Here is a 57,671-nt window from a genome sequence, read left to right on the forward strand (position 1 = left end):
GAGGAGCTGCGGGAGTGGCAGTACGCGACCCTCGACCGGATCAGGGAGCTGCCGCGCCGGCGGGTGCTGGAGATCGGGGTGGGCGGCGGGCTGCTGCTGGCCCACCTCGCGCGGGAGGAGGAGGTGCAGGAGTACTGGGCCACCGACTTCTCCCCCGCCGCCGTGACCGCGCTGGGCGCGCGGGTGGAGGCGGATGCGGTGTTGAGGGACAAGGTGCGGCTGGACTGCCGTGACGCCGAGGACACCGGTGGACTGCCCGCGGGTCATTTCGACGTGGTCGTCGTCAACTCGGTCGTGCAGTACCTGCCGGGCCTGGCCCGGCTGCGCACGGTCCTGGAGCGGGTGCTGGCGCTGCTGGCCCCGGGCGGCTCGCTGTTCCTGGGCGATGTGCGCAGCCTGGATCTGGCGTGCTGTCTGCAGACCGGGATCGCGCTGGCCCGGCCGGGCGGGGCGGGCGGTGACCGGGAGGCGCTGCGGCGCGGTATCGGGCACCGGGTGGCCACGGAGACCGAACTGCTGCTCTCCCCCGCCCTGTTCGGTGCGCTGGCCCGAAGGCTGCCCCGGGTGCGTGCGGTCGATGTGCGGCTCAAGCGGGGGGTGCATCACAACGAGCTGTCGCGCTACCGCTACGACGTGGTGCTCTCCACCGCCGAGCCGGTCGCCGACCTGGCCGGTGTGGCCGTCGTGCGCTGGGGTGCGGACGTGGCGGGCGGGCTGGAGGTGGTGGACCGGGTGGTGGCGGCGCGTCCGGCCGTGGTGCGTCTGGCCGGGGTGCCCAACCGGCGGGTGCACGACGAGTACGCGGCGATGCGGTCCCTCTTCGATCCCCGCGAGAGCCTCGATCTGCCGCCGCAGGACGCCGTGGCGCCCGATGTGGAGGCGCTGTGCGAGCGGGCCGAGCACCTGGGCTACCGGGCGCTGCCCACCTGGGGTGAGAGTCCCGAGCTCCTCGACATCGTGCTGCTCGATCCCGCGCGGGTGCCCGCGGGTGCGGTGACGGGCGTGTACGCGGCGGCCACCGGGACGGGGCCGGGGAGCGGCACCGGGGTGGAGGGGTTGGAGGGGTGGGCCAGTGTTCCGGCCGCTTTCGAGCACGGGGTCGATCTGGAGGTCGTGCTGCGTGCCCATCTGCGGGAGCGTCTGGCGGAGCACATGGTGCCGTCGGTGCTGATGACGGTGGAGGCGCTGCCGCCGGACGGCGCCGGCGGGGTGGACCGTGCGGCGCTGCCGGTGCCGGCCCGTGGCGCCGACCGTCCGTTCACCCAGCCCGGCACGCCGATCCAGGAGATCGTGCGTGACCTGTTCGCCGAGGTGGTGGGTCTGCCCCGGCACCGGGTGCAGGCGGAGTCGGACTTCTTCCGCATCGGCGGGCACTCGCTGGCGGCGGCCCGGCTGCTGTCCCGGGTCCGCGAGACGCTGGGGGTCGATCCGGGCAGCCGGGCCCTGTACGAGGCGCCGACTCCGGCCGCGTTCGCCGTGCTGGTCGGTGACGTGCCCGCCGCGGTGATCGGGCCGGACGACACGGCCGGTGACAGCCGCGCGTTCTCGCTGCGGCTGCGCGGGAGGCTGGACCGGCGGGCGCTGGAGGTGGCGCTGGAGGATCTGGGACGCCGTCATGAGGCGCTGCGCAATGTCCGGCTGGGGGCGGCGGGGACGCGGCTGCGGGCGCTGGCGGTGGACGACCATCTGCTGGAGGTGGCCCTGCCGGCCGACGCGGTGGACCTGTGGTCGCATGTGCCGCTGGCCGCCGACCTGGCCCGGGCCTATGGGGCGCGGGCCTGCGGGGGCGCCCCGCACCGCTCGCCGGCCGGGCTGGACGCGGCGCCCCGCGCGGTCTTCGGCGACCGGCTGCCCGCGGCGCTGCCGGGCAGCGGGCCGCGCTCCGCCCACGCCTCCTGGGGCACCCTGGAGCGCGCCCTGGAGGCGGACCTGCACGCGGAGCTGACGCGGTGGGCGGCCGGGCAGGGCGCCACCGTGTTCATGGTGGTGCACGCAGCTCTCGTGGCGCTGCTGGGCCGGCTGGGTGTGCCCGGTCCGGTGACCGTGGCCGCGCCCGTCCCGGCGCGGGACAGTGCCGCGCTGCGCGAGGCGGTGGGTCCCTACGGGCGGGTGCTGGCGCTGACGGTGGACGCCTCGGGCGATCCGTCCTTCACCGAGCTGCTGGGCCGGGTCCGTGAGCGGGACCTGGCCGCCTACCGGGACGGTGAGGCGGCGCTGGCGGCGCTGCCCGGCGGGGTGGCGCTGGCGGTGGTGCAGGAGTGTGTGGGCCGCTTCGAGGCGGGCGGGCTGTCGGTGCGGGCGGAGCACTGCACGCCCGCGGTGCCGGCCGCGGACCTGGGGCTGACGCTGACCGAGCGGCAGACTCCGGCGGGTGGCGCGGCGGGTGCCGCGCTCAGCGTGACCTTCCGTCACGAGACGGTCGGGGAGCGGGCCGCGGCCCGTCTGGCCGGTCAGCTCACCGCCGTACTGCGCTCGGCTCTCGAGGCGCCCGCCACGCCGCTGAGCCGGCTGCGGCTGGGACCGGGACCGGAGACGGCGGGCGGGGTGTGGGCGGGTGAGGAGGTGACTGCGGCCCGGCAGGACGTGGCGGCGCTGTTCGCGGCGCAGGTGGCGCGCGATCCGGGGGCGCTCGCGCTGGAGGGCCTGGACTATGCCGGGCTCGACGCCCGCTCGGAGCTGCTGGCGCATGCCCTGATCGAGCACCGGGCCGGTCCGGGGAGCTGTGTGCTGACCGCGCTGTCCTCACCGGCCGGGTTCGCGGTGGCCGCGCTGGCGGTGGCCAAGACGGGGGCCGCGCTGGCGGTGGTGGACCCCTCGCTGGATGTCGCCGAGTCGCTGCGGCCGGCGGTGCTGCTGCTGGACGAGACCGCGGACCTGCTGCTGCCCGAGGTGCCGGGTGCGGTGCGGCTGGTGCGTGAGGAGGGGGCCGAGCGGTGGCCGCCCGCCGGGTCCTGTCCGGTGGGGCGGGCCGAGCGGATCCGTCCGCTGCGCGCGGGCGATCCGCTGCTGCTGCTGCCCGGTGAGGGCGGCACCGTCGCGGTGGGCGCGGCGACGGTCACCGCGGCGCGGCCGGCCGACGCGGCCTGGCTGGTGCGCGGCTACCCCGACGGGGACGCGGCGATCGGGCTGCTGGGTGCTCTGGCCGGCGGGGCGCGGGTGCACGTCCCGGACCGCTCGCTGACCCGGGAGGTGCCGCACGAGGTGCTGGGGTGGCTGCGCCGGCAGGGGGCGCGGGTGGTGCTGGGCGGTGCCGACGACGTGCTGAGCGCGCTGGTCGCGCTGGCCCGCGGCGAGGGGGTCGAGCTGACCGTGAGCGGCGGCTGGGCGGAGGCCCGGCTCGTCGTGGAGCACACGCCCGGTGGTGCGGCCCGTCCCGCCCCCGGTCACCGCGCCTATCTCCTCGACGCGCGGCTGCGGCCGGTGGGCCCGGGGGGCACCGGTTCCCTGTACATCGCGGGAGTCGGGGTGGCCTGCGGGTACACCGGTGCCCGCGGGGCGGCGGGCTGCGAGCGGTTCCTGCCCGATCCCTTCGGCGGCGGTCCGGCCGGCGGCACGGCCCGGATGTGGCGCACCGGGCGGGCCGCCCGCCTCGACGAGTACGGCAATCTGCGGGTGCTGGACGCTCCGGCGCACGACGACCCGTACGACGACGCGTCCGCCGCGTTCGTGGTGCTGGCGGACGCGGCCGGCCACCGGGCACTGTGGCCGGCCGGGGCCGGCGTGCCGCCCGGCTGGTCCAGGACACCCGAGCACCGCTGAACGAGGGCAGGGACGGCTCCGGGGCGGGCGGGGTCAGGCGCCGGGCGGGGTCAGGCGCTGGGCGGGGCGGTGGGAGTGGTGGGGGCGGCCAGGGACTCGGCGAGGATGCGCCAGATGTCGGCGGCCAGGTCGATGTTGGCGCCGGCCTGGGCCTGTTCGGCCAGGTCCCGCAGCCCCTGGATGCCGCTCGAATCGCCGGAGCGGATACGGAGCTGGTTGCGCAGGATGTCCAGACGGACCCGGTCGCGGTAGCTCATCCTCAGCTCCATCTCGGCGAGTTCGCCGAGCAGGGCGTGGGCCTCGTCGTAGCGGGCCAGGAAGAAGGCGACGTCCGCCTTGAGCGCGAGCAGGTCCTGGCGCAGGCCGGGGGTGCCGACGAAGGCGAGCGCGGGTTCGGCGGCGGTCAGGCACCGCTCGGCGGCCTGGGGGTCCGGGGGCTGCTTTTGCAGGTACAGGCGGCTGGCGGTGAACCGCAGGCGCAGCCACAGCACGAGGTCCTCGCGGCTGCTGAACTTCTCCAGGGCCTCTTCCAGGTAGCCCTGGGCGGCGGTGTGGTCGCCCTGGCGCAGGCGCACCGCCGCGCAGGTCCACATGGCCTCGGCCCACAGGGTGTCGCTGCGGCCCGCGACGAGTTCGGCCAGTTCGTCGGCGTGGGCCCGGGCGTCGGGCATCCGGCCGGCCTCGGCCTCGACCGAGACCAGGGCCAGCAGCACGGTGGCGCGGTCCTCCGCGTCGAGGCCGTCCTCGCGGGCGAGGTGGTGGGCCGCCATCGCGGCGTCGAGGGCGGCGCTGATCTCGCCCTGGGTGCGCAGGCAGCGGGCCAGGCGGGTCAGGCCGCGGACCCGCAGGGCGACCAGTCCGACCGATTCGCCGAGCTGGACCAGTTCCTGCAGGTACTCCCGTTCGCCGTCGTGGTCGCCCTGCAGGCGCCGCTGTCCGGCGAGTTGCCACAGGGCCTGCCAGCGCAGCACCGGTGCCTCGTGTCCCTCGGCGGCCAGTGCCTCGCGCAGGGTCTCCAGCGCCGTCTCGGAGCCGGTGGAGGAGACCAGCGACAGGGCGTGGGCCAGGGAGCCGCCGGCGGGTTCCTCGAAGTCGGCCGGCTCCAGGCCCAGGCGTTCGGCGAGGTAGGCGACGGCCCGTTCGGTGGGCTGGCGGGCGCCGGACTCCAGCCGGGAGAGGTATCCGGTGGACATGCCGTCCCCGGCCAGGGCGGTCTGGGACAGGTCGCGGGCCTGTCGCAGTTTGCGGAGACGACGGCCGAACGCGGGCTGACGCAGCATGTGACCATTCCCTGGGACGGACGGGCGGGTGGTGGCCCCGTGGGGCCGAGGGGGCGTGCCACCGCCCGGGTGCGCAACCGAGCGTAGGGGGCCGGGCAAGGGGTGGGCAATGTTTTGCCAGGTGCCGTGCCTCGGAGTTCGTGCGAACCTCACGGATTCCTCTGGCGTTCCTCGAGCGGTTCTTGAGCGGTTGCGGGGAAAGTCTCAAGCGCCCGGGTCCGGTACCTGCGCACCGGCCCGTCCTCGCTCACGGGAGCTGTCCTCGTCCGCGTCCACGGGAGTCCTTTCATGAAACACGCGGTTCCTGCCCGCCGCGTCGCCCGCAAGGGCCCGCCCGGCCGACCGGTGCCGGTGCCGGTGCCGGGCACCGCGTCGGACGACGACATCAACTGGCCCTGACAGCACCCCTCCCCTCCCCTCCCCCGCCACCGTGCAGACGTACAAGCACACACAGGCGTGCCGGGTTGCCGGAGTGCGGGGTTACCGGAGTGCGGGGGCAGGTGTGCCGGGTGCCGTCCGCGAAGCCGGAGGGTGGAGCCGGGCCGTGGGCCGGTGCGGGTCAGGGGCGGGTGGCCGAGGCGCTCGCCCGCTGCAGGGCGGCCGCCAGGCTGCGGGGCGCGTGCGGATCGCCGTCGGGGCCGCCGACCACGACCAGCGGCGGGCGCACCCCGGCCCGGGTGATGTGGTGGGCCAGTTCGCAGGCCAGCGCGCCGGTGCCGCAGTAGCCGCCCAGGACCAGCCGGCCGCCGGCGCGGGCGAGGCGGACCAGCGCGTCGGCCTGGGCGGGCGGCGGGCCACAGGCCGGGCGCAGCGCGGTCAGGGCCTCCGGTCCCCGGTAGTGGCGCAGCAGTTCGCGGTGCCCGGTGTACGGCGCGCCGGGGGTGTCGAGCAGGCACACGGTGGCCGTGGCGGGTGCGGGCGTGCCGCGCAGCAGGACGAGGGGGGCCGTGTCCCGGGCGGCGGGGCCGTCGGGGACCGGGGGTGTGGGGGTCCTGGGCATCCAGGCCAGCACGTCCGCGACGGTGGTGGCCGCGGTCGCCGTCACGGGCAGCAGGCGCAGCAGCCGTACGGTGTGGGCCAGCAGGGTGGCGGTGGTGGTGTCGTCGATGAGGTCGCGGTCGTAGGCGCAGGTCAGAACGAGAGCGCGGCGGGTGTCGTGGCCGGCGCGCAGGCGCAGGGCGTATCCGGCGGGTGCTCCGGCGGCTTCCTGTTCCTCCAGGCGTATGCCGTGTGCGGCGAGTTCGTCGCCGTAGGCGGTTTCGGGGCCGGGGCCGCAGTCGAAGGCGAGCAGGCCGCCGGCCCGCGGTCCCAGGACGCGGGCGGTGGCGGGTGAGGCGGGGGTGGCCCATTCGTAGGCGGACAGGTCCATCACCGCGTCGCGCAGGGTGCGCAGCAGGCGGGGCAGGGTGAGCGCCGGGTCGACGGTGAGGGTGAGCGGCAGGGTGTTCTCGAAGGGGCCGGGGATGCCCTCGATGCCGTCCAGGAGCAGGCCGCGGCCGGGGAAGTCCAGGCCGAAGCCCACGGTCGCGGGCGCGGGGGCGGTGTCGCGGGCACGGTAGAGGAGCAGGGCCCACACCGTCTGGAGGACGCTGCTCTCCGCGACGCCCCAGCGGGCCGCCCAGTGGGTCAGCCGGTTGCTGCGGACCGGGGGCAGAACGGCACGCAGCACACCGGTACCGGTACCGGTGTGCGCGGCAGTACCGGGGCCGGTACGGGCGCCGACGCCCGTACGGGGGCCGGTGCCGGGGCCCTTGCCGGTACGGGGACCCTTGCCGGTGCCGGTGCGGTCCGCGGGCCGCAACAAGGGCTGCGCGGCGGGCCGGTGGGCGGGCCCCTGCCGGACGTCGGGGGCGGGCCGGTGGGCGGGTTCCTGGCGGGGGTCGGGGGCGGGCAGGTGGGCGGGTTCTTGCCGGTGGGCGGGTTCCTGGCGGGTGTCGGGGGCCGGGCCGGGCGGGGGCACGGCGGGCAGGTGGGCGGGTTCCTGGCGGATGTCGGGGGCCGGGCGGGGGGCCTGGGCGGCGATCCGGCGGGCGCAGTCGCCGAGGTCGGGGCGGCGCTCGCCGCCGGGCAGCGTCCCGCCGGCGAGGTAGGCGCGGCAGCACTCGCGCATCAGCAGCCGCACGCTCCAACTGTCCAGCAGGGCACGGTGATAGGTGAGCAGGATGTCGGTGAAGGGTGCCGCGGCGTCCCGGGGGCCGCTGTCCAGCAGGGCCAGGCGCACCGGAGCGGGGCGGCGCAGGTCGAAGGCGCGGGCCCGTTCACGGGCCGGCAGCGCGGCGCGCCGGATCACGGTGCGGTGCGGGTGGCGCACGACGTCGCTCAGGGGGCGGTCGAAGACCACGGCACGCGGGCGCGGGTCCCATACGAAGGCGGTGCGCAGCACGCTCTCGCGCTCGCCGACGGCATGCCAGGCCGCCTCGAAGCGTGCCGGGTCCAGCGGGCCGTGCCAGCGCCAGAGGACCTGCTCGACCTGGTGGCCGGGCCAGGCCAGGGCGTCGGCGAGCCGCTGCTGCTGCAGCGGGGTGACCGGCTCGGTGCGCGGCAGGGTCCGGCAGGGCTGTCCGGCCGCCGCGGCGGCGGGCCCGGTGCCGGGGCGGGGCTCGGGGGCGGCGGTCAGCAGGTCGGCGAGCCGTCCGAGGGCCGCGGGCGCGGGTGGCGCCTGACCGCCGGACAGTTCGACGATGTGCAGGTCCTGCCCGTGCGCGACCAGCCGGCATCCCGGGTGCCGGGCATCGGGGATGCTCTCCGCGACGCGGTGCAGGGCGCGGTGGAAGGAGGCGGTGTCCCAGATCCCGTGCAGTTCCATCGTGCCGTGATCCCCCTGTTCGGGGTCGATCACCGCGCACACACCGGGCCCCTCACCGTTCATCGCCTCCCCCTTCCGGACACCCCCGGCCAGATCGAGCAACTGCCCCGTGCGGCCCGGAAAGCCGGCGTGCGGCCTTCGACGGGCATGCCGGCGCACGCCGGCGAAGCCGGAGCCCGGCCTCCCCACGCTAGCCCCGCCGCGTCCCCGTCGTCCGTTTTCTCCAGCGGCCCCCGAACGGTCCTCGATCCCCTCGCCCCACCCAGGGACCGGACCCCGCGTGGGCTTGACGCCGCGTGGGCCTGCTGGCACGTGGGCTTGATGGCGCGTGGGCCTGATGGCACGTGGGCCTGATGGCTCGTGGGCCTGATGGCGGGTCAGCCTGCCGGCGTGTCGGGCACGAGCAGGTCATGGCACTGCTCGATGCGGCCCGCGGCGTCGAAGCGCAGTTCGGCGATCAGGGACCAGGTGGCCTTGCCGGCCCGGGCGGTCGCGCGCAGGGCGACGACGTCGTGGTCGGCGACGACGCTCTCGGCCCGCAGGCCCAGCCCCTCGGGCAGCGTCCGCCCGCCCCGCTCCCCGGCGCCCGCCCAGTGGCGGGTGAGGTGGTTGACCTCGCCCCGGTTGCCCGCCGCGACCAGCGCGAGGACGAGTTCCCTGTTGCGCTCGCGCAGACTGCGCGCGGTGAGGAGTTCGTGCAGCGCCCCGCTGAGGGGCTCGGTCAGCGCCGGCGTCATGACGAGGCCCTTCCTCCTGGTCCGCCCTCCGTACGACCGTACGGGAGGCCCGGAAATCATGGCCGCCCGCACTGGAGCGGGAATGGAGAACGGGTAAAACCCGGCACGGCGCGAGGAAAAGGGCCGCATATCCTTAACCCCCCGGGAAGGTCACGGCATTTGATCCAGCAGCCGATTCCCCCCTTCTCTCCCCCTTCTCTCCCCCTTCCCTCCCTTATCCCGCTTCTCCTCGTTCCGCCGGGGCTCGACCGCTGGTGTAGGCGGCGTGGTCAGGCTGGCCCGTACGCCGCCGGTCTGCTGCTGAATCGACGACACGCAAAGGGTGAGGTCAGCGATGGCTTGGGACAACAAGTTCGAGGAACTGCTGCGTGAGTACCTGCCGTTCCACGGCGCGGGCGAACCGCTGGAGGCCGATACGGACCTGCGGCTCGCGGGGCTGGACTCGCTGGGCGCGGTGGAGCTGCTGGGCTCGCTGGAGGGCGCCTATCACGTGCACTTCGTGGACGACGTCCTCTCCCTGGACACCTTCGCCACCCCGGGGGTCCTGTGGTCGACGCTGACCCGGCTGCGGGCCCTGGCCGCCTGAGGCCGGGCACGGCAAACGCCGGGCGGCCGGACCGGATGACGGTCCGGCCGCCCGGCATCGGGCCGGTGACGCGCAGCGGGCCGGTGACGCGCGGCGGGCGGGGTGCCGCGGCCTGCCCGGCCGCCGGGGGCGGCCGGGCGGCGGCCGTGCCTCACGCCGCGAACAGGTCGAAGGTCGAGCCGTGGCGCGGTCCCGCCAGCAGGTCGAGCTGCGGGTCCACGGCCAGCATGGCCTGGTGCATGCGCTGGAGCTGCGGGGAGGGCTCCACGCCCAGTTCGTCGATGAGCCGGATGCGCAGCCTGCGGTAGACCTCCAGGGCCGTGGCCTGCCGGCCCGAGCGGTACATCGCCACCATGACCTGGGAGTGCAGGCCCTCGTGGTGCGGGTGACGGGCGGTCAGCTCGGTCAGTTCGGCGATGAGCTGCGCGTGGCGGCCCAGCCGCAGGTCGGCGTCGATGCGCCGCTCGACGGTGACCAGCCGGCTCTCCTGCAGCCGCATGACCTCGATCTCCAGGACGGGACCGAGTCTCACGTCGACCAGCGGCGGCCCGGTCCACAGGTCCAGTGCCGTGCGGAACCGTTCCGCGGACACCTCGTCGTCGCCTTCCACGAACGCGGCCTGGCCCTGGCGGGTCAGCTCCTCGTAGGTGTGCACATCGACACAGCTCCTGTCGATCTGCAGCAGGTATCCGCCGTGCCGGGTGGCGAGAATGTCCTTCGCGCCGGCCGGTGCGCCCGGGCCCATGGCCGTGCCGAGCCGCCGGCGCAGTTGCAGTATGTACGTCTGAAGGGTCGTCAGTGCGCTCGCCGGAGGCTCGGTTCCCCAGAGTTCCTCCATGAGCGTGGGAACAGGCATGACACGTCCCGGATAGAGCGCCAGCAGCGACAGGATCTGTCGCGGCTTGCCCGCCGTCGGAACGATGGATCCCCCGTTGACCTCGGCACTCAACGGACCCAGAACCTGAATCTCCATGGTGGCCTCCCCACCTCGTCGAGTTCCTTGTCCAGTTCCTTTTGTGGCCGGAAATCTCCGCCGCTAGGCACGCTAGCCGGGTCCGTGCCCCCCGAGCGTTTTCCTGTAGCGGTCCTCCAGCGGTGCTCCACGTGGGGTGGTGCGTCAAATACACGGCACTCGAGAACACCTGCACCCGCACCGGAAATGAACTCCGGATTCCGGTAAGGATTCCGGTGCAGATTTCGATGCAGATATCGGTACGGATTCCGGGAGGGCGGGCAATTGCGCACCGCCATATACCCTTTTTCCTTTTCCGTCCGCCGGCACCTGCGCGGGTGCCTGGCGGGCGATGAGCGGCTCACGGGGTCGGCGGACGGGGTTGGGTGGACGGGGTGGGTGGACGGGTGGGCGGGGTCAGTGTGGTGCGGTGGCCGTCTCGTAGTGGGGGGTGTGCGGTGTGGGGGCGGGTGCGGGCAGGGTGATGGTGCGCGGTGCGGCCCGGTCCCAGGGGAATCCCTGGTGCAGTTCCAGGTGCGGGGCGGGGTCGTCGTCGGCGGGGACGGCCACCGCGGCCAGCACGTCGGGGACCGGTTCCAGTTCCAGGAACCGCCAGCGGCCGGCCGCGTCGTCGGCGGGCGGCTGGAAGGCCAGGACGCCGCGGTCGTCGTCCAGGGTGAAGGCGAACTCGTCGAAGGGCAGGCCAAGTCCCAGTCCGCGGGCCTTGGAGTAGGCCTCCTTCAACGTCCACAGCCGCAGCACCCGGCGGTCGCGCCGGCGTCCGGGGGGTGCCTGCCGCGCCCAGTGCCGCTCGCCGGGGGTGAAGGTGGTCAGGATGGTCTCCAGGGCGCCCGCCTCCCGGTCCAGGCACTCCACGTCGACGCCGACGCGTGCCGTGCGCACGATGCCCAGCAGGCTGTAGCCGCCGGCGTGGGAGAGGTTGAAGTCGAGGTGGCCGCCGCCCCGGGGCAGGCCGCCGGGCAGCGGCTGCAGGAAGGGCCGCCCGCGCGAGGAGCGCCAGATGACCAGCTCGGCCTCGCCGAGGCCGGCCTCCAGCGCCAGGGCGCGGCGGACCAGGGTGTGGGCGACGAGGTACTGGCGGCGGTCGCGTTCGAACAGGAACCGGGCGGCGGTCGCGTTCTCGCGCTCGTCGAGCCAGTGCGCGGCCAGGATGGCGGTGACGGCCGGCGGGAGGGCGTCGTTGGGGCACAGCCACAGCTTCACCGGGGGCACCACCGTGGGGTGCGGGCCGAGCCCGGCGGCGGGCGGCTGCGGTGCGGTGAGGGTCATGGTGTCGTTTCAGTCCGTCTCGGTTCGCCGTCTCGGTTTCCGTCTCGGTCGCCGTCCCGGTTGCCGTGCGGGGTCGCCGTCCCCCGTGCGGGGGTCGCCGTCCCGCTGCCTACGACGGTGAGGTGGCGGCGCGGGGCCGCCGGGTCCGCGGCAGTCGCGGCAGCCGGCGGGCCGGCGGTGCTTTACGGGCGGGCCGTTCAGGCCGGGCGGTGGGCCAGGAGCGCGGCGGCCTCGTCGACACCGATCCGGTCGCCTCGTACCGCGTCCAGGAGCGCGAGGACCTCCTCCTGGGACAGCGCGGGCCGCCGCACCGCCGCGGGGGCGGGCTGCTGCGGTGACAACTCCGCCTGCGGCTGCGGCGGCTGCTGGTGCTGGTGCTGCCCGGCGGATGCCGCGGCGGGGGCGGAGGTGTCCGGGGCGGGGGTGTCCCGGGTGCGGGAGGCGATGTAGGCGGCCATCGAGGCGAGGCTGGGGTGCTCGTGGACGGTGACGGGGCGTTCGCTCAGGCCGTAGGCGCGGTTGACGCCGGCGGTGAAGTCGGCGGCCAGGATGGAGTCGATGCCCAGCTCCGCGAAGGCGGCGCCGCCGTCGATCTCCCACGGGTCGCAGTGCAGGATCCGCGCCAACTCGTGGCGCAGCACCTGCAGCACCGCCGCCGCGGCACCCGCGTCCCGGGCCGCGGGGACCTCGTCCGCGCCGCGGCGAAGCGCGCTCAGCCGACGGGCCAGGACGGCGGGGGTGGCGTACGTGTAGAGGTCCGCGCCGGCGATACGGACGCCGAAGTGCTGGTCGATGGCCGCGACGAACTCGATGGTGAGCAGCGAGTCCAGGCCCAGGACCGGGAAGGGCTGGTCGGGGTCGACCCGGTCGGGGTCGGCGTGCACGACACCGGCCAGCACGGCGGTGAGCTCGGCAAGAACCTCTCCGTGGCCGTCGGAGGATGCCGTCGGCTCGCTGGTCATCAACGCGTCCCTTCGTGGAAAACCCCGGCACTTGGACCGGGACGGGCGTGCCCCTCCGCACACGGGGAGGCGGCAGCAGAACTCCCGCGCGGCACGGCGGGGTGGAGCGGGGCGGGGCGGGGCGGGATGGTGCAGGCGCCGGCCGGGCGGACACCGGCCGGGGCTGATGGCCGGTGGCTGGCGGCTGGTGGCCGGGGCGGATACCGGCCGGGGCTGGTGGCGGGGCGGATACCGGCCCGGGGGCCGGTGGGCCGCGCGTGTGGCCGGTTGCCGGGGCGGTCAGCGGCCGGCGGTGATCTGCGGTCCGGCCGCGGCGCGGGCCGGGACGGGCGGATCCGGCGGGCCCTCGGGTGCGGCCATCAGGATCGAGTGCTGGAGCCGGCGCAGTCGCGGTGAGGGTTCAAGGCCCAGGTCGCGGCTGAGGGTGGTGCGCAGGTGGGTGTAGGCGTTGAGGGCCTCACCGCGCCGCCCCGAGCGGTGCAGCGCGATCATGAACTGGGCGTGCAGGTTCTCGTGGTTGCGGTAACGGCTGGTCAGGACCGTGAGTTCGGCCAGGACTTCGCGGTGCCGGCCGAGCCGCAAATCCGCCTCGATGCGCTGGTCGAGCGCGCACAGCCGGCTCTCCTCCAGGCGCCTGGCCTCCATGGTGAGCTGGGCGCCGGTCTGCACGTCGGCGAAGGCGGAACCCGACCACAGGTCCAGGGCGGCGCCAAGGGTGCGGGAGGCGCCCGCGAAGTCGCCGGCGTCCATGGCCCGGTAGCCCAGTCCCGCCAGCCGGTCGAACTCGCGGACGTCGCTGGTGCCGCCGGACGCGGCGAGCAGATACCCGCCCGGCAGGGTGACCAGGACGTCCTTGGCACTGCGCCCCCCGGACCCGGACCCGGACCCGTCCGCGGCGCCGCGGGCCAGCGCCTGGCCGATGAGCTCGCGCAACTGCAGCACGTAGGTCTGCAGGGTGGTGCGCGCACTGCGCGGGGGCCGGGCGGACCACAGCTCCTCGATGAGCGAGGCGACCGGCACCACCCGGTCCGCGTGGACCGCCAGCAGCGCCAGCACCTGGCGGGGCTTGGGGGCCGTCGGGGCGACGGACACCCCGTTCTCCCGCACGTCCAGTGCACCTAATACCTCGATGTCCACGCCGACTCCCCTGTCCCCGTGCGCTGCTGACACTCCAACATTAAAAAACAGCACAGACGGTATGTCAATACGAGACCGATCGTCCTGTTTTTAACAACCTTCGAGCGGCGGTGCAGCAACCCTCGAACGGGGCCGCGTGCAGGACAACTTCCCGGTGACAGCAAGCCTGTTCCCGTTCCGCGGGGCCGCCGGCCGGGCGGTGCACGACGGCAAGACCGGGGGCGCATACCCGGCAGACCGGGCCGATCTCGCCGTCGGGGCTTTCCTCAAACAAACCGGCAGGTATTCTCGCTGTGGTCGCCGGAGGGTCACCTCACCGCCGCCTGTACGGCCCGTGGTCCTGGCCGCCGGGCAGCAGCCGGCGCGGGCCGGCGGCCGGCAGCGCCTCCGGCCGCCCGGGTGCCGGGCGGGCGCGCAGGGCCAGCAGGACGACGGTCAGCGCGGCCAGTTCCTCCTCGGTCGCACTGCCGCGCTCGACGCGCAGGGCCGCCGGCCGGCCGCTCTCCACGTCGCCCATGGCGCCTCCTCCCGCAGGTGCCGCCACCCTCGGCCACGGCACTCAAGAAACGCTCTCGGACCACTGGACGGCCCACCCCGGCACACCGGTGCCCCCGGACCCTGATGTCCGGTGCCCGGCGTCTGGGGCTTGGGGCTCGGTGCTTGGGCCTGGGAGGTTGGGTGGGGCTTGGGGTCCGGTGTTCGGGTCAGGTGGTGCGGGTCCGTACCGCCCGCAGGGCCCGGGACAGGGCCCGTGCGGTCTCGGCGGCGCTGCCGAGTCCGGTCATGACCGCGGTGGGGGTGCGGCCCGTGCGGCGGGCGGTGCGGCGGGCGAGGTCGTGGGCGGCCGGGCCGGCCGGGCCCGCCCCGCACACGGTCAGCTGCCGGGTGCCGTCGAGCAGGTCCGCCGGGACGGCGGGGGGTGCCTGAGCGCCGGTCAGGGTGAGCGAGACGATGCGTTCGGGCCCCTGGTGGGCGCGCAGGAGCAGGTCGTAGGCGCCGGGGGTGACGCCGGGGACGGTGACCAGGCACACGAGGTCCGCCCCGGCCCGCCCGGCGCGCAGCACCGCGAGGACCGGGGAGGCACCGGCGGGCGGCGGGGTCATGGCGGGCACCTGCGAGGTGCCCAGCAGGGCCAGGGCGTCGGCGACGGTGAACGTCTCGTGGGGATGGTCGGGCAGGCTGCGCAGCAGGTGCAGGCACTGCGCGAGGGTCTCGGCGGCGTCGGTGTCGGTGAGCCTGGCCCGGTCGTAGAAGGCGTCGAGCACCAGGGCGTCCTGCGGGTCGTGGTGGGCGACCAGGGTGACGGGCAGGGTGGTGGCGCCGCCGGCGCTGTGCGGGGCGCCCGCCGTGATGGCCTGGTCGGCGAGTTCGGCCCGCAGGTTGGCCGGCAGTTCGGGGTGGGTCTCGAAGCGGATGGTCGTCTCGGTCAGCGGGGACTGCGGGGGCCGTCCGCTCCAGCGGCGGACCTGGCCGGCCGACACCCACGCGTAGGCGGTCAGGTCGAGCGCGGCGTCGCGGACCTGCACCAGCAGGTCCGCCAGCGGCGTGGCCCCGTCCACGGTGACCGTCATCGGCAGCGGCCCGCCCAGCAGTCCGGGGATGCCGGCCCCGCCCCGCAGCGCCAGGTCGCGTCCCGACAGGTGCACCCCGAAGGCCACCGGCCACGGCCCCGGCCGGCCGGCCGCCCGGTACAGCAGCAGCGCCCACACCACGTGCAGGGCACTGCTCTCCCCCGCGCCCCGGCCCCCGGCCCAGGAACGCAGCCGCGCGCTCTGCACCGGCCTGAGAACACGCCGGACCCGGCCCGTCCCCCCAGCCGGACGGCCCGTCCCCCCGGCCAGGGGGACCGTCTCCTCAGCCGGACTGCCGGTCCCCCCGCCCAGGGGGCCCGTCTCCCCGCCCGGGTCCGTCTCCCCGCCCCGGTCCGTCTCCCGGCCCGGGTGGGGCGCCTCGCCCGGGCGGGCCGGGGTGAGGGCGGCGCCGGCCGGCGGTGCGGCCGCCGCCCAGAACTCCCGGGCCGCGGCCGCGTCCTGACGGGCCAGCCAGTGGGCGTGGTCACGGATGTCGGGACGCCGGTCGGCGCCGGGCAGCACACCGCCGGCGAGATAGGAACGGTAGAACTGGCGCACCAGCAGCCGCGCCCCGCGCTCGTCGAGCAGCGCCCGGTGATAGGTCACCAGCAGCCGGACGGCCCCCCGCCCGGCCCCGGTGCTGGTACCAGGGGTGGGGCCGGTGCCGGTGGTGGGGCGGCTCGCCCGGGGCGGTCCCTCGAACAGGGACACCCGCAGCAGGGACGGCCGGTACAGCTCGAAGCCGCGCTCGCGCTCACGGCGCAGCAGGTCCTGCCAGCCGGCACCGGCCGGCCCGTGGCGGACGACCTCGACCGCCGCGTGGTCGTGCAGCACCAGGCGGGGGGCGCCGGCCCAGTCGAAGGACGCCCGCAGCACCGTCTCGCGCTCGGCCAGGGACTGCCAGGAGGCGATGAACCGGGTGACATCCAGCGGCCCCGTCCAGTCCCAGTGGAGCTGCTCCACGAAACGGCCGGGACCGCCCTGATGACCGGCCGCCGCCGTAAGCAGCGCCCGCTGATGCCCCCGCACCGGGACCGTGCCCGCGGCGGGCGGCGCCAGCAGATCGGCCAGCAGGTCCTCGGTGAGCACCGGCCCGGCCCCACCCGGACCGGACAGGCCGTCCGGACCGGGCAAGCCGAACGGACCGTCCGAACCGTCCAAGCCGAGCGAGTCGTCCGAGCCGAGCGGACCGTCCAGGCCGAGCAGACCGTGCGGGACATCGGGGCCGAGCAGGCCGGGCAGGCCGTCGGGGTTGTCGGGGCCGCGCGGGCTGAGCCGCAGGAGATACCGGTCCGCCCGCACGGCCGGACCCCGCACACCGTCCCCCGGCACACCGTCCGGCACGCCGTCCCCCGGCACACCGTCCGGCACGCCGTCCCCCGGTACGCCGTCCTGGGGTGTGCGGTGCTGTGGTGTGCGGTCTGCGGGCACGTCCAGTTCGACGTCGTAGGCCCGGTGGGATCTCGCGACGCGGGCGGCGACCGCCTCGGCATCCGTGCGGGTCGCTCCGCACAGTTCGAGGACGAGCGGCGAGCGGCCGTGGGTGTCCTGCGGTTCGTGTACGACGGCCAGAACGGTGCCGTCGTACGAGTGGTGACTCCTCATCGCCCCCCGGGGACGGCGCACAGCGTTGCCGCGGCAGCTCTGTCCGCCACCCCCGCCTCCTTTTCGAATCGTTTCTGCACGGCCGGCCACAAGCCGTCGTCCCCCCACTGCCATGTCTGCTCACCGCTGTCCGGAACCACGCCGTCCGGGGAAGTCCAGGACCCGCCCGCCGAGCGGCGGCCGCACCGGGGACACCGGGCGCGGCGGGTGCGGCGCCCCCGCGGGAGGCGGGGAGCTCGGCCGGTCCGCGGAGGGCGGGGGGCTCGGTGGGTCCGGCTGCGGTGGCGCGGCGTCCGGGGGATGCACCTGGCCCGGGAGGCCCACCTCGCCCAAGAGGCCCACCTTGCCCGGGAGGCCCACCTCGCCTGGGAGGTCCACCTCGCCCAAGTGGCGGGCCTCGCCCGGGTGGTGGGCCTCGCCTGGATGGTGAGCCTGGCCCGGGTGGCGGTCCTGGCCTGAGTGGTGGGCCTGGCTGACCAGGTAGCGGCCGTCGACGAGGTGGGTGGCGAAGGCCCACTGCCCGGTGCTGTCCCCGGTGAGGCGGGCGGTTGCGGCCGTGTCCCAGGTGAAGCCGATGGCCGAGAAGCGGCGCCGCATGCCGTGCCCGAGTGCCTTGACGTAGGCCTCTTTCAGGGTCCACAGGCGCAGGAACGCCTGGGTGCGTTCGGGTTCGGGCAGGGCCGCCAGCCGCCCGGCCTCCTCGGCGGTGCACACGTGCTCGCGCAGCGCCTCGAAGGAGATCCGGCGTCCGGCGGGCTCGGCGTCCACCCCGAGCGGACCGGTGCGGCTGACGCCGGCCACGATCAGCTCGTCGGTGTGGGCGAGGCTGACCTGCACGTCCGCGCCCAGCCCGCGCAGCACGGGCCGCCCGCCGGGCAGGGCGGCGAGGTCGAGCCGGGCGGCGGGGACCTGCAGGACGGCGGCGGCCGTGTGCTTGAGCACCATCCGGGAGACGGCCAGGATCAGCCGTCCGGCCGGGGCCGGGTGCCGGCGGTAGCGCGGCCAGTCGCGGCCCAGCAGGGCGCGCAGGTCGGGGTCGAGCAGGGCCGGTGCCAGCCACTGGCCCCAGGTGGTGTGCACCACCGCCCGTCCCGTCTGTTCGACGTGTTCCTGGACCTGCTCCCACGGCCCGTCGGGCCCGGGCACATGACACGGCGCCGGCACCACCGGCGGCGCTGGTGTGCGGCCGTGCCCGCGCTCGTGCTCGTACTCGTACTCGTGCTCGTGCTCGTGCGGTGCCGCGCCGCCGCTCACCACGACGGCCCCGCCGCGTACAGGTCCTCGTCCGTGGCGTGCAGCGCGCGGCGGGCCAGTTCGTCCCACACGCCCGGCTGCGCGTCCGGCATGCCGGCGGGCAGCGGCAGCCCGAGCCGCACGGTGATCCGGCCGAGTGCCAGCAGCGCCCAGCCGGCGCCGGCGAGGAAGGGATCACGCGCGCGGACGGCCGCCTCCCGCGCGGCCGTCGTCCGGTCGGCCAGCACCAGCAGAGCCTGACGGTCCGCCAGCGCGCGCAGCGCCGGGTCGGCCACATCGTGCCCGGCGGTGCACGCCCACGCACCACGCAGCGCCCGCCGCTCGGCGGCCAGCCGGCGGCCGATCCGGGCGAGCGCGGCCCCATCGGCACCCGCAGCAGCAGCGGCATCGACGCCGGTGCCACTACCGGTGTCGGTGATGCCGGTGGCGGTGGGCGGCGGGGTCGTTGCGGCCGGCGCACCGGAGCCGGAGCCGACAGGGGCGAGGGCGGTGCCGGTCGGGTCGGTGCCGGCGGCCGGTGGCGTCGCGGTGGCGGGCGACAGCCGGGCGGCGGCCGGCGGTGGCGTGGCGGTCTGCGGGCCGGTGCTGCCGGGGACCGCTGCGGTGCAGGAGGCGGTGGCGGTGCCCGGGGTGGCGGTGTCGTGGAGCGGGGCCGGTGCCGGTGCCGGGGGTGGTGTGGCCTCGTGGCCCTCGTGGCGGTCCGGGCCGCCCGTCGCGTTCAGCGCGCGCACGATGCGGGCCTGGGCGGCACCGGTGGCCGCCGGGCCGGCCCCGGCCAGCGCCCGGTCCCGTACCACCCTGGCCAGGGCGCGCCGTTCGACGGTGTGGGCGTCGAACCCGCACTCGTTCAGGACCAGTTCGAGATCCCCGAGCAGTTCGACGGCGAGCTGGGGCACGAGATACGCCACGACCGCGGCGAGCAACTCGCCGTCCCCGTCGCCGTCACCTGTGTCGGGCCAGTCGGGGGCGGGGCAGGCGCGCAGGGCCGCGTCCGTCAGGCTCCGGCAGGCCAGCAGATCGGCGAAGACGGTGGCCAGGACCGGCCGCCACTGCCGGGCCGCCGCCTCGTAGCGGCTCAGGCCCTCCACGATGCGGGCCACACCGCGCAGGACGGTGCCGGCCGCGGCAAGCAGGGCGGCCGGGCCGAGCAGGGCGGCCGCCGGATGCGGCACCGGGGCGCTCGCCGGCGGCCCGATGCTCCAGGCATGGGCGAGAGCCAGATCCCGGCGAAAGATCGGACCCAGAGCACGGACGAGCCGATCGGCGGGCAGGCCGTCGGGGCCGGGCAGCCCGGCCGGCGGGGCGGGCAGGCCGCCCTGGCCGCGGGCCCACAGCGCGGCACGGCCATAGGGATTGGCGGGATCACGGACATCCCCCAGCAGCACAGCGAGCCACGCCGCGTACTGCTCCGCCCCGTCGGACACGTTGTGCCGCACCGCGCCATTGGATGCCGAAGCGGGCGCCATGTGCCGCACCGCGCCATCGGATGCCGGAGCGGGCGCCACGCCGGCGGACACCGGGACAGCCGCCGCATGCCGCGCCGCGCTCCCGGACACCTCGGCGGGCACGTCGTGCCGCACCGCGGCGTCGAGTTCCTGAGCGGGCGCCACGCCGACGGGTGCCGGGGCAGGCGCCGCGTACTGCACCGCGCTCCCGGGCACATCGGCAGGCATCGGGGTGGGCGCCTCGTGCTGCACCGTGTCGTCGAGTTGCTGGGCGGGGGCCGTGTGCTGGGTCCCGGTGTGGGGGGCCGGGGTCGCCGGGGGCCGCCCGGACTGCCGGTGCGGCCGGGTGGGGGCCATCGCCGATCTCCTCGTCGTCGTGATGCCGGTCGCTTCGGAAATCTCGCCGGGCGCCCTCATCGCAGCCGGCGCAGGGCGCTCTCGGCGTGCCAGCGCGCCAGGGTCAACGTCTCCGTGCTGGTGCGCCCGAGCCACTCGCGCACCTGGCGGCGGGCGTCGACGGGCAGCGCGCCGGCCTTCGCGGCAGGCTCCAGCACGCTGTCGCGGAGCATCACCTGGTGCCGGTGCGCGACCCGTACCCCGGAGGCGTCGGGCTCCAGGGACCACTCCCCGTAGTACGCGGCGATGGGATCGGGCGTCACGGTCTGCCGGTGCACGATGCGCCCGGCGGCCGGGAAACACAGCCGCACGCCCCCGAAGACAGCCGTGTCCCCGGTGCCGGGATCACTGGTGTGCACGACCGTGCGCTGCACACCGGGCCGCTCCTCGCCGGTCTCCACCCGTTCGACATGGGGAACCAGATCGGCCCAGTCCCCGATGCGGTAGAGGAAGTCGTAGACGATCTCCGGGGAACCGCAGACGCGGAGACTGTCCTCGAAGGACAGCAGCAGCTCGTCCAGACGGTCCCAGCGCTCGGCCGCCGCACGCACCGCCGCCACCTGTGCCCGCACCCGCACCTCAAGCGCACCGGACACACCAGACGCGTCAGGCGCGTCAGCCGCGTCGAACGGGCCGGGCACCCCGGACACGCCGGGCATACCGGGTGTCCCGGGTGCGTCGCACGCTCCGGGAGCGTCGGACACCCAGGGCGCGCCGGGCACGCCGAACGGGTCGGGCACCCCGGGCGGGTCGGACACGCCGGGCGTGTCGGGCACCTGGGGCGGGCCGGACGGGCCGGGTGCGCCAGGCGTGTCGGACACCCCGGGCACCCCGGGCGGCGGGCCGGGCGGGGCCGGGGTTTCCTGGTGCAGGGTCACCAGGCAGCGGCCGGGCCCCTGGGGTGACACGTTCCAGTACCCGTGCGTCGGCGCGCCGGGCGCGTGAAGGTCCTGGTGCTCGAACTCGATGCGGCGCGGGCCGGGGTGCAGGACGCGGCGGACCCGCGCGGCATGCACCCGGCCCCCGTGCAGGTGCCACAGCCGCAGGCTGTCGCCGTCGGCGGTGGCGTCGAGGCGTTCGACGTGGATGTAGGAGGGCAGCAGGACGGGCCAGCGCGGGGCGTCGGCGAGCAGGCCGTAGACGACGCCGGCGGGGGCCGCGACCTCGGCGGTGTGCCGGGCGCAGTGTCTGCGCTGCGACGACATGCGTGATCTCCTCCTCCGGTGTGATCAACGCTGCCCGGCCGCAGCCGAGCGCTGCTCGATTCCTGGTGGAGAGACGTACAGACCGGATACCGGCCGCCACGGGGCCTGGGGACAGGCCGGGTTCGGGGCCGGGGCCGGCGCGGGGGCCGGGTGTCAGCCCACCCGGGCCACGCCTGCGCCTGCGCCTGCCGCGGGACGGGCCGGGAAGGGGTCGGGGCCCGACATCAGGATGGAGCGCTGCAGTTTGGCCAGGGCGGGCGAGGGCTCCAGGCCCATGGCGCGCACCAGGGTCGCGCGCAGCCGCTGGTAGGCATCCAGCGCCTCACCGCGGCGCCCGGACCGGTAGAGGGCCAGCATGTACTGGCCGCACAGACTCTCGTGCATGGGGTACTGGCTGATCAGCACGGTCAGCTCGGCCAGCAGCTCACGGTGGCGGCCCAGCCGCAGATCGGCCTCGACCCGCTGGTCCAGGGCACACAGCCTGCTCTCCTCCAGCCGCTTGGCCTCGGTACGCAACTGCGGACCGGTACGGACGTCGGCCAGCGCGGGACCGCTCCACAGCTCCAGCGCCTGGCGCAGCAGCCGCGCGGCCTGGGGATAGTCCTCGGCGTCCATGGCCCGGTACCCGCTGCCGGCGAGCCGCTCGAACCGCCGCACGTCACTGACACCCTCACCACTCTTGAGCAGATAGCCGCCCGGCACGGTCAACAGCACATCCTTGGCCTGCCGACGCCCAACCCCCACACACCCACCCCGACCCAGGCCCTGGATCTGACCCTGACCCTGGCCCTCGCCTTGATCCTGGCCCTGGTTCGGCTCCTGGCCGTGATGCTGGTCTTGGTGCGGGCGCTGGTTCTGGCTTTCGGCCGCTGGGCCACCGGTGTCGAGGGCGGCGGAGATGAGTTCGCGCAGCTGCAGGATGTAGGTCTGCAGGGTGGCGCGGGCACTGCGCGGGGGCCTGGCCCCCCACAGCTCCTCGGCCAGCACCCCCACCGGGACGACCTGACCGACCCTCAGCGCCAGCAGGGCCAGCACCTGACGGGGCTTGGGAGCCGTGGGCGTGATGGACACGCCGTTGTACCGCACGGCGAGTGTGCCCAGTACATCGATGTCCACGCGTCTCCCCCATTCACCGGCACCGTCCGTAACGGTCCCCTGACACCCCCAGTAAAAAACAGCACGAGCGGTATGTCAACGCTCGGGACACCGGCCCCGCCCGGGATGGACGCAGACTCGAGGCAGCCGCAAGACACACCAGCCAACACCCCTAAAACAGGGCGAACACCCCACATGAGCAACGAAACCGCCCCAGGAACCGGCCACTCCCCGGACCCACGACCAGACCCCGAAGACGGTTTCCAGACACCACGGCTCCCCCACCACCCACCACCCATACCGCCGGCCTGGCGCATCACCACCGCCGCGACGAGCCCGGCCCATCCGCAGGCCCGGAACACCGCCACCGCGACGAGCCCGGGGCACGCTGCCGCAGGCACCCGCAGACTCCTAGGCACTGCGCCGACCGTCGACATCACCGACTCAGGTCTCCACCGCCCCAAGGCAACACCCGCCACCAGAAGCCTGGTTGGCATCACCCACACAGGGGACGGCACCCACCGGCTCCCGTCGGCACACCCGCCGCAGGCGGCACCCACCCGCGCCCCCCGGCATCAGCCGGCCTCCGGTCAACTCCAGAACCCTCGGCGCCGCCGGCCTGGCATGCCACTGCAACCCGGAGCGACATCCGCCGACGCACGCCGCCCCCGGCCGGCCGCCAACATCACGACTCAGGCCAGCACCGTCCAAAGCAACACCCGCCACTGGCAACCGGGTTGGCGTCCGACGGCATCGCCAGCTCCCGTCGGACGCCCGCCGCGGACGGCACCCGCCCCCCAATCACTGACACCAGCCGCTCTCCGGCCAGCGCACGGACCCGTCGACCGCCACCCGGCGCGGGACACACCGCCGCACCTCGGAGCGACATCCTCCGACGCCCGCCAGCCTCTGCCAGCCGTCGACATCACCGATTCAGGTCAGCACCAGCCCAAGCCAACACCCACTCCCGACCTCCGGGTTGGCATCACCAGCCGGGGGGGGCAGCACCCGCCGACCCCTGCCAGCCCCCGGCGCTTCACCGGCTGTCGACATCGCCGCCTCGGGTCAGCGCCGAAACCAAGGCAACACCCACCCCCGGCAACCGGGTTGGCATCACCGGTTCGGGGGCTGCCTCCGATGGCATCACCGGCCCCTGGGGCACGCCCGCCACGGACGGCACCCGCCCGCGTCACTGGATTCAGCCGGCCTCCGGTCAACTCCCGAACCCTCGGCGGCGCCAGGCCCGGCATGGCGCCGCAACCCGGAGCAGCATCCGCCGACGCCTGCCGACCTCCGACGGCCGACGGCCGACGACACCACCAACTCAGCTCACCACCGGCCCAAGGCAACACCTGACGTCGGCAACCGGGCTGGCGTCACCGGCCCGAGGCAAGCACCGGCCGGCTTGCGACGGCACCCCCGGCTCCCGTCGGCCCGCCCGCTTAGGGCGGCACCCGTCGGCACCACCGACTCCTGCCGCCAGCACCGTCGTCAGCCGATCTCCGGCCAGTTCCCTGACTCGTGGGCACCGCAGGCCCGGGGCCCTCCGCCAGCCCCGCCGACCATCGATATCACCGACCCAGGTGACCACCGACCCCAAGGCAACACCCGCCACCGGCAACCAGGTCGACATCACCGGGGGCGGCACCTGCCGGCACCCCCAACTCCCGTCGGCACGCCTGCTTCGGGCGGCACCCGCTTGCGCAGGCCCCCGCCGAGGGCGCCAACACCCGTCAGCATCACCGGCATCAGCCGACGCCCGTCAACTACCGCTCCCTGCAAGCTCCCGCCCCCGTCGGCCCGCCCGGCGCAGGGCGGCGCGGGCCGGTGCCGAGCGGCGCGGCTAGTGCGGGCCGGCGCCGGGCGGGGTCGGTCACTCGGTGGTTTCGTCCGGGTCCTGCGGTGCGCCCGCGCCGGCGGCGGTGTCCGGCTCGACGCGGACCTGCTGCGGGGAGGCGGCCAGCAGGGGCAGCAGGAAGGTCCAAAACCGTGCGGTCCGCTCCAGCGAGACCCACTCGAGGTCCCAGCCGCTGAGCGTCTCGAAGCCGACCGTCGCGGCGACGACGGCCGCGGCGGCGTCCTCGGGCGAGACCCCGCCGGCCAGTTCGCCTTCCTCCCCGGCCTGGGCGATGAGGTCCTGCACCCACTCGCACCACCACCGCACCAGCCCCCCGGACTCCTGCCCGCCCTTGAGCGAGGGATCATGGCTCAGCTTGAAACCGGCCCTGACCACCGGATCACCGGCCACGGCGGCCAGCAGCCGGCAGGTCGCGTCCACCAGCGACTGCAGCAGAGTGTCCGCCGAACCACGGCAGCCCGCCGCCATCTTGCCCACCACATCGGCCGCGGCCCCCTCCACCTCCCGCGCCAACGCCTCCTTGCTGGCGAAATGGAAATGCAGCGCCCCGGTGCTCACCCCGGCCCGCCTGCTCACCGCCGGCAGGCTGGCCAGCGCATAACCGTTGTCGGCGAAGACCTCGGCCGCAGCGACGATGAGGGCCTCACGCGTACGAGCCGCCCGCGCCTGCCTGACCATGTGCACCCTCCCTGCCGACCAACCTCATCCCCCCACCACCTTATCAAACCGCATGTCTGGTTGGTTATTGCTGCACGGAACGACTCTCCCTCCGACACCCTCACCGGGCAGAGCCCGCAAGTCCCCTGTTCACCAGGGGATGCCCGGACAGGGCAGCCGCCCCACCACCCGGCCGGGCCCGCCCGGAACAGGTCACCCGGTCGGTTACAGGCCCCGCCGCACCCCGCCCGCCCCGGTGAAACCCGCACCCCAACGACACGACCGCACAACATGCCGTCACCGACGCCACCGGCCGGACACTCGGCCCCCTGGAGAAACCTTCCGCCAGGTTTGATTGCACACCCCGCCAGACCCCAACACGCCCCGAAAACCCCACCGCCACCCCCGGAAACACCGACACCCGACACGGAGCACCGGACCAAGCGTGAGAGGACAGGGCGCACAGACACGGACCACGAGCCCGCGACCGCGCGCCCCGGGAACACCGACACAGAGCGCGGAGTACGGAGTGCGGGCGCGGACCGCAGGACTCGGGGCGCAGCATCACGAGGTGCGGGACACGGGGGACGAAACCGCGGCCAGGAACACCGACCACCGGGTAGGGGACGCGGGACTCGGAGCGCGGAACCACGGACCGAAGGAACCGCGGAGTGCTGGGTGCGGGACCACAGGACTCGGGGCGCAGACCACGGGGTGCGGGCCCGCGGCCAGGAGCGCGGGGTTCGGGCCCGCGGGTGCGGGACCGTGGGGCACGGGACTGCAGGACTGCGGGCCGGTGGCCGGGACCCGGGGGGTGTTGCCGGGTCAGCCTGCCGCCGGCTGGGGCTCGGGCTCAGGCTGGGGCTGGGCTGCCAGACGCCGGGCCTCCTCGATGACCCGCAGGCCCCGGTCCGGCGCGATGTCCAGGCTGACCAGGGCGGCCGGGGTGGCGATCGCGGGAAGGACGTACCGAAAGAGCGTGGAGGCCCGCTCGGGCAGATCGGCCCAGCCGGCGTAGGCCTCCGACAGGTGCTGCATGCCCAGCCAGGCGCCCAGGATGAACTCCGCCGTCTCGTGCGGGTCGATGTGCCGCAGCACCTCACCGCGCTCCTTGGCCTCCGTGACCTTCGCCGTCACCAGCTCCGTCCACGCCGGCCAGGCACTGCCGAACAGCTCCCGCCCCTGCACATCGGCGGACAGCCGGATACCGGCGATCAACACCACGTCCTGCGGGATCCGGTGCGCCAGCGTCATGCAGATGTCCACCAGCTCCTGGAGCTTCAACTCCCGCGGCACCCAGTAATCCGCCGTGATCTGCGCATCGATCACCCCCCGCGCCAGAGCCTCCTTGGAACCGAAATGAAAGTACAGAGCACCCTTGGTGACATCCGCACGCTCGAGGATCTCCGCGATGGTCGCCGCCGCGTAACCACGCTCGGCGAAAACAGCCGCCGCCGCCTCCACAACAGCGCGCCGGGTCCGTACTGCACGTTCCTGCTGCGCCATGGGACCCTCCACGCTCCTGTAAACAAAACCGAACGTGAGGTACCTTACCCCACGGTCAGCCTCCTACCCCCGGCAGCACACCCCAACCCGACAGGACCACACCCCCACCCCGGCACAACCCCACACCCGCCCCGGCACCGGCACACACCCGCCCGGCACCTGCGACGACACCCACCCGCACCACACCGCCGCACCGGCCCCACCAGCCACCCCTCACACCGGCCCCGCCACCACCTGTCACACCCTCAACCCGGCGCCACCGCACCGCCGTCACCACCCCCGCGCCACCACCACACCGCCGCTCCACCAGCACCGGCCGCCGAACCACCGCAGCCCGCCGCATCCTCACCACGACCGAACCACCACCGCCCCACCCCAGCCGCCGAACCGCCGTCACCACCACCAGGCCGCCCGCGCGCCGCCCCCACCGACCCGGCGTCACCGCCCAGGCGCTCCCCCGCCCAGGCGTCGCCACCATCACGGCGCCGCCGCACACCACCCCCGCGCTCACCCGCCGTCACCGCCCTGGCATCGTCATCGCCCGGTGCCGCCCGTACGCCGCCGCCACGGTGGCGCCTGCACACCGCCGCTGACCCGCCGTCACCGCCCAGGCGGTCCCAGCCCAGGCGTCGTCATCGTCACGGCGCCGCCCGCGCACCACCGCCACGCCACGCCGCCTCCCGCGGTGCCACCTGCACGCCGCTGCCGCTGACCCGCCGTCACCACCCGGGCGGTCAGCACCTGGGCGTCGTCCCCGTCACGGTGCCCGCCCGCCGGGCGGGCACCCGCGCTGCCGGGCGGTGCGGGGATCGTGCCGGGGCAGGTCACCAGGCGGTGCGTCCTCCGTCCACCGCAAGCGTCGCTCCCGTCACGAAACTGGCCTGCTCGCTGCACAGCCAGGCCGCCGCCCGCGCCACCTCCTCGGGCTCCGCGGCCCGCTGCGCCGGCGCCGAGCGCAGCGCACGCCGGCTCGCCTCCGGCACCTGCAGCCACTGGTCGACCATCTCCGAGCGGGTGAGCCCCGGCGCCACCGCGTTGACCCGGATACCGGCCTGCGCGTACTCCACCGCCGCCGCCTTGGTCAGACCGATCACCGCATGCTTGGACGCGATGTACGGCGCTCCCGTCGAGGAGGCCACCAGACCCCCCACACTGCTGGTGTTCACGATCGCACCCCCGCCGCCCTCGAGCATCGCGGCGATCTCATGGCGCATGCAGTTCCACACCCCGCGCACATTGGTGTCCATCACCGTGTCGTAGGCGTCGTCCCCCAGCAGATGCAACGGCGACCGCTCCAGCCCCACACCCGCATTGTTGAACGCCGCATCCAACCGCCCGTACCGCTCCACCACGAACTCCACCAACGCCCGCACCTCATCCCCGCACCGCACATCCACCACCCGCCAGCCCACCCGCGCACCCACCCCCTCCAACTCCCCCGCCAGCTCCCGCAACCGCTCCCCACGCCGCGCCGCCAGCACCACCACCGCACCCTGCTCCGCGAACACCCGCGCAGCACCCGCACCGATCCCACTGCTCGCACCCGTGATCAGCACAACCTTCCCCTCCAACAACCCCGCACCACCCCCACTCACCCCCACAACCCACCACCCACACCGACGCCGGCACCCGCACCAACACCGGCGCCGCCACCCACGTCGAAGGCGGAATCCGCACCAGCACCGACGCCGGCGCCCGCAAGCACCCCCACCCCAACACCGGCAGGGGCACCCGCACCCGCACCCGCACCCGCACCCGCACCCGCGAGCACACCAACCCCGGTGCCGGGACCTGCACCGACGCCCGCGAGCGCACCCATACCGGCGCCCCTGCCCGCGAACGCGCCGGCACCCATACCGGCACCCGCGCCCGCGAACACACCGGCATCCACGCCCATACCGGAACCGGCGCTCTTGGCGGCGTCGGCGGGGGCCGCATCGGGGCCCGGCCACACCGCGTCCCGCGCCGCCTCGCCGTCCACCACCCGCAGCAACGCCTCGTCGATCTCCCCCAGATGCGACACCAGATGCCGCACCCCCACCTCCCGCATCGCCTCCCGCTGGAAACCGTGCCGGAACGTGGAGGGATGCCCGATGAACGGCACCCTCAGCCCCCGCGCATGCCCCGCGAACCGCGCCACGTCATCGATGAACAACACCTGCGAAAACCCCAGCCCGAAACACCCGGCGATCTCCCCGATACCCGGCCGGAAACCATCCGTGCACACATAACCCGGCCCCGCGAAAAGCGACCGCCACTCCCCCAGATACCGATCGAAATGACGCACCCCCAACCCCCCGTAACACACCACCTCCAACCCCAACGACCGCAACCGCCCCACCAACTCCAACGCACCCTGCGTCAACGACACCGGATGCTCCCGCACATACCGCTCCCGCTCCGCGAAATACACCCCCGTCACCCACCCCGCCCCCACCCCCGACCCGATCGCCCGCGCCAACACCCCCGCAGCCACCTCACGCGGCTGCGACAACACCCCCGCCTCCAACTCCCGGCTATACGCCACCCCATACGCCCCAGCCACCCGATAAATCACCGGACTGAACGAATCCTCCAACAACACACCATCCAAATTCACCGCAACCAACCTCAACGAACCCAGACCACCAGACATCCCCATCTCCCCCTCACACAACCAAAAACCCCGACACAAACCGACAACACAACAACCAATAGAGCCGCACCACAAAAAGCCGAACCCGGAACCGACGGAGGCAGCGCCACAGACCCCAACGCGAAGCCCGTGAAGCCGCGCCACAACAACCGAACCTGGAGCGGTGGAACGCTGCCGCACCAGCCGAACGTGCAACGAGTGGAGCCACGCCGCAACGATCGAACCTGGAGCCGCTGAGACCCGTGGAGCCGGTGGAACCGCATCACAGAGCCGAACACGCAACCACGCCCGAACAGCCGGACGAGGAGCAGTGGAACCGCACCGCAACGGTCGAACATGGAGCCGGTGGAGCCACATCACACAGCCGACGTGCAACCGTGCCGCAGCAGCCGAACGCGAACCCGCGCCAACACAACCGCTGGAACCCGTGGAGCCGGCAGAACCGCGAAACACAACCGTGGAGCCGGTGGAGCCGGTGGAGCCGGTGGAGCCGGTGGAGCCGGTGGAGCCGCATCACAGGGCCGGACGTCGAGCTGGTGGAACCGGTGGAACCGATGGAGCCGCGACACCGAACCGGTGGCATCGCGCCGCCCAACCGAAGGCGGAACCGGTCGAACTGGTGGAGCCGTGACGCAAAGTCAAGATGGAGCCGGTGGAGCCGTGTCGCACAGTCACGGTGGAACTGGTGGAGCCGCGGCACCGAGCCGGTGGCATCGCGCCGCAGAACCGAAGGTGGAGCCGGTTGAACTGGTGGAGCCGTGTCACACAGCCGCGGTGGAGCTGGTGGAGCTGTGCCGCGGCGGCCTAAGGCGGGGCCGTACGGCAAGGACCCGGGTGCGGGGCCGGCACCCCCGCACCGGCGGTTGTCTCCCCCGGTACCCACCTCACACCGAACGAAAGAAAACCGTCAAGCAGGTTTCCACCAGGCCCACACCCCCACCCGAACCGGTCTTTTCGCTGCTGCACCGTGAAAACGGAGGCAGTTATTCACGTTTCCAGCATGAACTTGGTGAAGTCTTTACCTAGCGGTTCCGGCCAACAAAACCGGTAGGTCCGTATCTTATGGACTCGTCGGACGCGGCTACAAGACGGGGGGCAGCCATGAACCTGATCACCACCGAAAGCAGCCCGGGAACACACGACTTACCCCGCCTGACCACCACGGTCCCCAAGGAGTACGTCCACCGCGCCAGCCTCGCCGAGGTCTTCCTCACCTCCTGCACCCCCCAGACCCCCCTCACCTACACCCTCACCGGCCAATGGCCCCGCGCCCACCCCTACTTCACCACCCCCGACGGCACCGCCCACGACCCCCTCCAGATCGCCGAAACCCTCCGCCAGGCCGGCATGCTCCTCGCCCACACCGGACTCAACGTCCCCCTCGGCCACCACTTCATCCTCTGGAACCTCACCTACACCACCCACCCCCACCACCTCACCATCGGCCCCACCCCCACCGACTTCACCATCCACGCCCACTGCACCCACCTCAACCAACGCCGCCACACCATCAACCGCGCCACCCTCCACATGACCATCCACCGCAACAACACCCCCATCGCCCACGGCACCGCCACCTTCTCCACCACCAACCCCACCACCTACACCCGCCTCCGCGGCACCCCCACCACGGGAGCAGCAGGAACAGCAGGCACAGCAGGAGCCTCAGGAGCAGCGGCGAGAACAGACCGCACCGGCGGCACAGCAGGGGACACGGCAACAACAGGCGGCACCGGCGGCACAGCGGGAACGATCACCACAGGCGGCACGAGCAGCACGGGCACCAGCGACACAGCGGGAACAGCAGGCACGGCGGGCGGCACCGGCGACACAGCAGGAACAATCACCACAGGCGGCACGAGCAGCACGGGCACGGGCGACACAGCGGGAACAGCGGGAACAGCAGGCACGGCGGGCGGCACCACAGGAACGGCAGACTCAGCAGACGCGGCGGCAAGAACAGACAGCATCGCCGGCACAGCAGCAGCAATCACCGCAGGCGGCACGAGCGGCGCGGGCAGTACGGCAGAAACCATCCCCACAGCCGGCACGAACACTACGGGCACCAGCGACACAGCGGGAACAGCGGGAACGATCACCACGGGCGGTACCGCAGGAACAGCCCGGACACCAGGAACAGCCCGGACGCCAGGAACAGCCGGGACGACAGGAGCCACCACGCCCGGCGGCACCGCATGGACGGCATGGACGGCAGGGACGGCAGGAACGACCACGACCGGCGACACGACAGGAACGGCAAGGACGGCAGGCACCCCGGCCGGGACGGCAGGCACCGCCACCGCCTCAGCAACCACTAACAGCCCCGGCACACCGGGCACCGTCCACCACGCCCCCATGCCCCCCGCCACCGTCAACCGCCGCACCCCCCACGACGTCGTCCTCACCCCCACCGACCACCCCCACCACTGGCTCCTCACCCCCAACCACAACCACCCCACCCTCTTCGACCACCCCACCGACCACATCCCCGGCATGGTCCTCATCGAAGCCGCCCGCCAAGCCGCCTACCACGCCTCCGGCTCCCCCCACTACACCCCCACCACCGCCACCACCACCTTCCACCGCTACACCGAACTCGACCAACCCTGCCACATCCACATCACCCGCATCACACCCGACAACAACACCACAACCACCATCGAAATCACCGGCACCCAAAACAACCAAACCACCTTCACCACCACCACAACCGGACCCACCACACCACCCACCCCACCCAACCACCGCCTGACCACCGACCCCACCACCACCTGACCACCAACCCGACCACCAGACACCAACCCACCAACCCAGACGCAGGGTTGTAGGCCACCCGCCGCACGCGGCCGACGGAGCCAGGGCTCCTTTAGGGCCCCGCCAAGCAGCCCACACATGGGAGAACACATGGGCGGAGTCGTCCACCGCCCGCGACCTCGCAGGAACTCGGCCCCGCGGTGTCGTTCGCCGGGCTCCTGTGGCCGATCGACTCCCCCACTGAGCACACCGGACTGCTGTGCGACGGTCAGGGCTCCCGGCATGCCGTCTCCGCTCTCAACTGCGGCACGGATGAACTCCCGATGCGCTCCCCCGTCACAGGCACCTCGTCACGGGCTCCCCCATCAGGCCACCGCTGAACCGACACCATCCCCAGTTGGAGCTCTCACGTGCGCGGCGGGACCGCGGACGATCCCCCGCACGCTGGCCGTCGGCATCCGCTCACATTTCGAGCGCGCTGACGCTTCCGCACCACGAGTTACTGAACACCGTTGCAATCAGGCGGACTTGTGACGGGCGCCGCCCTCGACATGAATCGTCTCGCCGGAGACGAAGCCCGCACGCAGCAGCCACATCACCGTGTCGACGACGTCATCGGCCTCGCCATGACGCCCGACGAAGGTCCCCGCCGCGCTCCTGCTCAGCAACGCGGTCTTCTTCTCTCCGAGGCGATCCCATGTGCCCGAGTCCACCACCCCGGGTGAGACGGCGTTGACGCGTACCGGCGCCAGATCCGCCGCCAGGTGGCGGGCGACGTACTCGACCGCACCGTTCGTGGCACCCTTGACGAGCGATCCCCGCCCGGGGCGCCAGCCCACCACGCCGGAGAACAGCACCATCGATCCGGCCGGCCGCAGCACCGGCGCGAAATGCTTGGCCACCAGCATCGGGCCGACCGCCTTCGCCGTGAACGCGGCCAGCAGCTTGTCGCGGTCCAGTTCGGTCGCGCGAACGTCGTGCGGCGCCGAACCGGTCGTCACGATGTGGTCGACCCCGTCCTTCAGCCGCTCCGCCGCGGCCGCGATCGTCGACTCGTCCTGCAGGTCCACCCGCACCGCCGTGGCTCCGATCTCGGCCGCCAGCACCTCGGCAGCAGCCAGATCGCGGGCTCCGACGACCACCTCGTACCCGTCCTTCGCCGCACGCCTCGCGACGGCGGCGCCCAGCGCCCGTGCACCGCCGATGACCAGGATCCGTTCCATGTGTCTCGACTCCTTCCGTAGGATCGAGCACCACGGTATGGATTTGATACCGGTATCTTCAACGGAACTGGGAGCAGCGATGGGCAAGGCCTACAACGTGATGGCGGCGACCTGCCCCAGCCGCACCGTGCTCCACCGCATCGGCGCGCGCTGGACCGTGTTCGTCGTCAACGCTCTCGACGAGGGACCTCGCCGCTTCAGCGAACTGAAGGGGCATATCCGAGGCATCACTCCAAAGGTCCTCACCGAAACACTGCGCTCGCTGGAGGCCGACGGTCTGGTCAGCCGCCACGCGTACGACGAGAACCCGCCCCGCGTCGAGTACGCCCTGACACCACTGGGCCGCTCCCTGCTCGTCCCGCTCCGCGCCGTACGACTCTGGGCCGAGGAACACGTCCCGGACATCGAGGCGGCCCGATCGAGAATGATGAGCCGTTGACTCCGTACTCCCTCTCGTTCTACGTGGATGTCGTCACTACCGGCACCGTGCTCGGTTTGGGCCCCGCCGACTCTCCCGACCGCGTCACGGGGATCCTCGGGTCCGACTTCGCCGAGAACTCCTTCAGCGACCGCAGCCTGTGCCGTGACTACGGCCTCGCCGAGTTCTACTGGAACCGCGCGCGCGTCGACCACCCCTGGTCGGGCGACCACTTCACCCTTCAAGTGCACAAGCTCGCGTATCGGGACCGCACTCTCGTCAACGAAAGGCTCCGCGCCCGGTATGGGAGGTTCACTCCCCGGCTTCGGTTCGCAATGCTGGAACGCCTGCTGAAGCGGCGTGGCGTCCCGCTGCTGGAGATCCCCGAAATCCCAGCGAACGCGCCGTACTTCCGCACTTTCTGGCAGCCCGACTCCCAGGTGGCCGTCTCGGTCATCGGTACCTACGGCGAGTACAGCACGCCGAGCAATCTGCGGGTCGGCGACGTCTACCGCATCCAAGCCCCGATGTCCGCAAAGGAAGTGGAGCGGAGGACCCGGGTCGAATAGCACCGCTGCGACTGTTCCTGTGGAAATCTGAACGACGGGGGTGTTTGCGGGCGCCGCTCCCTTCGACGTGGTGCCGATGGACGCGAACCCCCTGTCCGCGATGTCAGACCAACCCACGGGTGGTGAGACTTCCGACCTCACCCTGCCGCCGGATCTGCACGTCCCCCAAATGCACGCGGGCCCATGCCCTGAGCCCCTCCGATCGCCGATACGGCTGCCCAGGCCCGGTAATCCCAGCTCGCCAACAACGGTGGCGCATCTTCCGCGAGGCCACCCTCGCCGGCCGCCCCTTCGCCAACCCCGACCGGATCGCCTACGCCACCACCCTCGCAACCAGCCAACCCAACTCCCGGGCGCAGCCTTGGATCCGAGGCAGACCGTCGCTGCCAACCCGACGACCACGACGTCGACATAAGAACATCATTCGAGGAATCCAGCACCAGTTCCCCCCGCTGACAACCGGCCTTCCGAAGGGGAGGGTCCGGGACGCCGACGTGGGGTCACACGTGGTCGGCGGCCACGCGGAGTCCGCGGATCACGTAGCCTCCGATCTCGTCCTGGAAGGTGACGCTGGGCTCTGTGACCATCCGGATGCCCGGTAGCGCGAAGAGGCGGCCGAGGAAGACGTTGGTCTCCATCATCGCGATGTCGGCACCGGGGCAGCGGTGCGGTCCGTCGCCGAAGGAAAGGGCGGCAGCGTAACGGCCGGTCGTCGTCGGACGGCCTGGGCAGACCGCCGCGGGAGCGGCGCCCACGGCATCCGGGTCGGTGTTGGCCTCGTCCACGAAGATGTCGACGAGCGAGTCGGCGGGCACGGCGACAGGACCTTCAGCGCCCGGCACATCCACAGCGGCAGTGGTCCGCCGACTCAGACGGGCCACGGCCGGTTCCAGGCGCAGGATCTCGTGGATCAGCGCGAGGCGTTCGGTCTCGCTGCCGGTCGTGAAGCGCTCCCGCAGAGCGGCGTCCGTGAAGAGATGCCACGCGGCGACGCACATGAACTCGCGGGTGGTGACCATCCCGGCAGCGGCATAGGTGAGGCACTCGCCGAGGATCTCGGGGCTCGAACACCCCTCCTCGATCAGGTGGGAGATCAGGTTGTCGGCCGGTCGTTCGCGGTGGACGCGGACGGCCGGGCGGACGTCGGACAGGTAGATCCGCAGCCAGTTGGTGTTCTGACGGAACAGCCAGTAGATGCCGTGCAAGCTGGTCAATCCGGGCTTGCCGAACTTCTCGGGAAAGAAGCGCTCCAGCCGGCGTTGGATGCCCGGTCTGCTGTGGGTCAGGCCGATCACCCCGCACGCCACGTCGATCGCGACGCCGAAGGTGAGGTCCTCCAGCCGTGCCTCGCCCTCGGTCCGCAGGGTGTCCAGGTGCTTCTGCGTGACGCGCTCGGTGAGTTCCCGGTAGTGCTCGGCCACCCGGCGGGGTGTGAAGTAACGCGCAGTCTGACGGCGGTGTTCCCGGTGTTCGGGCCCGTCGCGGTACAGCACGGGCCGCCGGATACGGGCGGGCATCTTCTCCACGGTCTCGACGCCCAGACCCGCCTGGACGGTGTCGGTGCTGCGCAGAACCGCGCGCGCCGCCGCGTAGCCGCGTACCTGCCACGTACCGTCGGCCCGGCGATCGACCGGGCAGCCGGACCCGGTGGAAACCCTGCGGATCTTCCGCGCGTCGTCCTCGGTTCCGTCCATCCGCTGCCCCCGTCGTCCTGTCGGCGCCTCTTCTGGAGAGAGTCACCGTCCGGCATGTGCCGCCAGCCTTCACCACGACGGCCAAGGCCGCCAGTGCTTCAGCCACCAGGAACCACAACTCGTCGTCAAGGGCGAGCACGTGCCCGACGGGGCGGCCTCAACTCAGCTTGTGAACTGGAGAGTCGACCCGGGACGGATTCAGCCGTAACTCCGCGGAGATCGGCGGGCTGGAGATCCGTGCTGGACAGGCTGCCGCCGTGGTCGTGGAGCGCGCCCACGTTGGCGACGCCGGCGGTGAAACCCTGACGCCGACCGGTTCGTCTGGCGCGGCGCCTACGACCGTGGCTCTGCGTCATACGGCCCTCGCATCTTCCCGCACCCAGCCCCACGACCCGATGCGCCTGACGAGGAGCAGCACGCGGAAGGCACGACGGCGGTGAGGCCGTTGATGGTGACCCATCATCGAACGACGCCGCCATCACCAGCACCCCCATCACCCCCGCCGACAAGAACGTCAGACCTTTCCTTCCACGACAATCCGCTCGCCGTCCCAAACAAGCGTGTCCCCCGGCCCCGCGACGATCGCAGCCTCGTCTCCGCGCCGGACGGCATATCCGTCGGGCCCTGGGACGGCTTCGTAGCCGTGCTGCCGGCACCAGCGTTGGGGGATGTCGATGAGCATCGTCCAAGTAATGGTGATCCGGCTGGGATCGGCAGCCTCGCGGTTGCAGACCATGCGCCGGAACAACTGCGACGTCGCCCGCAGCGCTCGCCGGTCGCGTTGCCACGGCAACATGCCGGCGGCCTCACTCTCGTAGTCGAGGGCGAGGTCGAGCAGCGTCCCGCTCATCGCGCACACTCCGCATCCTCGTGTTCCGGATGCCAGGCGAGCGGACGGGCGAGCATGGGTCGCGCGACCTCAGCGAGGGGCCCGCGCAGTTTTCTGAGCACGGTCTGCTCCAACTCGGCAGTGGCCAGGTTGGTCACGATGGCGAGCTTGACGGCGTGGCCCAGCGTTGACGCCGGTCGGATCGTAGACAGCACATGCTAGGTATGCCCCGCAGTCGACACCTGCTTCGCTTGAACGCAAAACTTCCTGCACCTGCAACATGCAGGGTCGAATCGAGTCCGCTTCTGACCGCGCATGACACGTACTGCTCACATCCTCACTCGAACACGACCGACCCGAGCCCGGGTTTCAGGAGCTCCCGATACGCCAGGACGCGAATGCGAGCGCAGCGATACGCCTGGCTCACGAGCTACCCGCAAGCCGTTCGCCGTCGGGTCGGCCGGTCGCCGGCGACAAGGAGGGCCGGCCGAACGTCGGGGCGACTCGACAACCCGACACGCTCCGAAGTTCCGCTATCCACAAACACTATGACGGCCAATCACATGTGCGATCACATTCGACTCTTAGGTGCGCGGACCCTTCGCCGCGGAACACGGCGAACACCTCCGACACCCTGACCAGTGCCCGGCACGGCGTGCGCTCTCCCCGCGGTCGAACCCCGCTCACCGATGAACTCGAACCGAACGAAATCCCTGGGGAACTGATGAACGTCGTCATCCGCAAAGCGGCGAACCTCGCCGTCGTCGCCGGCGCGGTCGCGGCCGCGTCCATGGCCGGCGCTCCGGCCGCGAACGCCGAGCCGGTCCAGCACGGCTGCGCGTACCCGTACGTCTGCTTCTATGTGGACCGGGCCGCCGTCAACGCCGGCCACCCCGCCGCCAAGTTCCAAGTCGTCACCAGCGGATTCCAGGACGTCACCTCCCGCGAGGGCTACATCATCCTCAATACCCGCAATGACGACGTGGCCTACCTGCGCAGCAACGCGGGCACCCTCTGCGTCGGACCCAACACGACCACAGTGATGAGCTCAGGCCTCACCATCAACGGCGTGAAGATCTCCAGCAGCGCGACCTGCTGACCGTGGCGGGCGCGCGCCGTGCGCGCCCGCCCCTCACACGCCCCATCGCGCCCCGAAGACGCCTCTTCACGCCCCGACGACCATGAGGCACAGCCATCCCGCCACTGCCCCCCGTCCCGCCACAGCCTGACGGCGGGCGCCTCGCCTACCCACCGCACCAAGCGAGGGATGATGGGGATGGAAGACACGACGCAAGGGGCAGGAATTTCCATGGCGAACAGGGTTCACCAACCTCGTGAGGACGCGGAGTTCGATTTCATCCTCAGGATGAGCGGAGTCCCGGTCCTCGCCTACTTCACCGGGACGTGGCCCAAGGCCATCGAGCCCTGCCGAGCGATGGACCTCGTCGTGGGCGCCGTCGCCGACGAATACAGAGGCCGTCTAACGGCCGTCCGTACCGACATCACCCGCTGCCCGGCCGCCACCAAGCGCTACGGGATCACCGGGGCCCCCTCCTACGTCCTACTGAAAGGGGGTGAGGCGGTGGCGCAGGGCACGGGACCCGTCACGATCGCCGAGGTACACGAGATCCTGCACAACCACCTCTGAGACCGCATCCGCGATCCGGCATGGGACGATCCCTCGGTGACTCGACCCCCGAAGCGTGACCGTTCCCGGCAACGTGACCGCGCTCGGACACGCGACCGCTCCCGGACACGCGACCGCTCCCTTGAGGAGCTGGAGCACGACTACTGGCCGGACCCGTCGGGCGACACGACACGCCTCATAAGGACCGCGCACGCCCTTCGGCGTAAGCCGATCGGCGAGCTGACAGTCGAGGACCTGAGACTGTTGATCAGGCAAGACGTGGGACTGCCCATCCTCCTGCCCCTGGCCTTGGAGGTCCTGCGGCTGGATCCGATGGCGGAGGGTCACATGTACGAGGGTGATCTGCTGGCCGCCGTACTGACCAGGAGTCCAGAGGTCTGGAACACGTCACCCGAGCTCGGGCGCGAGCTTCGTCAGATCGTCTCGGCTCTGGGCAATCTGCCACCGGAACTCGAGCCCGAGGCGGAGCGGTTCCTGGCACTGCGCCTCCCCCGGTAACACCGGCCTGCAGGCGCCAAGTAGAGGCCCTGGCGAGCGAACCCATCGCGATAGCCGCGCCTCGCCCGCCCTCTCGCCCTCGCCCTCGCCCGCACCCGCACCCGCACCCGCACCCGCACCCGCACCCTCGATCAGACCCTTGAACAGGTCGCTACCCACGGCGGTCCTGCCTCCGGCACCGATTCCGATGGACTGCGTGCACCCCACTGACACGCCCCGCCCAACCCCTTCCACCAGGACAGAACCACCGACATCCCCCCATCCAAATCCGTTGTCGTTCCAGAGCCTTGACGGCATTGGTCCGGTCCAATAGCGTCGCCCCGCACAGAACTCCACATGGTTCAACACCCAGTTCAACACCCACCAGCCGTCACCCGCACATTGATGACGATCCGCTGGTCAGGGGGCGCAGGTCCGGGCACCTGCCGTGGGGCGTCTGTCCACGGCAGCTCAAGCACGGGTCGTCGCCCTGTTCGTCGTCATCCAGAGCCGCAAGAGCGCGTGCACCGCTCGCCGTTGGTGGAGGTCACCAGAGAGGCGTGGCGGACAAGCACCGTCATGCCTTTTTCGGAGGTCAAGACACATGCAGTTACCCCTTGCGAGAGCGCGGCGCGGCGGGTGGAAGAACGTGCTCAGGCTCATACCCGTCGTCGCGGTCACGGTGGCGACCACCGTCGTCGGGACGCTCAACGCCGAGGCGGCGGTGCCCCCGACACCGTCGGGCTTCAGCCTCACCTGGAGCGACGACTTCAACGGAGCCTCCGGCACGGGCATCGACCAGAGCCTGTGGAAGTACGACACCGGGCCGGGCAGCAACTTCGGCACCGGTGAGATCGAGACCATGACCAACAGCACGTCGAACGTCTACTACGACGGCCAGGGTCACCTCGTACTCCAGGCCCTGCACTCCGGTTCCGACCCGCGGGCCGGATGGACCTCGGGGCGTGTGGAGACCCAATCGGCGGCCTTCGGCGCCCCGGCCGGCGGCGTCGTACGCATCGAGTCCGTCCTCCAGCAGCCGAACGTCACCACCGCCAACGGTGCCGGGTACTGGCCCGCGTTCTGGATGCTCGGCGCGCCGTTGCGTGACGGTGTGACCTGGCCGAAGTCCGGCGAGGTCGACATCATGGAGGACATCAACGGCCGCAGCTCCGTCTTCAGCACCCTGCACTGCGGCGTGAATCCGGGCGGGCCCTGCAACGAGTCGACCGGCCTCGGTTCGGGTGAGCGCGCCTGTTCGGGCTGCCAGACCGGCTTCCACGACTACGCGGCCGAGATCGACCGCTCGGTGTCGCCTGAGCAGATCCGCTTCTACCTCGACGGGAACAACTTCTTCACCGTCAACGCCAACCAGGTGGACGCGACGACCTGGGCCGACGCGGTCGACCACCCGTTCTTCATCATCTACGACCTGGCGATCGGCGGCGGCTTCCCGGACGCCTTCGGTGGCGGACCGAACGCGGCCACGGTCTCCGGCGGCAAACTGGTCATCGACTCGGTGGCCGTCTACAACAAGGGTGCCGGTTCCGGGGGTGGCGGCGGTGGTTCGGTGACCGGTCAGACGATCACCGGTCCGGGCGGCAAGTGCGTGGACGTGGCAGGCGACGACACCGGCGGCGACGGCACCGCGGTCCAGCTCTGGGACTGCCAGTCGGCGGCCAAGGACCAGCACTGGACCTGGAGCGGCCAGACCCTGCAGACCCTCGGCAAGTGCCTGGACATCGCCGGCGGCAACAGCGCCGGGGGTACGAAGCTGCAGCTCGCCACGTGCAACAGCGGCGGCTACCAGAACTGGGTGCGCCAGGCCGACGGCACGCTGCGGAACCCGACCAGCGGCCGGTGCATCGACTCGCCGTCGGCCGCCACCGCGAACGGTACGCGGCTGCAGATCTGGGACTGCAACACCTCCGGCGCCCAGCAGTTCGCCATCGGTACACCGATCTACGGGCCCGGCGGCAAGTGCGTGGACGTCGCCGGTGACGACAACGGTGGCGACGGCACCGCGGTCCAGCTCTGGGACTGCCAGCAGGCGACCTCGCTCGACCAGAAGTGGACCTGGAGCGGCCAGACCCTGCGCACCCTCGGCAAGTGCCTGGACATCGCCGGTGGCGTCAACGCCAACGGCACGAAGCTCCAGTTGGCCACCTGCAACGGCGGCGGCTATCAGAACTGGGTGGCCAACGCGGACGGTTCGATGTCCAACCCGGCCACCGGCCGGTGCATCGACTCACCGTCGGGTGCCACCGCGAACGGCACACGCTTGCAGATCTGGGACTGCAACACCTCCGGCGCGCAGAAGTTCGCACTCGCCTGACGAAGGACCGCGGGGTCCGGCAGAAGCCTTTTCTGTCGGACCCCGCGGATCATCCGCGCCGGCGCGCGTCCGCTGCGAGCTCCTGTTCGGGTGTCCCGTGAGGGACGGCCGTCCCGGATCCACGCAGCCCCTGCGCGGCTTCCGGCATACCCGAACGCTCCAGCCACGCGCGGTAGACGGGCGCCTGGCGGGCCACTTCCCAGTAGGCGTCCACCAATTCGTCGTACCCGTGGTCGAGTTCGGCCTGCGAGCGGGCGGCGAGCAGCAGGCGCACCCCTATCGGGTCCCCCTGCAGAGGCCGGACCACGACGTCGGGGCGCGGGAGCGCCGTGGGCTGGCTGACCGTGACGACGTCGCCGGTCGCGGCCAGTGAGTACGCCGTGAGGTAGTCGCCGTGGAGCATGTCGGGTTCGATGCCCGCGTCGCGCAGGACGCGGCAGAGGCCGTCCCATTCGCCGTCCACCGTGGAGTCCACCATCCACCGGTCGTCGGCCAGGTCGGCGAGGCGCACCTCGGACTTCCGGGCCGCGGGGTGGTCGGGAGCGAGGGTGACGAACTGCGGTTCGCGTTCGATCACCGGGCGCAGAACGAGCCCTGTCGGCACGCACAGGGGGCTGCCTTCGACCTCGTGCACGAAGGCCAGTCCGAGCCATCCGCCGGCGACCATCCGCAGCAGGGAGTTGGCGGAGACGTCCATCCGGAGTGTGGGATCGGTGCGGGGAACGCGGGCGCGCAACCGGCGCAGCCAGCCCGGCAGGGCCCGGCTCGCGGTCGCACCGATCTGCAGGGTGTTCGCGTCCGCGGCCCGGGCCACGGCGGCCCTCGTCTCCGTGACGATCGCGGCGAGTTCGGTGACGAGCGGTCTGGCGCGGCTCAACACGGCCAGGCCCACTGGAGTCGGGCGGCAGCCCGTGCCCGCCCGAACGAAGAGCTGCGCTCCGAGAGCCTGCTCGATGCGACGCAATTGGGCGCTCAACGAGGGTTGGGCCACGCCGAGTTCACGTGCCGCCTTGTGCAGGCTGCCCGTGTCGGCGATGGCGCACAAGGCACGTAAGTGCCTCACCTCGAGCTCCATGCGCGAAGCGTAGGGGAGCCTCCGCATGACGCACCAGATGTTCAAATCGCTACGAACTCCGACGAGTTGACCGTCCCGATAGCCCGGCGCTATCCCCGATTGCCATCATCCGCAGCCCCCTCGGCCTCCGCGAGACTCCTGCTGAACCAATCGTTCACCACCCCACACGAACGAGTAGGAGCACCACACATGTTGTCCTCCCGCATGAGGTCGAAGACATCCAGGAGACTCCTGGCACTCACGCTCGGCTTCGGTCTGGCGTCCGCGGCACTCGGCACCGCGATTCCGGCGAGCGCCCGGCCGGCGGACTCGGCCCCGGCCGGTTCCACCGCCGTGGCGAGCGCCCGGTACTCCGGCTCGGCCGAAGACACCGCAGGCAACAAGGCTTTCTTCGAAGCAGTGTTGAAGTCGGTCGCCGCGAAGCAGGCGGCGAACCCCTCCCTGGCGTCGGTGACCGTCTACTACAACGCCTCCCAGGCGCCGACCTTCCGCTCCCAGATAGCGAGTTCCGCCTCGATCTGGAACAGCTCCGTGTCGAACGTCAAGCTCCAGGCGACCACGAGCGGTGCGGACTTCACGTACTACGAGGGCAACGACTCGCGTGGGTCCTACGCCTCCACGAACGGGCACGGCCGCGGCTACATCTTCCTCGACTACGCGCAGAACCGGCAGTACGACTCGATCCGTGTGACCGCTCACGAGACCGGCCACGTGCTGGGTCTGCCGGACCACTACAGCGGTCCGTGCAGCGAGCTCATGTCGGGAGGCGGTCCGGGTACGTCCTGCACGAACCGCTACCCGAACGCGGCCGAGCGCTCCCGCGTCAACCAGCTCTGGGTCAACGGCCTCGCGAAGGCGATCGCGAAGCTGAACAAGACACGCTGACCCGGGGCCCGGCGGGTATGCCGGGCCGCGCTCCACGGCGATCCGGTCCGGGCCGCGGCATCATGTCGCGGCCCGGAACGGGCATGTCCCAGGCGCGCGTCCCGGGTGCGGGTCCGTAGCCTCGCCTGCGGCCCCGAGGCGCGGCACGCGCGGACCCCGGGCTCTCTCACCGCCCGTGGACGTGAGCGTTCGGCCAGGGTGGCGGATCACCCGGCCCCGGTACGGCGTCGTAGACGTACGCCAGCACCTCGTCGAGACTCAGTTCCGCTCCCTTGGAGTACGCACTCTCGTAGGAGGTGTCTCCGACGAGCGCTCGTGCGCCCTGTTCACACCGGGCCCGGGCCGCCCGCAGTTCCGGCGAACCCAACTGGGGCGGCCCCGACATTCGCCAGATGCGCTGGGCGGCCCCGAGCAGGCACGCGGCACGCCGGGCGTCCCCTCCGGCCAGGGCGGCCTGCGCCAGGGTTTCGACGCACATGGCGAAGCCCAGCGAGTCACTCAGCTGGTAGCGCACGGTGAGAGCGGCCCGTGCGTGGGTGACGGCGGAACGAATGTCGCCGCGTGCGAGGTCGACCGAGCTGCGAAGGCTGTCCCCCCAGGCTCGTGTCCACACCTCGCCGCACTCGTCGGACAGCGAGCGCTGTTCCTGCAGCACACCGACGGCGGCTTCGAGCTCACCGCGCAGGAGGTGAACGAATCCGCGGCCGATGAGGCACATCGCCAGGGCGTTCGCTCCGGAGTCGGTGTCCCTGAGCTGCTGGACAGCCGCCGCGGTGAGTTCGCCGGCCTCGTCCAGTTCCCCGCGCAGTGCCGCCGCCGTACCGAGGAGGTGCTGGGCGAATCCGAGTGCCACCGGATCACCGGACTGCGCGGCGAGCGCCCGGCACATCAGGGCGACGCGGTGGACGGCATCGGCGTCCCCCTGCCCCATCGCCACATGTCCGCAGGCCCACAACGCCCGGATCCGTTCCTCGCCGGGCTCCTGATCAAGGTTCAGGAAGCGGTCGAGGTAGTGACGTCCCTCGGCGTAGAGTCCGCAGGACGTCCAGTACCACCACAGGCATCCGACCAGGTCGAGACCGGCCAGGTGCTCCTCCGGACGGGAGAGGCAGAAGTCGATCGCCGATCGGATGTTGTCGTGCTCCAGCCTCATCAGCCGGCACCAGTTCAGTTGATCCGGTCCGAACCATCCGTCCTCGAACCGGCGTGCCGAGCGCAGGTAGTGGTCACGGTGACGCATGCGCAGGCGTTCCGGCTCGCCGCGCCGCCAGAGCTGCTCGGCACCGTACTGACGCACGGTGTCCAGGATCCGCAGCCGTGTCCCCGAGATGCCTTCCTCCCATTGCAGGACGGACTTCTCCACCAGTCCCGACAGAAGATCCGCCACGGCTGCCCGTGGCAGTTCGCGGTCGCAGCAGACGGATTCCACGGCATCGAGGTGGAAGCTCCCCGAGAACACCGACAGCCGGGCCCACAGAAGCCGTTCCCCCGCGGAGCACAGGTGATGGCTCCAGTCCATCGTCGCGCGCATCGTCTGATGTCGGGGCAGGGAGGTGCGCCTGCCGAAGCCCAGCGGGGTGAACGAATGGTCCAGGCGCTCCAGGATCTGCTCCACCGACATGGAGCGGAGCCGTACCGCGGCGAGTTCGAGTGCGAGCGGAATGCCGTCGAGCATGGCGCACAGCCGGCCGACCGCGTCACGGTTGGCGGGTGTGAGGGTGAATTCCTGGTTCGCGGCCTGAGCCCGCTCGACGAACAGCGCGACACCGTCGGATTCCACCGGGCTTCCCGGCGGGTGGAGGGGCCGGGGCACGGCCAGTGGCGCGAGTACGAAGACCTCTTCACCCGCGATGTTCAGGGACTCACGGCTCGTGGCGAGGACACGGATCCCCGGCGCACTCTTCAGCAGGGTCTCCACCAGGACCGCGCATGCGTCCACGAGATGCTCACAGGTGTCCAGCACCAGCAGCGCCTGTCGGGACGGCAGGAACTCCTCCAGCACCTCAACAGGCGGTTTGACGGTCCGGTCGTCCAGGTCCAGGGCCTGCACGACGCTGTGGGCGACCATGCCGGGGTCCTGGACGGCGGACAGTTCGACGAACCACACGCCGTCGGGGAAGGCCGGCTGAGCGTCGTGTGCCACCCGCAGTGCCACACGTGACTTCCCTACGCCGCCCACCCCGGTCAGTGTCACCAGCCGGGAACTTCTCACCAGTCGTCCTACGGCCTCGAGTTCGGACTGCCTCCCGATGAAGCTGGTGACTTCGACGGGTAATCGTCCGGCGCCGCGCCGACCCGTCTCCTCCCGGGCCGCGGTTCCGTTCACGAGGCCCTGCGCATCTCCCGGCGTCGCCGACGACTCCCCGAAGGGGGACGCCGACCTGACCGGTGTACCGGCCGTCCGCGTACCGGCGGCGATTCCGGCTCCGCCGGCGGAGCCGGGCGACTCGGCCCCTCCCTCCCCCGGCGGCTCCGCCGGGCCGCTCCTCGTGACCACGTCCAGGGTCCCGCCGTGCGTGCGCAACATGGCGGCGTGCAGGTGCTGGAGCGGCGCGCCCGGTTCGATGCCGAGCTCCTCCGTGAACAGCCTTCGCGCATCGCGGTACAACGACAGCGCGTCGGCCCGGCGCCCACTGCGGTGGAGCGCGAGCATGGCCTGACCGCGCAGTCGCTCGTGAAAGGGATGGGATCGCGTCAGTTCCTCGAGTTCGGTGACGACGTCGGCGTGCCGGCCCAGTTCCAGCGCGACCTCGGCGTACTCCTCGTAGACCTGGAGGCGCTGTTGCTCGAGGCGTGTCGCCTCCGTGGCGAGGAGTCCGACGTCGCTGACATCGGCCAGGGCCGTTCCGCGCCACAGCGAGAGGCCCAGCCGGAACAGCTCGCCGGCCTCCTCCAGCAGTCCGCTGCGCCGCGCGAGCCGGCCCCGGTCGGCGAGGTCCACGAAGCGGAGCAGGTCCAGCTCCGTGGGGTCGACGGTCAACGAGTAGCCCAGCGGCCCGTGCCGCAGGTTCTGACCACCTTCCAGTTCCCGCCGCAGCCTGTGCACGTAGACCTGTGCGGTCTTCCTCGCACTCGGCGGCGGGTGCCCGTCCCACAGGGCGTCGAGCAGATCGGAGAGCTGAACGGGCCTCCCCGCGCGGACCAGCAGCACGGCCAGCAACCGCCGGAGCATGGGTGCCGACAACACGACGGGCCGACCGCCACGGTGCACGCTCAGCGGCCCGAGAACGCCGAACTCGAACAAATGGTCCCCCCGTTGCTTCGAGGGGAGCTTGCCCGAGCTCGGTGAAGCGGGTCAAGAACCGGTGCAACCACGGCGCAACCGGGTTGCAGGCGACGAGGCGGACAGTGTGGCGGAAGCGAGACCGCGCCCCCCGGCAGGCCCAGCATGCCGTCGGACCGGAATGGCGGCAGGACGACGGTCCATTCACGCACCGAGCGCCGCCGACCGCCCGACGATCGGACAAGCAGAAAGGACAAGGCATGAGCACCATGCGCCATCGGCTCGCTCGCGTCATGATGAGCGCCGCGGTCCTCATCGGACTCGCCGTGGTTCCAGTCGTCGTGAGCGAGCCGGCCCACGCCGCCTCGCCGAACTGTTCCTCGCGCTTCGACTCCACCTGGAGCAGGGGCCCGTACTTCTACGCAGCCGTGGCGGCCAGCAACGCCAGGGGGCAGCGGACCGTGATGGACCTCAAGGGGCCCTCGACGGCGAACGGAACACAGGCCCACATATGGCACTGGTACACCGGGAACAGCCAGTACTGGTGCCTCAAGAAGCACACGTTCACCGATGGTTCCTACGCCTACCAGATGCGCAACTACTACGGCGGCGGCTGTCTCGATGTCGCGGTCAACAGCCCGATCGCCAACGGCGACAACGTGTGGCAGTGGGGCTGCAAGTCCAGCAACATCAGCAGTCAGCTCTGGGCCATCGAAGCGCGCGGCACCGTGAGCACGCCTGACGGATCGGAGACTTCCTATGTGATCCGGCACGACGACACCACCCAGTGCGTGGACGTCAAGGGAGAGGGCGTGACCGACGGCACCACGTTGCAGACGTGGTCGTGCAAGTACAGCGGCAACCAGTTGTTCTACTGAGTCCTGATGCCGGGGCCCGCTTCGATGCGGGCCCCGGCTCGGGTCAGGGGACGGTGCAGGTGAAGAACAGGCTGGTGAACTGGGCTGGGCGACGGTGCCGTCCTGGACGACCGGCTCGCCGCCCGGCCCCTACCCGTTCCCCAACTCCGGCTGATCTACGGCTCGGTGCCCCAGACCAGGGTGCCCGACACGTACACGGTCACCTTCGCCGCGTCCGCGTAGGACGTGTTGGTGCCACGGCTGTAGTCGTTCGACTCGTCGAAGTTCGACCAGTCCGACTTGGCCATACGGAGCTGCAGTTCACCGCTGTCCGCTCCGGCCGCGAGGGAACCGGAGTTGAAGCCCACCTCCACGTAGTGGTCCGCGCCCGTGCGGCTCGGGGAGACGGCGCTCACGGACGTCTTGACCGTGGAGCAGCCGAGCTGTGCCCAGTCGCAGAAGGTCTGGTAGCCGGCGGAGGAGGACTCCCCGGTGAACCAGTAGCGGATGGTCACCTTGGACAGATCGACCGCGCCGGAACCGCCGTTGACCAGCTTGAGACCGGGCTTGACCTGGTTGTCGGCGGTGGAGGAGTCGTTGTTCTTGTACTGCGCCTTGAGACCCGTCGAGCCTCCTCCCCCGCTCGACGCCTTGGTGGTGGCGGACACCGCCGCGGACGACGCCGATACGTTGCCGGCCGCGTCCTTGGCCTTGACGGTGTAGCTGTAGGTCGTGGAGGCGGCGAGCCCGCTGTCGATGTACGACGTGGTGGTGGCGCTGCCGACCTTGGTGCCGTCGCGGTAGACGTCGTATCCCGTGACCGCGGTGTTGTCCGTGGACGCGCTCCAGCTCAGGGAGACACCGCTGCTCGTCGTGGAACTGACCGTCAGGCCGCCGGGAGCGGTGGGGGCCTGGGTGTCACCGCCACCGCCACCCGATCCGCTCAGCGGCGGGTTGGCGTTCGCGAGTAGTTGACGGAACTGGGCGGAGAACCAGTGCCCCGCGAGCGGGGAGTTGGCCAGCGCCCCGGTGAGGTTGTTCCCGTTGCGTCCGTTCCCGGTGTACGTGGGGTCGCACATCCGGTCGAAGCCCTTGCCCTCGTCGTTGTCGACGGCCTGGCTGGCCCCGTCCGACTCGCCCGGCGGCTTGGCCCACACATAGGCGTCGATTCCGGTGTCGGGTGCGGTCGCCGGACGCTCGCCGAGGCCCGCCCCGCTCTGGTTGCACCAGTTTCCGGCGTGGATGCGCCGGTCGATGCGACCGCCGTCCACGTACGCGTCGACGCTGGTCGTCGGGCCGGGGCCGGTCGGCCGGGCCGAACCGCCCCAGCCGTTGCGCGAGGTGTCGATGAGCATGCCGATGCCCGAGTCGAAGCCCTGCGCGACGAGCGCGGTGCGCAGACCCTGCGCGTACGAGCTCTCGTCGTCGTACTGGTTCCAGTCGATCCACTTCGACTGCCGCACCGTCTGGCCGTTCACCGTGTCCGTCACCTTCACGTACGGCTCTTTGGTGGCGGAGTAGTTGGCGGTGTTCACGATGAAGCCGGTCACGTCGTTCACGGTGGCGCCGCTGGTGGTGGCCGCCTTCTTGAACTCCTGGGCGGCCGGGGTGAGGTTGCTGTCCCAGCCGAGCCAGCCGTGGTGACCCGCGTCGATGTAGTTGTAGGTGTTGGGCAGAGCGCCGAGGGTGTGGAGGGCGTAGCCGACGCCCTTCTCGTAGTTCCCGTTCGCCTTCATCGTGGCGCACTGGGTCGTGGAGCCCGCGGTGCCGCCGGCGTTGGTGACCAGGTTGGGCAGCGAGTCGGGCTCGATGAGGTTGACGATCCGCAGGCTCGCGTAGGCCGGGTCGGCGAGGATCGCGGCGATCGGGTCGATGTAGCTGCTCTGGTAGGTGGCCAGATCGTCGGCACCGAGTTCGCCGTTGGAGGCCAGGGCGGCGCAGTCCCGGCCCGGCAGGTCGTAGATGACGAGCTGGACCAGGTTGGCGCCCTGGGCCTTGGCCGCGTCGAGGTGTGCTTTGAGGCCACGGGCGTCGGCGGTGCCCTGGATCGCGGCCATCCGGTCCAGCCAGACGAAGGTCGGCTGGTTGGAGACGGCCGAACCGCCGGGCTCGGCCGCGGCCTTGGCCGACCAGTCGGGGTTCACGTAGGCCTTCGCGCCGACGTAGGGATTGTCGAGTTTGGCGGCCGCGACAGCGGTGGTCGGGAGCGCGGTGACGGACAGGGCTCCGAGAAGGGCACCGGCGGCCAGAGCGGCGGTCCGCTTCCGTCCGCTTCGGCGCACGGTGGAGTCAGGTCTACGGGCAGGCATCAGCCATCTCCTGGGGAGAGCAGACAAGTACGGTCGGCATGCTGGGTCTCGGACGTCCACCGGGTGTGCCGCGTCCCTGGCACACCCGGCGGACGTCCGCCGGACAGGCGTTGCGTGCGGGCATGACGAAGGTGCGACTGTGTGCGTCGCGCAAGGGTGGAGCGGTAGGGCGCCACCGAGCATGGGCGCGCCGCGACGTCTTCGTCCGGACATGGGGCCGGCGCTTCTCGTCGTGGTGCGCGGACGGTGGCTGGTCGTTCAGGTGGCGGTGCGGCTGGGACACTGAACGTGGGAGCGCTCCCAAGGTGCAGTGCTTCGACTCCCGCTGTCAACACCCGTGCAAAGAGTGCGTTCTTGACGGCCCGTCGGACGGGCGCCGCCCTGCGTGGCCTCGCCCGCGACGACGCGGCGCACGCCAGGCCGAGGGGTACGCGGCGACGTAAGGGCACGAGAGACGTCGACGCAACGGCCACCCGAGAGGCCTCCGACGGAGTTTGCGCACCACCCGCAGGGGGGCGGCGCACCCTCCTCGGCCGGGACGGCGAGGCGGCGGCACGCGCTCCACGCCCGAGCCGGCACGGCAGCGCGTACCCTCCACGCCCGAGCCGGCACGGCGGCGCACACCCTCCACACCCGGGAAGGCGAGGCCGCGGCACGCGCTCCACGCCCGGGACGTCGAGGCGGCGCACCCCCTCCACGCCCGCAGTGGCACGGCGGCGGACGCCCCCTCCCCCGCCCCGGACGGCGAGGGCGTGGCCGAAACCGAGCACACCCGTGGCCGACATCTCCCCCGCGGAGGCGATCACAGCGCGGGGTATTGACGCGGACACGCTTAGTGGCTTCCATGTGCGCAGTCCGGCTTGGACGAGCCGGCCGTCGGGAGCGGGACACTCCTGCCGGTCCGCGGGAGCCGCCATGCCGGATGCCCATCCGCCTGCCCGCCCGGAGACGCGCGCCCGCAAATGGGAGCGCTCCCACCCGGAGAGGACCCCCACCATGCGTCACCCACCCTCATTCCGCGTCAGGCGTGCCCTGGTCGCGTTCCTCACCGCGGCCCTCGCGGCCTTCGTTCCGTTCACGGTGGCGGTACCGGCGCATGCCGCTGCCGCCCCATCGGCAGCGGCAGCAGTGTCCGGAGCCGGATACTGGCACACCGAGGGCCGCCGGCTCCTCGACGCGCAGAACCAGCCGGTGCGCATGGCGGGCATCAACTGGTTCGGGTTCGAGACGTCGAACTACGTGGCGCACGGCCTCTGGTCGCGCGACTACAAGTCGATGATCGACCAGATGAAGAGCCTGGGCTACAACACCATCCGGCTGCCCTACAGCGACGACATCTTCAAGGGCACCCAGCCCAACGGCATCAGCTACGCCAACGGCCTGAACGCCGACCTCCAGGGGCTCAACTCGCTCCAGGTGATGGACAAGATCGTCGGCTACGCGGGCACGACGGGACTCAAGGTCGTACTCGACCGCCATCGGCCCGACTCCTCGGCGCAGTCGGCGCTCTGGTACACCGCCGCCGTCCCCGAGACGACCTGGATCACCAACCTGAAGGCCCTGGCGGCGCGGTACCAGGGCAACACCGCCGTGGTCGGCATCGACCTGCACAACGAGCCGCATGATCCGGCCTGTTGGGGATGCGGGGACACGAGCACCGACTGGCGCCTCGCCGCCGAACGGGCCGGGAACGCGGTCCTGTCCGTCAACCCCAGCCTGCTGATCTTCGTCGAGGGCGTCCAGACGGTGAACGGGCAGAGCACCTGGTGGGGCGGCAATCTCGCCGGGGTCGCGTCCGCGCCGGTGCGGCTGGACGTCGCCAACCGCCTGGTCTACTCGGCGCACGACTACGCGACCAGCGTCGCTCAGCAGCCCTGGTTCAGCGACCCTTCGTTCCCGGCGAACATGCCGGCCGTCTGGGACAAGTACTGGGGCTACATCTTCAAGCAGAACATCGCCCCGGTCTGGCTGGGTGAGTTCGGCACCACCCTGCAGTCGACGGTCGACCAGAAGTGGCTCGCGGCGCTGGTCGACTACCTGCGGCCCACGAGCACGTACGGGGCCGACAGCTTCAACTGGACCTTCTGGTCGTGGAATCCGAACTCCGGCGACACGGGAGGCATCCTCAAGGACGACTGGCAGACCGTGGACACCGTCAAGGACGGCTATCTCGCCGCCATCAAGGCTCCGGGCTTCTCCGGAGGCGGGGGCGGGGGCGGCGGAGACACGACCGCGCCCTCGACACCGACCGGACTGACCGTGACCGGTACCACCGCGTCGAGTGTGTCCCTGTCGTGGAAGGCGTCCACCGACGACACCGCGGTGACCGGCTACGACGTCTACCGCGGCGCCACCAAGGCGGGCCAGGTCACCGGCACGTCCTTCACCGACACGGGCCTCGGCGCGGGGACCTCGTACGACTACACCGTGCGGGCCCGCGACGCCGCCGGCAACACCTCTCCGGCGTCGGCGTCGGTCACCGCCACGACCACCGGAACCGGGGGCGGCTCCAGTGGCTGCAAGGCCACCTACAAGGTGAGCAGCGACTGGGGCAGTGGATTCAACGCCGACGTCACCGTCACCAACACGGGCTCCTCGACGACCAAGTCGTGGCAGGTCACCTGGGATTGGGCGGGCAGCCAGACCGTCTCCGGGATGTGGAACGCCTCCTACAGCCAGGTGGGCAAAACGGTGACCGCGAACAACGCCACCCACAACGGCGCGATCGCGGCCGGTGCCTCGACCGGCTTCGGGTTCAGTGCGGCGCCGGGTGGAGCCGGTACGCCGGTCCTGAGCTGCCGGGCCGGATAGGAAGGCCGCCCCGGCCTGCCCCGACCGAACCGAGGGAGGTCCGGTCGCCGGATTCCGCGGCCCGCGCGGAATCCGGCGGGTGCTGGGCCGCGTCGCCCATGAAGGGGTGACGCGACGATCGCAACGGCGGGGGCAGAAGCGAGCCCCGACGACGAACACGGCCGACACGTTCGGCCCTCGCTGACGAACCCGCCGGCCGACACGTTCGGCCCCCGCCAACGAACCCGGCCGACGGAGTCGAACCCGAAGACGAACGCGCCCGGTCGGCGGCGGGACCTACCGATGAGACAAGGCCACTCCGGCGCGGGACACTAACCGAGCTTCCGGAGCACGTCCGTGACGGTGGCCCGGTACGTCCGCAGGGCCCGCAGTCCCGCGGCGTAGCGGTCACGGTGCCGCGCGATGTCCGCGGCCTGCTCGCGCGCCCGTACGGTGTGCCAGAGTTCGGCCGTGTGGTGGCGGCGCTTGCAGGTGACGTCCGCGACCGCGGCGGCCCGCTCCCGCCGCGTATGCCGGGTGTTCCCGTCGCTGTTCCGCCGCCAGGCGGCGTCCGTGTACGCCGCGACGGGGTCTCGATAGCGAGGGAACCCTTGTTCCGCCACACAGCGCGACCACGTCTCCCAGGCCGCTCGGAGGCGTGGGTCGCGTTTCACCGCCTTGCCGATCTCGATCGCCCGTGTGGTCGCGTAGAGCCAGTCCCGCTTGAGGTCGATGCCACGCATCAGCCGCTGGTTCGCTTCGGCGTTGCAGGCGGGGACGTCCGCGTACTCGGCGTTGGTCATCCGGCGGCCCTTGGGCTGGGCGTCCTGGAACTTCGCCGGATCCCAGCCGTAGCCCCAGCGGCGGGCGGCGGCCAGGTCCAGGACGCCGTAATCGGTGCTGACCGCCGTCATGGCTATGGGGTCGCTGGGGAATCGGGGGTCGAGCGGGAAGTCCGGGTGCCCGTGCCCGGCCATGCATTGCCGGACCAGCAACGCCGTTGCCCGCTGCGATCGTTGATAGTCCTGCGGCGTGTAGTCGTAGCGGTCGGCCGGGAGAGGCCCGAGGTCCGACGCCGTACGGATGACCGCCGGCCCTCTCGGACCTGAGACACAGACCGCCGCCAACACCGCCACGGCACCCAGCCGCCACCCCCGTCGCATCATGCGAAGGAATGCTAACGAGCGGCGTGCGGACCGCCCCCGGCGCCCCCCGTCAACTCGACTACAGGCGCCGGGACTTCGGATGGCGGCGAGCGCGACCGGGCGACACCGCTCGTGCGGTTCTCCCGGCGGCCGACGAGTCGCACGGCTCCGCCGGGAACGGCATGCTCCGGCAGGTGGTCCGCGTATACCTCACACCTCGCAACTGCGCCGGATCTAGGGGGAATTGCCTCCAGCAGATGCGGCCGCGCGTAACCTGCCAAGCACAAGTGCCGGTATCGGGGGACGAGACGACATGAAGGACAACTACACGCTGTACCGCGACGCCGTCGACGACGTGTGGAAGGGCTGGTGGGTGGCCTGGCCGTTGTCACAACGCGTCGCGCTGGGCGACGTCCTGCACAACGCGGACGACCGGGTCCGGACCGCCGGCACCCTCGCCGACCGGGGCGTCGCCTTCGATCCGCGCCCCGGCACGCCCGAGAACATCTACAAGCATGACGCGCACGGCTCCGTCTCGGTGGCGCTGAAGGTTTCGGGGTCCGCCACGGACGGCTTCGCCTCGCTGGCCGCCGCCGACGCCGGCGCCCGCATCGGGTTCGCGAAGGGCGACACGGCCTTCGTCGTCTACGACGGGCTGACCGAGACCACGGTCGCCGACACACGCGCGCTGGCCTCCGCTCTGGTGAGCCGTGGCTGGGACGACTGGGACGACTCGCTGCTCGCCGTCACCGGCGTCATCGAGGCCACCTCCGGGACGGTGCTGACCTCCACGGAGAACGGAGCGTTCGCGGAGCTGCGGGTGAAGGCCGGCGCCGGGCCGGTTCAGCCCGTGCTCGCCGATCTCGCCGGGAGCGCGTCGATCGAGGGCCGCCACGCGCTCGGCCTGGAATGGCTGGGCAGCGAGCTCACCCCCTTCTTCCAGGTGGTCCGGCTGCGCAAGGCCTGGTTCGGCAAGGTGATGAAGGACTACGGCCCGCGTCAACCAGGACGCGGCGCCGCTCCCGTGCCCGTCCCGCCGGTGCTCCTGGAGGAAGCGCAGGACGACCCGGGCGCGGTCCTGGAGGACGTGTCCCCCACCGAGCAGCCCACGCTCGGCTTCACGACGGCATAAGCACTTCGCGAGGATCTCGATGGCAAGCGGCACACACACCGAGGCCGGCGCGGGCGACACAGAACTGCGCATCACCACACCAGCCGACGGCTCGCCCGGACACGTGGTCCAACTGTCGGCACAGGGCCGCCCCACGGTGTCGGCCGAGCTCGGACCGCTGGAGGATCCGGGGGCACTCGCGAAGGCCTTCGAGCGCGGAGCCGGTGAGGAGGACCGCGAACACGCCGGCGAGTGCCTGTACACGGCACTGCTCGGCGGGGCTCTCGCCGAGGAATGGCTGTCGGCGACGGCCTCGCAGGCGGCACCGCGACGAGTGTGCCTGGAGGTAGAGCCTCCCGAACTACGCTCGCTTCCCTGGGAGTTGCTGCGCCACCGGGGACGGTGGCTGTGGCGGCACCCCGAAACCCTGTGGAGACGCGGCTGCGCCGTCGGCTTACGGGCCGACGACCCGTCCTCACAACTCGGTCCGCTGCGCGTCCTGGTGGTCATCTGCACGCCACCTCAGGACGAACGGCTGCTCGCGGAACAAGAACTCGCCGCGATTTCCGGCGCCTTGGAGCGTTCGCCCGGACGCACCTACCTCGAGGTCCTCGACGTCCCCGCGGACGCCGCCGTGCTCGCGGAGCGCGTGGACAGGCTGCGGCCGCACGTCGTGCACTACATCGGGCACGGCATGCCTCGCCCTGGCCGGGGCAGTCCCGTGCTCGTCTTCACCCCGGCCGAGACGCGACACCCGGGGCCCGCGCCCGCGACCTGGGAACTGGAAGCCGGGGCCGTCGCCGACCTCACGGTGTGGAAGCCCCTGCTGGTGGTCCTCAACGCCTGCCATTCAGGCAGGGCCGATCCGGCGGACTGGATCGGCGGGATGACCCAGGCCTTCCTGGACGCGGGGTCAAGGGCGGTGGTGTCGATGCAGGACGACATCGCCTCGGACTGCGCCGTCACCCTGTCCCGCACGTTCTACGAGAATCTGGGCGCCGACCAGCCCGTCGACACGGCGGTCGCCGCCGCGCGCTCCGAACTGGCCAGGCGGGCACCCAAGAGCGGGGCGTGGGCCCTGCCCGTCCTGCTGACCTGCGAAGACCCACGGTCAGTGCTGCCGATCACCTTCGCGCCCCCGCCCACGGCCTCGGTGCAGGACATTCTGCGCTACAAGCAGTACGTGGATCTCGGGCGGTTCGTGGGACGCACCGACGAGCGGCGCCAGGCCTGGTGGGCTCTCGACGATCCGGTGCAGGCGGCGGACGCGGCCGACCGTCCGGTGCTGGTGATCAGCGGTCATTCACAGGCCAACTTCGCCAGGACGGGGAAGAGTTGGCTGACCAACTGGTGCCTGATCACCTGGTTCCTGCGCGGACACCGCGTGGTCTCGGTCAACTTGGCCGCACAGTTGGCCGCTTCGACCCGGGCCGGCGACGTGGACGCGTACCCACGGCACAAGGACTGGCTCACGACCCTGCGGCTGATACGACAGGAGGCCACCTCTCCCGAGCAGTTGTGCCCCTTGCCGACACAGGCCTTCGGTGAGTTCAACGCGGTCGTCAATCACCTCGTCGAGGCACCCGTCCTGCCGAACGGCACCCTGGAACCGGCCGACGACGAAGGACGGCGCTTCAACGACGAGATCGGTGACCCCCGTGACGGGCGCAAGGAACGCATCGTCGGCGAGTTCCTGCACGCTCTGCAGAAGGCGAGCGACGGACGGCCCCTCGTCATGGCCCTCGACCACGCCGAGAGCGTCCTGCAGGGCGCCTTCACGCAGGTGCTCTACAAGTCCCTGGTCCGTCCCGTCGCCTACGGACAGGCGCCACCGCTGCGGCTGATTCTCGTCGCCCCGGACTCCTGGGTGGGCGGGGCGCTGCCGGAGTCCGACTCCCACATGATCACGCGGGTCCGCGTGGGGGACTTCGACAGCGCACAGTTCATGCGGCTCGCACGGCTCTACGAGAGCCGCCTGCGCGTCCAGCCGGACGAAGCGGTCGTCAACCTGCTGGAGGCGCTTCACCAGAACCTCGGGCAGCACTTCAACGTGGAACTCTTCGCGCAACTGGTGGGGATCGTGCCCCAATGGGGGGCGGCACACCTTCAGGAGGCAGGGCGATGACCGACGTCCTCGGGGAGATCACCCGCCGCCTCGCCGCCGGGGAGAGTCTGGAGACCATCAGCCGCTCGCTGCGTCCGGCGCACTGGACAACCGTCCTGCGGGCCTGCGCCGTCGCCCGCACCTTCGACGCGGCCCTCTTCGAAGACGTACTGCATCCGCACGCCCTCGCCGAGGAACCGGCCAGTCCGGGGCTGGAGGAGCTGGTCCGCGCTCACGCCGTGGAACCCGTCGGCTCCGAGCCCGGCCGGTTCGCCCTGTCGGGGGCGAACCGAAGCGCCTACTTCGTCGAATGGGCGCGGGAGTCGCCCGCCGAGACGCTTCCCGACGGCCTCCTCGCACTGGAACTCCGGATCGCCGGCGTACACCGGGCATCCCGCAACCACGCTGAGGAGGTACGGCATCTCCTGCTGGCGCAGCCGAAGAACGCCCTCGCGCTCTTCCGCGAACGGTTCGACGCGGCGGACGCCCGCCGGGACTTCGCCGCGTGCAAGGACCTGGTGGAGGCGCTCGGCGACCCCGACCGACTCTCCTTCACCGACGCCGTGATCGACCGACTGCGCCTGGACTGTGCCGGATACGTGCGCGCCCGCGACTACTGGGCCGCCGACTACTCGCGTTCCGCCCAGTTCCTCCAGCCCGCCGGACTGGTCGATGACGCCGAACGCCTCCTGGCCGGAGAGCGGCGGGTGTGGCAGATGTACGCGCCGGGAGGCGCGGGGAAGACCATGCAGCTCCGGTGGCTGGTGGCCCGCTTCTGCGTGCCGAAGGAGCGGGACGTCCTGTGCGCCCGGATCGATTTCGACGTCGTCAACACCCACGCGGTCGGCCGGCATCCATGGCTCCTGCTCCTGGAGATCGCGGAGCAGTTCGAACGCAGGCTTCCCGGCCGGGCCTTCGAGCGGCTCGACGCCTATTCCGCGTACAAGATTCTTCTCAGCCGTCATTCCTCCGCGCCCGCGCAGGAGACCGCCGCCCACATCGACACCCTCGACGCCGAAGCGGTGCAGGAGGAGGTCCTGCAGACCTTCGCCGAACGCCTCAACCGGGCGCGTCCCGGTCATCCGGTGGTCCTGGTGGTCGACACGCTGGAGGAACTCCTGCTGCACGGCCACGGTGAGACGGAGCGGACGCTGCGGATGCTCGGCCGGCTCGTCAGGCTCTGCCCGGACCTGCGGCTCGTCCTCGCCGGCCGCTACAACCTCAGGCAGCATCTGCCGCAGGCGCTCAGGGCCTTCCGGCGCAAGGAGGTTCAGCACATCCAGGTGCGCAAGTTCACCGCGGCCCAGTCGCACGCCTATCTCGCGGGGCTCCGCGGCATCACGAACAGCGCCCTGCTGCGGGTCGCCGCGCGCAAGTCCAAGGGGCTTCCGTTCACGCTCGCCCTGTTCGCCGATCTCATCGAGCAGGACCCCACCATCGACGCCGCGGAGCTCAAGGCCTGCCAGGAACCACTGGTGCGCTACCTGAT

39 protein-coding genes (2 of these 39 cut by a window edge) are annotated in these 57,671 nt (G+C 72.1%); 15 read left to right on the forward strand and 24 right to left on the reverse strand.

Annotated features, from left to right (window positions below):
* Positions 1–3,759, forward strand: partial view of an AMP-binding protein gene (locus ACZ4TO_RS29185; protein WP_468025663.1) — the 3' portion only. 1,032 nt of this gene lie to the left of the window's left edge; only the last 3,759 of its 4,791 coding nucleotides appear in the window; the start codon falls outside the window, past its left edge; the stop codon is at positions 3,757–3,759.
* A gap of 50 nt (positions 3,760–3,809) precedes the next feature.
* Here ACZ4TO_RS29185 and ACZ4TO_RS29190 read toward each other — a convergent pair whose 3' ends face one another.
* The 3 genes from ACZ4TO_RS29190 to ACZ4TO_RS29200 form a co-directional block, all read right to left on the reverse strand.
* On the reverse strand, positions 3,810–5,039 hold the full coding sequence (locus tag ACZ4TO_RS29190) for a helix-turn-helix domain-containing protein (protein ID WP_468025664.1): 1,230 nt from the start codon (positions 5,037–5,039) through the stop codon (positions 3,810–3,812).
* Between the two features lie 559 nt (positions 5,040–5,598).
* A complete protein-coding gene (locus ACZ4TO_RS29195; RefSeq protein WP_468025665.1) occupies positions 5,599–7,908 on the reverse strand; it encodes a condensation domain-containing protein in 2,310 nt (769 codons plus the stop codon).
* Between the two features lie 314 nt (positions 7,909–8,222).
* Positions 8,223–8,582 (reverse strand): hypothetical protein, encoded by a 360-nt coding sequence (locus tag ACZ4TO_RS29200; RefSeq protein ID WP_385042024.1) that lies wholly within the window; start codon positions 8,580–8,582, stop codon positions 8,223–8,225.
* Between the two features lie 334 nt (positions 8,583–8,916).
* Between ACZ4TO_RS29200 and ACZ4TO_RS29205 the strand changes: the two genes are divergently transcribed.
* Positions 8,917–9,168 carry a phosphopantetheine-binding protein gene (locus tag ACZ4TO_RS29205; protein ID WP_385042022.1) on the forward strand — a complete coding sequence of 84 codons (252 nt, stop codon included), beginning with the start codon at positions 8,917–8,919 and terminating at the stop codon, positions 9,166–9,168.
* 151 nt (positions 9,169–9,319) lie between these two features.
* Here ACZ4TO_RS29205 and ACZ4TO_RS29210 read toward each other — a convergent pair whose 3' ends face one another.
* The 14 genes from ACZ4TO_RS29210 to ACZ4TO_RS29275 form a co-directional block, all read right to left on the reverse strand.
* Positions 9,320–10,141: an AfsR/SARP family transcriptional regulator gene (locus ACZ4TO_RS29210; protein ID WP_382778271.1), complete on the reverse strand. Its 822-nt coding sequence runs from the start codon at positions 10,139–10,141 to the stop codon at positions 9,320–9,322.
* Positions 10,142–10,537: 396 nt separating this feature from the next.
* Positions 10,538–11,410 (reverse strand): 4'-phosphopantetheinyl transferase family protein, encoded by an 873-nt coding sequence (locus ACZ4TO_RS29215; RefSeq protein ID WP_468025666.1) that lies wholly within the window; start codon positions 11,408–11,410, stop codon positions 10,538–10,540.
* A gap of 197 nt (positions 11,411–11,607) precedes the next feature.
* A complete protein-coding gene (locus ACZ4TO_RS29220) occupies positions 11,608–12,372 on the reverse strand; it encodes a phosphopantetheine-binding protein (RefSeq protein WP_468025667.1) in 765 nt (254 codons plus the stop codon).
* A gap of 279 nt (positions 12,373–12,651) precedes the next feature.
* Entirely contained in the window at positions 12,652–13,509 is an 858-nt protein-coding gene (locus ACZ4TO_RS29225) for an AfsR/SARP family transcriptional regulator (RefSeq protein ID WP_468025882.1), read from the reverse strand.
* 313 nt (positions 13,510–13,822) lie between these two features.
* Positions 13,823–14,026 carry an acyl-CoA carboxylase subunit epsilon gene (locus ACZ4TO_RS29230; protein WP_382778274.1) on the reverse strand — a complete coding sequence of 68 codons (204 nt, stop codon included), beginning with the start codon at positions 14,024–14,026 and terminating at the stop codon, positions 13,823–13,825.
* Positions 14,027–14,213: 187 nt separating this feature from the next.
* Positions 14,214–16,685, reverse strand: coding sequence for a condensation domain-containing protein (locus tag ACZ4TO_RS29235; protein ID WP_468025668.1), 2,472 nt, complete (start codon positions 16,683–16,685; stop codon positions 14,214–14,216).
* Between the two features lie 120 nt (positions 16,686–16,805).
* Positions 16,806–17,939 (reverse strand): 4'-phosphopantetheinyl transferase family protein, encoded by a 1,134-nt coding sequence (locus tag ACZ4TO_RS29240; protein WP_468025669.1) that lies wholly within the window; start codon positions 17,937–17,939, stop codon positions 16,806–16,808.
* Positions 17,936–19,741, reverse strand: coding sequence for a hypothetical protein (locus tag ACZ4TO_RS29245; RefSeq protein ID WP_468025670.1), 1,806 nt, complete (start codon positions 19,739–19,741; stop codon positions 17,936–17,938). The genes ACZ4TO_RS29240 and ACZ4TO_RS29245 overlap by 4 nt, the downstream gene beginning before the upstream one ends.
* Before the next feature lie 56 nt (positions 19,742–19,797).
* A complete protein-coding gene (locus ACZ4TO_RS29250) occupies positions 19,798–20,985 on the reverse strand; it encodes an aromatase/cyclase (protein ID WP_468025671.1) in 1,188 nt (395 codons plus the stop codon).
* A gap of 153 nt (positions 20,986–21,138) precedes the next feature.
* Positions 21,139–22,101, reverse strand: coding sequence for an AfsR/SARP family transcriptional regulator (locus tag ACZ4TO_RS29255; protein ID WP_468025672.1), 963 nt, complete (start codon positions 22,099–22,101; stop codon positions 21,139–21,141).
* 1,852 nt (positions 22,102–23,953) lie between these two features.
* Entirely contained in the window at positions 23,954–24,616 is a 663-nt protein-coding gene (locus tag ACZ4TO_RS29260; protein ID WP_468025673.1) for a ScbR family autoregulator-binding transcription factor, read from the reverse strand.
* Between the two features lie 804 nt (positions 24,617–25,420).
* A complete protein-coding gene (locus ACZ4TO_RS29265) occupies positions 25,421–26,101 on the reverse strand; it encodes a ScbR family autoregulator-binding transcription factor (protein ID WP_385042000.1) in 681 nt (226 codons plus the stop codon).
* A gap of 824 nt (positions 26,102–26,925) precedes the next feature.
* Positions 26,926–27,696 carry an SDR family NAD(P)-dependent oxidoreductase gene (locus ACZ4TO_RS29270; protein ID WP_468025674.1) on the reverse strand — a complete coding sequence of 257 codons (771 nt, stop codon included), beginning with the start codon at positions 27,694–27,696 and terminating at the stop codon, positions 26,926–26,928.
* Positions 27,693–28,736, reverse strand: coding sequence for an HAD family phosphatase (locus ACZ4TO_RS29275; RefSeq protein ID WP_468025675.1), 1,044 nt, complete (start codon positions 28,734–28,736; stop codon positions 27,693–27,695). Before ACZ4TO_RS29275 ends, ACZ4TO_RS29270 begins: the two co-directional genes overlap by 4 nt.
* 1,101 nt (positions 28,737–29,837) lie before the next feature.
* Between ACZ4TO_RS29275 and ACZ4TO_RS29280 the strand changes: the two genes are divergently transcribed.
* On the forward strand, positions 29,838–31,511 hold the full coding sequence (locus tag ACZ4TO_RS29280; protein WP_468025676.1) for an AfsA-related hotdog domain-containing protein: 1,674 nt from the start codon (positions 29,838–29,840) through the stop codon (positions 31,509–31,511).
* 497 nt (positions 31,512–32,008) lie between these two features.
* On the opposite strand, the gene ACZ4TO_RS29285 is transcribed toward ACZ4TO_RS29280, so the two are convergent.
* Positions 32,009–32,713, reverse strand: a complete 705-nt coding sequence (locus ACZ4TO_RS29285; protein WP_468025677.1) for an SDR family oxidoreductase — start codon at positions 32,711–32,713, stop codon at positions 32,009–32,011.
* A 79-nt stretch (positions 32,714–32,792) separates the two neighbouring features.
* Here ACZ4TO_RS29285 and ACZ4TO_RS29290 point away from each other — a divergent pair, with 79 nt between their 5' ends.
* Entirely contained in the window at positions 32,793–33,152 is a 360-nt protein-coding gene (locus ACZ4TO_RS29290) for a winged helix-turn-helix transcriptional regulator (protein ID WP_468025678.1), read from the forward strand.
* On the forward strand, positions 33,149–33,700 hold the full coding sequence (locus ACZ4TO_RS29295; RefSeq protein ID WP_468025679.1) for a hypothetical protein: 552 nt from the start codon (positions 33,149–33,151) through the stop codon (positions 33,698–33,700). The genes ACZ4TO_RS29290 and ACZ4TO_RS29295 overlap by 4 nt, the downstream gene beginning before the upstream one ends.
* A gap of 500 nt (positions 33,701–34,200) precedes the next feature.
* On the opposite strand, the gene ACZ4TO_RS29300 is transcribed toward ACZ4TO_RS29295, so the two are convergent.
* Both ACZ4TO_RS29300 and ACZ4TO_RS29305 read right to left on the reverse strand, forming a co-directional pair.
* The gene (locus ACZ4TO_RS29300) at positions 34,201–35,394 is read right to left on the reverse strand and encodes a cytochrome P450 (protein ID WP_468025680.1); all 1,194 of its coding nucleotides are present in this window, start codon (positions 35,392–35,394) and stop codon (positions 34,201–34,203) included.
* A 514-nt stretch (positions 35,395–35,908) separates the two neighbouring features.
* Positions 35,909–36,244, reverse strand: coding sequence for a hypothetical protein (locus tag ACZ4TO_RS29305; protein ID WP_468025681.1), 336 nt, complete (start codon positions 36,242–36,244; stop codon positions 35,909–35,911).
* 703 nt (positions 36,245–36,947) lie between these two features.
* On the opposite strand from ACZ4TO_RS29305, the gene ACZ4TO_RS29310 reads away from it, so the two are divergent.
* The 4 genes from ACZ4TO_RS29310 to ACZ4TO_RS29325 all read left to right on the forward strand — a co-directional run bounded on the left by ACZ4TO_RS29310 (position 36,948) and on the right by ACZ4TO_RS29325 (position 40,683).
* Entirely contained in the window at positions 36,948–37,322 is a 375-nt protein-coding gene (locus ACZ4TO_RS29310) for a hypothetical protein (protein WP_468025682.1), read from the forward strand.
* Positions 37,323–37,532: 210 nt separating this feature from the next.
* Positions 37,533–37,871, forward strand: a complete 339-nt coding sequence (locus tag ACZ4TO_RS29315; RefSeq protein WP_468025683.1) for a thioredoxin family protein — start codon at positions 37,533–37,535, stop codon at positions 37,869–37,871.
* Positions 37,872–37,907: 36 nt separating this feature from the next.
* On the forward strand, positions 37,908–38,369 hold the full coding sequence (locus ACZ4TO_RS29320; protein ID WP_468025684.1) for a contact-dependent growth inhibition system immunity protein: 462 nt from the start codon (positions 37,908–37,910) through the stop codon (positions 38,367–38,369).
* Between the two features lie 583 nt (positions 38,370–38,952).
* The gene (locus tag ACZ4TO_RS29325; protein ID WP_451076372.1) at positions 38,953–40,683 is read left to right on the forward strand and encodes a ricin-type beta-trefoil lectin domain protein; all 1,731 of its coding nucleotides are present in this window, start codon (positions 38,953–38,955) and stop codon (positions 40,681–40,683) included.
* 49 nt (positions 40,684–40,732) lie between these two features.
* Here ACZ4TO_RS29325 and ACZ4TO_RS29330 read toward each other — a convergent pair whose 3' ends face one another.
* Complete coding sequence (locus ACZ4TO_RS29330; RefSeq protein WP_468025685.1) at positions 40,733–41,758, reverse strand: LysR family transcriptional regulator; 1,026 nt, start codon at positions 41,756–41,758, stop codon at positions 40,733–40,735.
* Positions 41,759–41,962: 204 nt separating this feature from the next.
* On the opposite strand from ACZ4TO_RS29330, the gene snpA reads away from it, so the two are divergent.
* Complete coding sequence (gene snpA / locus ACZ4TO_RS29335; protein ID WP_468025686.1) at positions 41,963–42,643, forward strand: snapalysin; 681 nt, start codon at positions 41,963–41,965, stop codon at positions 42,641–42,643.
* Positions 42,644–42,809: 166 nt separating this feature from the next.
* Here snpA and ACZ4TO_RS29340 read toward each other — a convergent pair whose 3' ends face one another.
* Positions 42,810–45,815, reverse strand: coding sequence for an AfsR/SARP family transcriptional regulator (locus ACZ4TO_RS29340; RefSeq protein WP_468025687.1), 3,006 nt, complete (start codon positions 45,813–45,815; stop codon positions 42,810–42,812).
* Positions 45,816–46,126: 311 nt separating this feature from the next.
* Between ACZ4TO_RS29340 and ACZ4TO_RS29345 the strand changes: the two genes are divergently transcribed.
* Positions 46,127–46,744, forward strand: coding sequence for an RICIN domain-containing protein (locus ACZ4TO_RS29345; RefSeq protein WP_468025688.1), 618 nt, complete (start codon positions 46,127–46,129; stop codon positions 46,742–46,744).
* 155 nt (positions 46,745–46,899) lie between these two features.
* On the opposite strand, the gene ACZ4TO_RS29350 is transcribed toward ACZ4TO_RS29345, so the two are convergent.
* Complete coding sequence (locus ACZ4TO_RS29350; protein WP_468025689.1) at positions 46,900–49,032, reverse strand: glycoside hydrolase family 6 protein; 2,133 nt, start codon at positions 49,030–49,032, stop codon at positions 46,900–46,902.
* 996 nt (positions 49,033–50,028) lie between these two features.
* Here ACZ4TO_RS29350 and ACZ4TO_RS29355 point away from each other — a divergent pair.
* A complete protein-coding gene (locus ACZ4TO_RS29355; RefSeq protein ID WP_468025690.1) occupies positions 50,029–51,843 on the forward strand; it encodes a cellulase family glycosylhydrolase in 1,815 nt (604 codons plus the stop codon).
* A gap of 311 nt (positions 51,844–52,154) precedes the next feature.
* On the opposite strand, the gene ACZ4TO_RS29360 is transcribed toward ACZ4TO_RS29355, so the two are convergent.
* Positions 52,155–52,988 (reverse strand): hypothetical protein, encoded by an 834-nt coding sequence (locus ACZ4TO_RS29360; protein ID WP_468025691.1) that lies wholly within the window; start codon positions 52,986–52,988, stop codon positions 52,155–52,157.
* Positions 52,989–53,280: 292 nt separating this feature from the next.
* Between ACZ4TO_RS29360 and ACZ4TO_RS29365 the strand changes: the two genes are divergently transcribed.
* The 3 genes in view from ACZ4TO_RS29365 to ACZ4TO_RS29375 are tightly spaced (at most 19 nt apart) and all read left to right on the forward strand, a layout consistent with a single transcriptional unit that may run on beyond the window.
* Positions 53,281–54,099, forward strand: coding sequence for a hypothetical protein (locus tag ACZ4TO_RS29365; protein WP_468025692.1), 819 nt, complete (start codon positions 53,281–53,283; stop codon positions 54,097–54,099).
* Between the two features lie 19 nt (positions 54,100–54,118).
* Positions 54,119–56,203: a CHAT domain-containing protein gene (locus tag ACZ4TO_RS29370; protein ID WP_468025693.1), complete on the forward strand. Its 2,085-nt coding sequence runs from the start codon at positions 54,119–54,121 to the stop codon at positions 56,201–56,203.
* Positions 56,200–57,671, forward strand: the start of a protein-coding gene (locus ACZ4TO_RS29375) for a hypothetical protein (protein ID WP_468025694.1). It continues 3,628 nt past the right edge of the window; the window shows 1,472 of its 5,100 coding nt (coding positions 1–1,472); the start codon lies at positions 56,200–56,202; the stop codon falls past the right edge of the window. Before ACZ4TO_RS29370 ends, ACZ4TO_RS29375 begins: the two co-directional genes overlap by 4 nt.

Source organism: Streptomyces sp. NPDC028298, from assembly GCF_055565895.1.

Coding starts and splice junctions, on each gene's coding strand:
- ACZ4TO_RS29260 (WP_468025673.1), bottom strand. CDS start 24,616: ATGGTCAGGCAGGCGCGGGCGGCTCGTACGCGTGAGGCCCTCATCGTC.
- ACZ4TO_RS29245 (WP_468025670.1), bottom strand. CDS start 19,741: ATGGCCCCCACCCGGCCGCACCGGCAGTCCGGGCGGCCCCCGGCGACC.
- ACZ4TO_RS29340 (WP_468025687.1), bottom strand. CDS start 45,815: ATGCTCCGGCGGTTGCTGGCCGTGCTGCTGGTCCGCGCGGGGAGGCCC.
- ACZ4TO_RS29215 (WP_468025666.1), bottom strand. CDS start 11,410: ATGACCCTCACCGCACCGCAGCCGCCCGCCGCCGGGCTCGGCCCGCAC.
- ACZ4TO_RS29330 (WP_468025685.1), bottom strand. CDS start 41,758: ATGGAGCTCGAGGTGAGGCACTTACGTGCCTTGTGCGCCATCGCCGAC.
- ACZ4TO_RS29350 (WP_468025689.1), bottom strand. CDS start 49,032: ATGCCTGCCCGTAGACCTGACTCCACCGTGCGCCGAAGCGGACGGAAG.
- ACZ4TO_RS29370 (WP_468025693.1), top strand. CDS start 54,119: ATGGCAAGCGGCACACACACCGAGGCCGGCGCGGGCGACACAGAACTG.
- ACZ4TO_RS29345 (WP_468025688.1), top strand. CDS start 46,127: ATGAGCACCATGCGCCATCGGCTCGCTCGCGTCATGATGAGCGCCGCG.
- ACZ4TO_RS29360 (WP_468025691.1), bottom strand. CDS start 52,988: ATGATGCGACGGGGGTGGCGGCTGGGTGCCGTGGCGGTGTTGGCGGCG.
- ACZ4TO_RS29280 (WP_468025676.1), top strand. CDS start 29,838: ATGAACCTGATCACCACCGAAAGCAGCCCGGGAACACACGACTTACCC.
- ACZ4TO_RS29265 (WP_385042000.1), bottom strand. CDS start 26,101: ATGGCGCAGCAGGAACGTGCAGTACGGACCCGGCGCGCTGTTGTGGAG.
- ACZ4TO_RS29310 (WP_468025682.1), top strand. CDS start 36,948: ATGAACGTCGTCATCCGCAAAGCGGCGAACCTCGCCGTCGTCGCCGGC.
- ACZ4TO_RS29315 (WP_468025683.1), top strand. CDS start 37,533: ATGGCGAACAGGGTTCACCAACCTCGTGAGGACGCGGAGTTCGATTTC.
- ACZ4TO_RS29300 (WP_468025680.1), bottom strand. CDS start 35,394: ATGGACGGAACCGAGGACGACGCGCGGAAGATCCGCAGGGTTTCCACC.
- ACZ4TO_RS29325 (WP_451076372.1), top strand. CDS start 38,953: ATGCAGTTACCCCTTGCGAGAGCGCGGCGCGGCGGGTGGAAGAACGTG.
- ACZ4TO_RS29235 (WP_468025668.1), bottom strand. CDS start 16,685: ATGAGGAGTCACCACTCGTACGACGGCACCGTTCTGGCCGTCGTACAC.
- ACZ4TO_RS29275 (WP_468025675.1), bottom strand. CDS start 28,736: ATGTCTGGTGGTCTGGGTTCGTTGAGGTTGGTTGCGGTGAATTTGGAT.
- ACZ4TO_RS29250 (WP_468025671.1), bottom strand. CDS start 20,985: ATGTCGTCGCAGCGCAGACACTGCGCCCGGCACACCGCCGAGGTCGCG.
- ACZ4TO_RS29230 (WP_382778274.1), bottom strand. CDS start 14,026: ATGGGCGACGTGGAGAGCGGCCGGCCGGCGGCCCTGCGCGTCGAGCGC.
- ACZ4TO_RS29355 (WP_468025690.1), top strand. CDS start 50,029: ATGCGTCACCCACCCTCATTCCGCGTCAGGCGTGCCCTGGTCGCGTTC.
- ACZ4TO_RS29190 (WP_468025664.1), bottom strand. CDS start 5,039: ATGCTGCGTCAGCCCGCGTTCGGCCGTCGTCTCCGCAAACTGCGACAG.
- ACZ4TO_RS29365 (WP_468025692.1), top strand. CDS start 53,281: ATGAAGGACAACTACACGCTGTACCGCGACGCCGTCGACGACGTGTGG.
- ACZ4TO_RS29285 (WP_468025677.1), bottom strand. CDS start 32,713: ATGGAACGGATCCTGGTCATCGGCGGTGCACGGGCGCTGGGCGCCGCC.
- ACZ4TO_RS29205 (WP_385042022.1), top strand. CDS start 8,917: ATGGCTTGGGACAACAAGTTCGAGGAACTGCTGCGTGAGTACCTGCCG.
- ACZ4TO_RS29195 (WP_468025665.1), bottom strand. CDS start 7,908: ATGAACGGTGAGGGGCCCGGTGTGTGCGCGGTGATCGACCCCGAACAG.
- ACZ4TO_RS29290 (WP_468025678.1), top strand. CDS start 32,793: ATGGGCAAGGCCTACAACGTGATGGCGGCGACCTGCCCCAGCCGCACC.
- ACZ4TO_RS29220 (WP_468025667.1), bottom strand. CDS start 12,372: ATGACCAGCGAGCCGACGGCATCCTCCGACGGCCACGGAGAGGTTCTT.
- ACZ4TO_RS29200 (WP_385042024.1), bottom strand. CDS start 8,582: ATGACGCCGGCGCTGACCGAGCCCCTCAGCGGGGCGCTGCACGAACTC.
- snpA (WP_468025686.1), top strand. CDS start 41,963: ATGAGGTCGAAGACATCCAGGAGACTCCTGGCACTCACGCTCGGCTTC.
- ACZ4TO_RS29210 (WP_382778271.1), bottom strand. CDS start 10,141: ATGGAGATTCAGGTTCTGGGTCCGTTGAGTGCCGAGGTCAACGGGGGA.
- ACZ4TO_RS29305 (WP_468025681.1), bottom strand. CDS start 36,244: ATGAGCGGGACGCTGCTCGACCTCGCCCTCGACTACGAGAGTGAGGCC.